The following is a 55757-nucleotide window of genomic DNA, read 5'->3' as shown; positions in this document are numbered from 1 at the left end:
GTGAAATAAATTATCCGGTATTAGCTACCGTTTCCGGTAGTTATCCCAGTCTTGAGGGCAGGTTGCCTACGTGTTACTCACCCGTCCGCCGCTAACCTTCAGGAGTGCAAGCACTCCATTAAGTCCGCTCGACTTGCATGTATTAGGCACGCCGCCAGCGTTCGTCCTGAGCCAGGATCAAACTCTCCAATAAAGTGTTTGATTTGCTCATTTCTTAACTGACGAGAATTTGTTCAATTCTCTATTTCAACGTCCCACCAAAGTGGTTCGTTTTACTCACTCGTTGTTCAGTTTTCAAAGATCAACTTCTCGTTACCGGCGAATCTCGTTCGCACCAGCAACTCTTATAATATATCATGTTTGTTTCGATAATGCAAGAGGTTTTTTTAGAAAGTTTTTTTAAGTTCTTCTTAAGTTCTCAGTACTTTCGGTTTACCTCTATCCCATCGCATCTTGCTTATCGCGGCTGGATTTATAATGTATCATATTTTTCGATTCGATAGCAATACATAATTTCTTCCAGATGGTATTTCTTTTATTAATGGCGGTTAGCAGTATTACATTACAGTACAGTAGATTCATAGACAGTATGTCAGGCGAGCATACAAAAGGGACCAAGATGAGGTCCCTTTTGTTTAGCTATAACCAGGCTTTTATTGTTGATGTCTTAACCCTTGATCCAGGGATTGTGGCGCTTACCTTTTGGTGAGGCTTGAGGCTTGCGTGATTTCTTGGCTGCGGTTCTTGTTTTATTAGCTTGCTGACGATGGACTTTGGCCCGCTCCTTGGCATTCTCTTCAATGGTGGTATCTCTGGATGCGGATGGTTCCGTATCGTTCTCAACTTCACTGCTGACCGACATATTGGATTGCTTCACTTCGAATGAAGCCGACGGATTGAATGCCGAATCGAACTGCTGGTCATTTTGCCGATCATTCCAGTTTTGTTCATATGGATTTACAAATGGAGGATATGCTCCTTGAGTTCCCATGTGTGCGGACGGATAGCCGTATGCCCCAGCATTGTATTCCATTCCACCCTGCCAAGGTTGATACGGTACCGCCATATCTGGTGCATACTGATAATGCCCGTGCTGCGGCATGTTATAGTGCGGGCTCACTTCTCCCCCGTGGCACCCGCAAGGAGATGGAACATAACCGTATGTCGCCGCTGTATGATGATGCTCAGGATATGGATGGTAATCGGAACCCATATTCCCTGTATAGGATTCCGTAATCGAGAACTGGGAATATTCCAAGCTCATGGGCTGTTCAGAAACACCCGGATATCCTGAAACTACATTTCCCCAGCCTTCATTGTAGGAAACAGGCATCGCTTCCTGCGGTATATGGTGGTACGGATGGACGGCTGTGCCGTAATCGGCACCATGCCAATGTTTAGGTTCATGGCAACCACATGGTCCTTCATGAAACCCGCCGTATGGAGGCATCATAAATGCAGGCGCTTCTTTAAAAGGAAATTCCGGACACGGATGCGGCATCATATGAAGTGGCATCTCCGCAAAAGGCGGACATGGTTCGGCCATGGGATGGATTGGGTGAGGTAACGGCATGGTTTTGACAGGGTACATAAACTCCGGCTCTATTGGTTTATATGGCGGGTTGTACTCTGGTTTGAATTCAGGTTTGAATTCAGGTTTAAATTCCGGCTTGAAATCAGGCATGATTACGGGCTTTTTAAAATCCGGCATGACATCCGGTTTCTTTACTTCTGGCAGGATCTCTGGTTTCTTGACTTCCGGCAGAACGATCGGCTTCTTGATTTCAGGTAAAATCTCCGGTTTGTACTCCGGTTCGAATTTCTTAGGCTCCTCGGGAAAAGGCGAAATCTCAGGAAGTTTCGGCAAAATCGGCGGCTCGGGCTCCTTAACTTCGGGAACAACCGGAGGCTGCTCGATCGGCGCTGTGATTTCTTCCTTTACCCCGGTGTAATCCTTGCTGCCCGGCTTCTTCTTGCCCGGGGTAGAACCACTGCCACTACCACTGCTCATTGAAACTCCGTCATCTGCGCCAGACTCCGCATATACGCCTGATGAAGGGATGTTCACGACTTCTCCCACCAGCAGGGCATTCGGATTTTTAAGCTGCGGATTGGCATCGATGATTTCCTTCAATGTGACTCCCCATGCCTTCGACAATTTCCAGAGGGAGTCCCCCTGCTTTACCGCATGCTTATGGATAATGGGTTGGCTGCCGCCTGGTACCGGAACAGGCTCTGTCGGTACTTTGATTTTGGTACCGACATCGAGCTTATTCGGATCCACCAGCTGTGGATTGGCATCGATGATTTTCGCTAAAGGAACGTCGTATTTTTTGGACAGCTCATATAGGGTGTCGCCTTCCTTGACGATGTGTATCTTCACGCCGCTAAAACCTCCTACACTCTTCTAGGCGTCATGTAATTCGCCCGCTTTCGTTACTACATCCTATGCACGGAATAGGCGATTGACATCCCTCTGGGCAAAAAAAATCCTTTCATCGACATGAAAGGATTGTTTAAGTCGTTTATTTAGCTGTCCTAAAACATTAGGATTCCCACACCTTATAACCGTCTTGATCCACTATTCTGCGGAATTCCTCGAGCAATTGAAGCGTAATTGGACCAGCCTGCCCTTTTCCGATCATCCGTCCGTCAATTTCACGAGCGGCGATGACCTCAGCGGCGGTTCCTGTAAAAAAGACTTCGTCGGCAATATATACGTCATGCATGCTGAAAGGCTCTTCCTTCAATTTAATACCGAGTTTATCGCATAGATCAATAATCGCCTGACGGGTAATGCCTTCAAGCGCACCAAGGTAGCACGGTGGCGTGGTGACCACGCCGTTTTTCACGATAAAAATATTATCCCCGGAGCCTTCCGTCACATATCCTTGCGCATTCATCATGATCGCTTCATCCGCTCCCGCAAAGTTGGATTGGATCTTCACAAGAATATTGTTCAAATAGTTCAAAGACTTGATTTTCGGATTGAGCGCATCCGGAATGTTACGGCGCTGGGCTACGGATACGGCCTTCAAACCATTGAGATAAGCTTCTTCAGAGTAGATTGCCAGCTGTTCCACAATGATTAACACCGTTGGTTTAGGGCAGCGACGCGGATCCAGACCCAGATTGCCAACGCCTCGGGATACAACGATACGGATGTACCCGTTCCGCATATCGTTGCGTCGAATCGTTTCAGCCATAGCTTCCAGCAGCTCATCATATGCCAGGGGGATGACTAAATCGATGGACTTGGCGGAATCGTACAGCCGATCCAAGTGTTCCTTGCACTTAAAGATGTTGCCGTTATATATCCGAATGCCTTCGAATATGCCGTCCCCGTACAAAAATCCATGGTCAAAAACGGATACTTTCGCATTCTCTTTTGTGACGAATTCTCCATCCAGATAGATCCATTGCTCTGACATTTACTTAACCTCCATTTTCTCACTCTCGTACGCATAGCCCGGATAAGTACCCAGCACACGAACCAAACATCCCAGCGCCTCTATCTCTCCCATGGCAGCGAGCAATAGAACGGAATCCGCTGCGGCCATGACATCGATATAAAAATAGTAATTACCGAGCTTCTTCTTCGTCGGACGGGATTCGATGCGCGACAGGTTCAGGCGCCGCCATGCAAAAGCCGAAAGCACCTGATGCAGCGCTCCCGGCACATCCTCTGGGAGAGTCACAAGAATGCTGGTCTTGATATGCTCCGGCGAACGGTTGACTGAAATCGGCTCGCGTCCAATCAATACAAACCGGGTGTAATTGTTATCATGGTCGGTAATACGCTCGGCAAGCACGTTTAATCCGTGAGTGGCTGCGCCTAGTGAAGTGCCGATCGCCGCCCATCCCTGGCCGGGATTTTCCTTTACGATCTTAACCCCTTCCGAGGTGCTGCCTACTTGCTCCAACTCAGCCTGTGGCGCAGCCTTCGCGAGGAACTGACGGCACTGGGCCGTTGCTACTTGGTGAGACCAAATTTTTGTGATTTTACTGTAATCCATCGTACCGTCATTTGATTGGAACTCGGCAGCATTTCCGATCAGGTTTTGAATGGATGGATAGACCCACTCCACCTGCATCGGCAGATCCACCTCATTGACCAACCAATCCATATGAAGGCTCACGGAGCCTTCGATGGTATTCTCAATCGGGATCACGCTATAATCGCTTTTTCCTTCTACTGTAGACATAAATACATCAGAGATCAGTTTATGGTGGACAAACTCCACCGGCTCACCGTTAAGGAGATAAAGTATCGCTTCATGAGATACCGATCCTGAGGGCAACAAGGCTATTTTTTTCATGCGGTAACTTCCCCTCTAATCATATCCAAAAAGGATCTATTGTTTATATCATCCAAGAGCTGGACGCCTTCCGCAACTGGATTCAATTGGTAGCACGAAGACGAGATTCCTTCCGCCTTCATCGTCTCCATTAAATACGCGCTCAATTCTTCTACCCGCGAATCGTTCCGATCCACCAACGCAATCATCGTCGGGCCCGCTCCGCTTAGCGCAACGCCGAGCGCTCCGTGGCTTGTCGCTTCGGTCAAAATCTTGGTCATCCCTGGCACAAGCGGCACCCGATAGGGCTGGTGAATCCGGTCTTGCATAGCGGCACGAATCAAGTCCAGTCTGCCTGCAGAAAGAGCCGCGGTCATCAAGGAGGATCGACTAATATTATATACAGCATCCGCTAAACTGACCTGGGCGGGCAGCGCTTCCCTTGCTTTGGATGTAGCCAACTCGAAATCGGGAATAACCACGAGCGTTCCGAGGTCAGCTGGAGGTTCAATGCGGATATAATCCGCATGGGCTCCGTCCCATACAGCCGTAATAATCCCTCCAAATAAAGAAGCCCCTACATTATCCGGGTGCTTCTCAAGATCCGTCGCCATGTCAAAAAGCTTGGAATCGGGCAGCGGCGAACCGATCAGCGCATTAGCAGCCGCCAGCGCCCCTATAATCGCCGATGCACTGCTGCCGAGGCCGCGGGTAAGCGGAATTTCGGAATACATGGAAATCTCAAGATCAGGAACAGCCTGTCCCGCCTCTTCAAAAACCATCTGAGCCACCTTGTAGATCAGGTTGCTCTTATCGGTCGGCAGACCGCCCATCTCATCACCATGAAGATGGAATACGGTCTGCTCCGACGCCTTCATCTCGATCCAGGAATACAGAGACAATGCCATGCCGAGTGTATCGAATCCGGGTCCCAAATTAGCCGTACTGGCCGGAACCCTCACCCGGACACCTTGGGACAAACTCATACCCGTGCAGCTCCTTCAAGCTTAGCAATGGCATCCATTACAGCTGATTCCGTATCTGATACGACGAGCGGTTCGGCGTTCACGGTAGAAATGGCGATATTCGGATCCTTGAGCCCATGCCCTGTCAGCACACAGACAACGGACTCTCCACCTTTAAAGTATCCTTCGCGCTTCATTTTATAAACGCCTGCGATGGAGGCTGCCGATCCTGGCTCGGCAAAAATGCCCTCACGCGATGCGATTTTGCGGTATGCTTCCAAAATCTCTTCATCCGTCACGTAGTTAATCTGTCCACCGGATTCTTCTGCGGCGGCAACCGCGGTTTTCCAGCTGGCCGGGTTCCCGATACGGATGGCAGTCGCTACCGTTTCCGGATTCGCGATAGGCTCGCCCTTCACGATCGCCATAGCACCTTCCGCTTCAAATCCAAGCATTTTCGGAAGTGAAGATGATTTGCCCGCAGCATGGTACTCTTTAAATCCTTTCCAGTAAGCGGAGATGTTCCCCGCATTGCCGACCGGAATCGCCAGCACGTCCGGAGCTTTCCCCAACTGGTCAACGACTTCGAATGCAGCCGTCTTCTGGCCTTCGATTCGATAAGGATTCACGGAGTTCACAAGCGCAATCGGATGCTTCGCCGTAATCTCGCGTACAATTTCCAGCGCGCGGTCAAAATTGCCCTCGATCGCAATGACCTTCGCTCCATAGATCATCGCCTGGGCGAGCTTGCCGAGCGCAATATTATTGTTCGGAATGATAACGATACAATTTAACCCGCCACGAGCGGCATAAGCAGCAGCTGCTGCAGAAGTATTACCCGTGGAGGCGCACATAATGGTACGGCTTCCCTCTTCCATTGCTTTCGCTACGGCCATCACCATCCCGCGGTCTTTAAATGAACCCGTTGGATTAAGTCCTTCAAATTTGAAATGCAGATCAATTCCGAGCTCTTCGGATAGATTCACAGCTTTGATCAGGGGGGTGTTCCCTTCCTTAAGCGTTAGAAGCGGAGTACGCTCATTTACCGGCAAATATTCTCTGTAGGTTTGAAGCAATCCTTCATACGGCATCTCTCATGTTCTCCTTTTCTTATGAAAAAATTAGTTCTGGTCATTAAATGGATTCTAATTCAATTATCCTTCAACACGGTAAACACTTTTTATCCGGCGAATGACTTCCAGGCCTTCGAAATGATTCAACACTTCATCCATATTGGCTTTGCTCGCGTTGTGCGTGACGATGATAATCTCAGCATCCGGATTATGCTCGTTCGGCTGCTGAACAACGGATTCCAGGCTGACGTTGTATTCAGCGAACACCTGCGTAATCTGGGCAAGCACACCTGCTTTATCGTCCACATGCAGCAAAATGAAATTCTTGTACATGATCTGCTCATCGGTTTTGAGTTTCTTCGGTTTGTAAGGAACGATGGCTTTGAGGCCGTTGACGCCGAGCTTCAGATTCTTGATGACGGCAACCAGGTCGGCAACAACGGATGTAGCGGTTGGCATCTCGCCGGCGCCGGCGCCGTAAAACATCGTTTCGCCTACGGCTTCTCCGTATACATAAACCGCGTTAAATACCCCATTCACGGCGGCGATAGGATGTCCATTGCGAACCATCGTAGGCTGAACCGTGATGCTGAACTCATCGTCCTGACGCTCCGCTATACCCAGAAGCTTCATCTCGTAGCCCAAACGCTTCGCATAGGCGATATCTTCTTTGGTCACTTGCGAAATTCCCTTAACGGTTACATCCTGGAGCTCGACGTTCGTTCGGAAGCCGAGTGTGCCGAGAATCGCCATTTTTCGGGCCGCGTCCAATCCTTCCACATCGGAGGTCGGATCGGCTTCTGCATAACCCAGTTCCTGAGCTTCGGCCAGGACATCCTCATACGATGCGCCTTCTTGGCTCATCTTGGTCAGAATGAAGTTGGTTGTACCGTTCACGATCCCCATGATTTTCATGATACGATCCGAGGAGAAGCCTTCAATCAGCGTTCGGATAATGGGAATGCCGCCAGCAACGCTTGCCTCGTAAAACACGTCGCACTGCTTCTCTTGCGCCTTGGCTAATATTTCGGCACCGTGGAGAGCCATCAGATCCTTATTTGCGGTGACGATATGCTTGCCGCGCTCCAGCGCTTCGAGGATATAGGTTTTCGTCTGCTCGATCCCGCCCATCACTTCAACGATGACATCAATCTCCGGATCACGGATGACCGCCCATGGATCTTCCGTCAATTTATTCTGATCCACATTGACACTGCGGTACTTCTCCAAATGTTTGACAGCGATGCGTTCTATTGTAATCGGCGAACCGACCTGACTGCTCAAATCCTCCTGGTGTCCCTCTACGATGCGGACAACCCCTGTTCCTACGGTTCCTAATCCCAAAAGTCCTACTTTGACCGGTTTCATTAATACACTACCTCCTGTATCCCATCACATAGATATCTATTTATTCGTCATAACTTAACCTTGGCCTATCATCTGCACTCTTCTAACTCCAGCTATTCGCCTCAATCCGTCGAGTAGATCATCCAGCTCCTCATTCAACCTGGAAACTTCGACGGAAATCACGACATTGGCGATGCCCTGCAGCGGAATGCTCTGATGAATGGTTAACACATTCCCGCCTTCACCCGCTACCAACCCCAGAACTTCGGATAGCATCCCGGAGCGATGTTCCATATCGATAGAAATCGTTACGATTTCATCACGTTCCAATTGATTGATGGGGTGGATTCCATCCTTGTACTTATAAAAAGCGCTTCGGCTAAGCCCAACCTGCTCAACAGCTTCATGGACCGTCCTAACGTCTCCCGACGCCAGCAATTTTTTCACTTGCATCGTCTTAACCACAGCCTCGGGAAGGATGTCTTCCCGGACCAAATAGTAGCGTTCCTTCACAAACGTCCTCTCCTCAAAGACTACTGTATTCGTATAGTGGACATTATACTGGATATACCAAGTAAGGGCAATACATAAGTGTCCAGTTTTTTAGATATTCCGATATTTCCTATGTCAACGCTATAGCCTATACTATATCGCAATTCGAATCGGAACACATCGGTATAAACATCAAAATTGTAAATGATGCGCAAGAAAAAGCAGTCTCCGATATGTGGAGACTGCCCATGAAACAATCATGCTTTCGATTTGAATTCAAACGCTCCGCGGTAAATCTAAGCAACAATGATCGTGCCGCAGTACTCGCACTCTTTTTCCTCTTGGTGTGAGATCACGGTTCTTGCACCGCAGCCGGAACATTCCACAGACTTCGATCCAATATCCTGTTGAGTCTCAGCAGGTTCCACTGACTCTCTGTGCAATGAAGTGATCATCAGCACACCATTCTCAATCCTCCCAGAAGGAAGCATGCGCTCCTTGATCATAAAGTTCAAATCCCGGATCACGTGGGCCTGGGTTTGATTCGCTACAATCGCAATATGATCGATGTAAACCAGACGCCGCTGCAAAACGGCCTCTGCGTAAATTCTCAACAGCTTTCGGAATTTCTTGTCTGCTAGGTCAGCAGCAACAAGCAACAGCATGGCAGGGACTAATAGGCACAATGCCATCGCTAAATTGCCGTTTAAGAATTCCTCGCTGGTTTCGCTCCCCAGTGATATGATCAGTGAGGTCATAATGTACGTACCGAACAATACCCATCCGACCAGCCTTGCATTTCTTCCCCTGAAACTATGATGTTGTTGCGTAGGTAATATCCGAAACGCAGCAATGATCAAAGCTAATGGAAAAAACACATACGTCAGACCAATAATAAAATAATCGAATTTTGAAAATTTCGGTTTAAAAGGCTTCGCTAAAACGCTCATACCAAGATCTCCTCATTTGTTTCTTAATCGAACGCATGAATAAGGTTAAGCCACAATCACCGAACCGCAATACTCACATTCTTTTTTCTCCAAATGCGTTACGACCGATCTTGCCCCGCAGCCCGGACATTCCACAGATTTCGGACCAGGATCGGGCGCGGCTTCGTTTCGGGTTATTGGCGTTCTAACATCACCTAGTGAATACTGCACTCGCTGGCCACTGCGCGAAACAAATTCCCCTTGCAATGGGGACTGGGACCTCCTCTTCAAGGACGGGATGATGACAACACCGTTGTCCAGCTTTCCGCTTGGCAGCATACGCCGTTCAAACATGAACGTGATATCCCGGACGGCATGTGCCGGCGTTTGTCCTGCTTCTCGAGCGATATGTTCAATCTGGACGAGCCCTCTTTGCAGAATGGCATTCGAATAAAATTGCAGCAAACGGTTGAATTTTTTCTCTTCTTTTTTGGCTATCAACAGCATGATGATGGCTGGAATCAGTATAATAACGCCCCACACGATGGAAGCCGAATAGAGGCCGTCGACATCTTTATCATCCATCGTCGCGAGGATCATAAGCAATTCAAAGATTCCATAGGTTATGACCAGAACCCACCCGAAGAGCCGGTTGTTTCTTCCCTTACACTGATTATGGCGATGGGTGACAAGGACCCGAACAGCCGCCAGCACAATGGCCAGCGGAAAAAACAGAACCGCCAGCGCGATAATGGAATAATCCATGCCTGTGAATTTCTGTTTAAAGCGCTTCAGATCAGACGCTCTCATATTCCATCCCCTCTATCATCTGCATTAGGTTGATCCCGCTTTTGCTCTCAGAAGTTCCGTGTTGCGATCCTGTACCGTTCTAAGGATGTCGCGGATGATGTGAATCGTTTGCTCTGCCAGCTCATCGCGTTGTTCCGCTTGCGTCTCCCCGATCAGCGCCACTTGATCCTCCAACATCGCGATCTTTTGCTGGATCATATGCTCCACTTCGTATAAAGAGGTGTCTGTGATAGGATCACTATAACGAAGCGTTTCCTCAAGCTCGGCCATCTGCCGGTCTAACGAATGAATGTTCTCTCCCGGCATCTCACCTAGTTTTCTCCGGATTCCCTCGATCCAGGCCACCGTCTCTTTCTTAACCGCCAGATGATCACTTTCCTTCCGTTCATGAGCCCCTGCATATTTTCCCGCCAGAGCTACCAATCCCAAAACAACCGAAAACCCCAGAAAGGTTATAAGATGAATCATAAAATACGAAGATTCAGGCAGCTTAAATAAATATCCCAGCAGAATGACCTCCAGCAAAACGGAGACTGCATAGATTACTATAATGACGCCTGAAGCAATATAAAAAGGAGCTCCTGACAAAGCCGCTTTACGCCCGTAAATGATAAAACCGATAAAGACGAGAATGGCCGATTCGGCGCATCCGAGGGCAATGCCGGATATCCAAGAATTCAGCTGAACCATCCCACCGATCAATCCGAACAGAAGAATGGTTACGACCGGAAGCACAACGGCAGCCAGCCATAATCCGTTTCGACTTGTGGTTCTTGTATTCACTCTATTCCCTCACTTTCACTTCACATCAATTTATGTCCGCACTCCATGCAAAACTTCTGGCCCGGTTTGATCTCATGATGACATCCAGGACATGTAAGCGCATGGCTTGACCCGCAGTGCGGGCAAAACTTGGCTTCCGCATCCACCAGTTCACCGCATGCCCTGCAAGGCATAGGAAGCGCTGCACCGCAATCCGGACATTCGACGGCACCGGCCGGGTGGTCATGGCCACATTTAGGGCAGGCATGGTACGGGTCACCGCAGTGAAGGCAAAACTTGGCATTCGGAGGCAGTGGCTGCCCGCAATCGTTGCAATGAACGGTTCTCGCGAGTTCCTCCTCAGCCTGCACCTGAAGCGATTGTCCGCATCCCGAACAGAATCGGGCTTCTTCCCCGTTCCGTGTTCCGCACTTAGTACATGCCTTCTGTTTGATTTGCATATCGTTCTTCTCTTGAGCCTCCGAATTTTCAAACATATGCCGGGCGGTCTCATACATCGGACCTACCATACCAAGTCCCATGCCCAGACCGGTTCCCATGACCGCTGCCGGGCTGCCGGGATTCTTTGCCGCTCCCTCAAGCGTATTAAAGGTTCTTTCCTGATGATAGGTATATCCGATGATGTCCATCTCCGCTTTCTTTGCCAACGCTTCCTTGATTCGAACAGCTGCGGGGTCATTCTCCGGTATGTTGATGGAATCCACATAGAAATTCAGCAGGGTGATCCCCATCTCATCAAATGAAGGCGCAATCGCTTCCATGATATGCTTCGATATTTCCGCTATGTAAGCATTGATCTCCACAACGCTGATTTTTTTGCGAACGATATAGGAGGATATGATTTCCGTAATATTGGACATCAGTACGCCGCGATAATATTTAATCAGTGTGCTCTGGTCAAAAGTCGGCAGCGTACCGACCATGGTTGCCAGAAATTTTCGCGGATCGCTGATCTGTACGCCAAATTGGCCAAAAGCCCGGACCGATACGATGATATTGTATTTCGGATCTTGCAGCTGGATCGGCGAGCTCGTCCCCCATTTCACGTCCAGTGAACGAAGCTTGTTCACAAACCAGACTTCTGCCGTAAAGGGAGACTTCCCGCCGAAGGGAAGATTGATCACATTGGATAAAATCGGTATATTCGCCGTACTCAGTGTATGTCGCCCAGCCGAGAAGGAGTCCAGGCCCTGACCGCCCTTATACAGGATTGCCTCCTGTGTCTCATGAACAATAAGCTGAGTCCAAGTGCCTAACTCCTGATTCGGATAACGCCAAGCAAACACATCCGGCGGCCCTTCATATTTTACTACTTCAATAATAGCCATAGTTCTACACTCCTTTTTACGCCGTTCCTTCCATCCTGATGGTCTAGGGAAAAGGACTATTGTACTACTATTGTATACGATTTACCCGATATGTGGATGCAAAATTTGGAAACCTAAATGGAAAAAGGGTATAGGAACAATTTTACAACAGCTTCCATAAACCACTGCGCATATTTACGTGATATCGATTCACGGGGATGCAGCTGCATTCACGAAAAAAAATACCGCCAAGCCTGCTGTTATACAGACCTTGCGGTATTTTTCTTCAAAATGTATTTCTTTTGCGCATCAATAGTAGCTGCTGCCTTCAACAAATTCAAATTCGAAATCGCCAATCCGTACAATGGTGCCTTCTGTCGCGCCCCGTTTCCGAAGCTCTTCATCGATGCCCATATGACGCATCGTTCTTGCAAGCTTCAGAATGGCATCATGCGAATTCATCTGCATCCGTTTCAGCATCCGCTCAATTCGCTCGCTATGCACCACATACATCTCATTATCCCTAGTGACGGTGAAGGAGTTGTCGTTTTGTGCTTTGAATTTATAAACCTTACGCTCGGAAACCTCGGATACTTCTTCAATGGCCGGCTCATCCGGAATGCTTTCGAGCACATCGATCGTGCGGTAAAGAAGTTCCTGGATACCCTGTCGGGTCAGCGAGGAAATCGGCATCACCTCGATGTCCGGACGAATCTCTTTCACCTTCTCTTTGAAGGCCGCTAAATACTCTTCGGCCTCCGGCATGTCCATTTTATTGGCGGCTACGATTTGCGGCCGTTCGACTAGAACCGGGTTGTAAAGCCTGATTTCATCATTGATTTTTTCCCAGTCCTCAAACGGATCCCTTCCTTCCGTGCCTGCCATATCCACAACATGGACAATGACGCGTGTTCTTTCCACGTGCCGGAGGAATTCGTGACCAAGTCCCACGCCTTCATGAGCACCCTCAATCAGACCAGGCAAGTCAGCCATGACGAAACTGCGCCCGTCTCCAACCTCAACCACTCCCAAATTCGGCGTTATGGTCGTAAAGTGGTACGCGCCGATCTTCGGTTGAGCCGCAGATACAACGGACAACAAGGTTGATTTGCCTACGCTTGGGAACCCGACGAGACCTACATCCGCCATCACTTTAAGTTCCATGGTTACGTAACGCTCTTCGCCTTCCTCGCCGTTCTCGGCAAGTTCAGGCGCCGGATTGTTCGGCGTAGCAAAGCGGATATTTCCGCGTCCTCCACGGCCTCCTCTGGCAACAACAACCTGTTGACCGTGCCGGGTCAAATCACCAATCACCTCACCGGTATCATCATCCGTTAAGACGGTACCCGGCGGGATACGGACAATCATGCTATCCGCATTGGCGCCATGCTGACTTTTATTGCGGCCTTTTTCCCCGCGCTTGGCCTTAAAATGCTTCTGGTAACGGAAATCCATCAACGTGCGCAGTCCTTCGTCCACCCGGAAAATCACGTCGCCGCCCTTACCGCCGTCACCGCCGGCAGGTCCGCCTTCAGGAACGTATTTCTCTCGACGGAACGCAATGAGACCATCGCCGCCGTCTCCGCCTTTTACATATACTTTTGCCTTATCTACAAACATGAAATCACCTTCCTCAAGTCACAAACGGCAAATACAAACGATACGAGGTCTCCCCCGGCTCCGTCTGCTCCACCCGAATGCCTTCGCCTTTTACGGATTGTTCAATCTGAAGCTTCAAGCTGTCCGGGTCTCCAAAGGATCCTTCTCCTTGTGCCCATACCATCAGCTCTTGTTCTTGCTGCATAAATGTTAATGTTAATTGCCGGGTATCCCCCCAGGACGCTTTTCCGCTCAATTGAAAGGCTCTCACCATTTGAATGATGGCTTCGGTAAAAGACTCCGCCGTTTGTGGCGATACTTTGTCTTCCAGTTGCACCTGGTCCACAACTTCAACGTCGAGCTGCAGATTGTTGCTGTACGTGCGGTATGAATGTAAATAAAAAACCAGCGAAGGAATGCCCAGCTTCGAGATTCTGCTCTCCGTCGCCATCCTGTCCTTTATTCTTTCCACAGAACCCACTGTTTTATCAAGCTTTCCAAGTTGAATGTAGCCGTACAAAATTTGAAGCTCATTCATCCAATCATGACGATGGTGATTCAGCATCTGAATCGCCCTCTGCTCCACATTCCGAATGATGGCTTGCTGCCTGCGCTCCTCCGATTTTCGGACAAGCCATGCACCGCAGGCAGACGCAGCGACAGCCCAAACCGTTAACACTGCTCCTGCAGCCAAAGTCGGTTTCCATACCATCCATGCTACGGGTATTACGGAGGTTAACCCCGCCCCAGCTGCTATCCATTTCCAGGATTTCATCGCTTCTCCTCGTCTTTCAACAGCAATTGGTTACATTCACCAAATCCCAGTATATCATAGACTTTCAGGACGGTTCATCCCCTGGATGATGATCTTTGCGCATTTTACAAAAAAAGAAGCCCCGGCAACGATGCCGAAAGGCTTCTTCTGTATGCAGCATAAGAAACGATTAAGCTTCTACTGCAGCCGCTACTGGAGCGACATCAACCGGGTAGACGCTCACTTTCTTGCGATCACGACCCCAACGTTCAAATTTCACAACGCCGTCAACTTTCGCAAACAAAGTATCGTCTTTACCGATACCTACGTTCGTGCCTGGATGAATTTTCGTTCCGCGTTGGCGAACCAAGATGCTGCCGCCAGTCACTGCTTGACCGTCTGCACGTTTCACACCAAGACGTTTCGATTGGCTATCGCGACCGTTCTTTGTGGAACCTACACCTTTTTTCGATGCGAATAACTGAAGATCCAATTTCAACATGTTGTCTACCTCCTTCTTCAAGTAGTCAATTCTTGTATTCTTATATACTTGCCGTATGAATCGGCAATTCCCTGTAACATAACAACCATGGATTCGAGAAGCAGTTGAACTTGTCCCGAGACGGAATCGTCTGCCGTAGGCGGAAGATTCGCGCTAAGAAAGCCGCCCTTCATCCGGGTCTCCATAACGGTTCCGGTTAACGCTTCAATGGAATTGACCGTTCCCACTGTAATGCTGGAAACTCCAGCACATACAATATCTTCTCCAGGATTGGCATATCCCGCGTGTCCCGTTACCTTGAAGCTATGGATTCGTCCATCTCTCCCGCGCAGAACTTGTACAGTAATCAATTACCGCACCTTCTTACGCTTGGATTTTCTCGATGGTTACTTTAGTGTAAGGTTGACGATGACCTTGCTTCTTGTGGTAGTTCTTCTTCGGCTTGTATTTGTATACAACGACCTTACGGCCTTTACCGTGCTTCTCTACCTTTGCAGTTACAGTTGCACCGGAAACAACCGGCGTACCTGCTACCAACCCGTCCTCTTTGGATACGGCCAGTACACGGTCGAAAGTCACGCTCTCGCCGTCACCTGCAGTCAGCTTCTCGATGAACAATACGTCGCCCTCTTGAACTTTGTATTGTTTACCACCTGTTTCGATAATAGCGTACATTTGCTTGCACCTCCCTATGTCTCAGACTCGCCTAGTTCAAGGTGTCCGTCCCGAACAGGAACGTCCTTGCTAACCCAACCGGAGCGGTTACAGCATGTGCAGCAAACCATCACTAGACACATACCCAATGATAATATCATATTGCATGTTCATCGTCAACATTATTGTTCGATAACAACGCCTCTGCCCCCGCAAGCTCCGCAAGGCTTGGCAAATGGGAGCGAAGAGCTCTCTCTGGCTTTTTTGCGGGTCATTTCCAGCAGTCCCAGCTTGGTCCAACCCACCACAAAGCTCTTGGTGCGGTCCTTGCGCATCACAGTCTCCATGGCAGAAACAACCTGCTCCCGGTGCTCTTCACGATCCATATCGATGAAATCCACGATGATAATGCCTCCGATATCCCAGAGCCGCAGGATTCTCGCAATCTGCTGCGCCGCCAGAAGGTTTGTCCTCAGTACCGTTTCCTCGAAATTATCCCCACCGATATATTTGGCTGTGTTCACATCCATGACGGTCATGGCTTCCGTCTGATCTACAACGATGGTTACACCCTCGGGAAGCGTGATTTTCCTTGCAAAGCCGGCTCTCATCTGCTCGTCCAACCCGTAAGCTTGAAAAATCGGACTTCCTTCCGAGTAATATGTAACCTTTGGCTCCATGCCAGGAACGGTTTCCTTCAGATAGCTCTTGGTTTCCTCGCCTTTAAGCTTGCTGTCGATCACAAGTTCGTCATGAAGCGGATCAAAGGCATCGCGGAGAAATCGCTGCAGCAGACCTAAATCGCGATGAAGAAGCGTCGGAGCAGGAGAAGATTCGGCTTTGTCGAGAATTCGTGCCCACTCTTTTCGCAGATACTCAAGATCTCCCTTAAGGAATTCTAGAGGCTCGTCCTCCGACACGGTTCGGATAATAATTCCCTCTTCGTCTGTGCGGAGCTGCTCGCCGATACTCTTCAGCCTTGCTCTTTCCGCATCACGTCCGATTTTCTTGGAGACGGCAACATAATCCGCAGTCGGCATGTACACCATGCATCTGCCAGGAAGCGAAAAATGGGTAGTGACCCGTGCCCCCTTGCCACCTCTCGGTTCCTTCATTACTTGCACGATCAGTTCCTGGCCTACCGTTAGCAGCATCGAGATGGACGGCTTCTGCTTAGGCTGCTTCTCTAAATGAGGATGGAGCACATCATCAATATATAAAAATGCATTCTTTTTCAGCCCGATATCTACAAAAGCCGCCTGCATCCCCGGCAGCACATTAACGACCCTGCCCTTATAAAAACTACCGACTACACTTTGCTCACGACTACGCTCGACGGCGAATTCTGCTAACCTCCCATCTTCGATGAGGGCCATCTGAATGGTCTCATGCTCACAATGAACTATCATTTGCCTCATGGCTTCACCCCTCAAATGGAAGACGATATTCTATTTTTTTATCCTAACACAATCTCAGATGATATGAATGGATAAAGAATCATGGCCCGCCCTGCGTCTTCCTCATGGTGTCTACGATTTACGCATACCAGGGCGGACCATTTGATGCAAAATAAGAAGAAATCACATGCTGCTCCGGAACGACGGCAAGCAGGCTGCCTCGTCCGCTCATGACATAAATCAGATGATACTTCTCTCGTTTAAATAGACGCATGATATCATCCAAAGGTTTCGAAGAATCTGCAACGATTGGCTGGGCAGGACCAAGTCCATCCAAATTCCGTTCATATATCTCGCTCCGATTGACCAGAAATCTTAAGAACCGGTAATGCACATTCCGGTAGTCTTCAAAATTGGAATACGCTAAAAAGAGGCCGATCATCAGCACATTTAAACGAATACCGCCGCCGGAGAATAACGGCTGCAAGCCATACCCGATCATGATCAAACTGCACAAAATGCCTGCACGGGAAGCCCACAGCAAGGTCGCATGATAAGGGGCGAGCAGGCTGATGACGGCCTGCAGCACTTTGCCGCCGTCCAGCGGCAGAATCGGAAGCAGGTTAAACAGTGCAATGACGAGATTCCCCTGAATGATATAGGATAGCAGCTGCTCGTCTCCCCACCCCGCCCATCTGCACGCCAGAGTAATGCCTATCATGATGACATTTTGCAGCGGACCCGCAAGCGCAATGATGATTTCCTTCATTGCGGTCATCCTGCCGTCATCTTCAATGACAGCAACGCCGCCGAACGGCAGCATCTGAATGGCTCGTACCTTGAACCCCATCGCTGCCGCTGCGGCGGCGTGTCCCAATTCATGAATAAACACGATAATAAACAGGGTCAGCAATTCTAAAAAGCGACCGGTGAATACAGAGGCCAGCATGACAATAACAAAGAGAGGATGCAGCGACAATACCGTTCCCTTAAACTTAATCAAACGGAATCACTTCCGCCGGATCGACACCTCGATCCCCCTCTTTCAGTTCGAAATAAAGAGAAGGCGGGCTGCCTGTGCCTGAAGATGCCAATGTGCCGATAATATCTCCGCCTTGAACCCAATCGTTTACCTTAAGTCCCGTTTCTGCCAGCCTGCTGTATATCCCCGTTCTCTCTCCTGTATGCTGTATGAGAATGGTGATCCCATTCTCAGGATGCTCTTTAACCTCGAGCACGCGTCCGGTCTCTATACTCTTAACCGCTCGGTCTGCTAAAGAACCCCCTCCGGCTTCCAAAACGATGCCTTTAAGATCCACGGCAAAGGATTGGACCACCTTTCCGGAAAGCGGAGGCACTAAAGAAGTCCCGGCATTCACCTTCGTTGAGTGCTCGTCAGTTTGTCCAAAAATCGGAATAAAGGAAGGCGCGCTTCCAAAATGCTCCTCGTACCATACCTGGGCTGCCTGGAAATCCATCTCGTGGCTCAACCCTTCAACAATAAAAGCTTGCGTACGAAGAGCCCACGGCTGCTGAAACGAAAATACTCCCCATGCCAATCCAAACACCAGCGCGCTGACGATGATGCGGCGCACTAAGCCCGACAGGAACGAGGCTTTTCTTGGTGGCGGTTCTCCTGGATCACCTGGATCACCTGGATCCAGCGTGCCATACCAACCGCGGTGGCCTTGCTTCCAAAGCCGCTCGGGATCCGGTTCACTCTCTGCAAGACGCGGGGATGGGTTCGTTCTGTGATCCTGTATGAAGCCTGTCTGTTGAAGATTAAGATGGGCAGCCTTTCTCTCGGGAACGGGGGCCCATGACGACTTATCATGCGGCGTCGGTGACTGTTCCCCTTCCAGCAGCTCGCGAATACGGGCTTCTCTTCGGTTCTTGACTGAAGTTTTGATGTCCATTGTTCTTTCCCCCTTGGGGCTTGTTTTCTTACTCTATCCTATGAAGAGATGAGAGATATTTAGAACAAGCCCTATTGAAGAGGTGAACAGAATGTATGCAGATCAGAACCGCGTTGAGTAAGTGTACAAAAAAACCGCTGCCTACCGGCACCGGTTCTTTGTTAAAAGCCTTTAACCCATTCCAAAAAACTTTTTGAATTTGGTGAACATTCCTTTTTTCTGATGGATTTGCATCAGAGGAACGGTATCACCCAGGATACGACGGGCGATGTTTCTATAGGCGATGGCTGCCTGAGAGTCTGGATTCATCACTGTAGGCTCCCCAATGTTGGCCGCTTTAATGACCATTTCATCATCTGGCACGATACCGATCAGATCAATATTCAGCACCTGCAGCACATCTTCAATCTCCAGCATGTCGCCGGATTTCACCATGTTCGGGCGAATCCGGTTTACTACGAGCTTCGGAGACTCTACATGAGAGCTTTCCAGCAAGCCAATAATCCGATCCGCATCCCGCACGGCCGCATTCTCGGGCGTTGTAACCACAATCGCTTTATCTGCACCGGCAATGGCATTCTTAAATCCTTGCTCGATTCCAGCCGGACAATCGATAATGACGTATTCGAATTCCTTTTTCAATTCAAGCACGATATCTTTTACCTGCTCTGGAGAAACGGCATTCTTGTCTTTGGTCTGGGCTGCAGGAAGCATATACAGCTCATCGAAGCGCTTGTCCTTGATCAGCGCCTGGTTAAGTCGGCATCGCCCTTCTGCAACGTCGCACAAATCGTATATAATCCGGTTTTCCAGGCCCATCACGACATCCAAATTACGAAGACCGATGTCCGTATCAACCAGACACACTTTTTTTCCGAGCAGTGCCAAAGCTGTGCCGATGTTCGCCGATGTCGTCGTTTTACCGACTCCGCCTTTACCTGAAGTTACGACGATTGCCTCTCCCATGTTCTACACCCCTTTAAACACATTAAAATCCCGACCCAAACGCGAGATGTTGCTGATCTTATCGATCTCCATGCTTCCGTCCTTCAAATACGCAAACTCCATGACCGTTTCCCGCGTCTCCCATTCATCCGGCGGCCTGCTGATCATCTGGGAGATACGGAGCTGGGTAGGGGCAAAATACGAAGCCGCTATAATCGCTTCCTCGTTGCCCTCTACACCGGCGTGCGCGGTTCCGCGCAGAGCTCCCAATATGTAGATATCGCCGGTGCACGTTATGGTTCCGCCGGGATTCACATCGCCGAGGAACAAGAGATCGCCGTCATGATGCAGCACCTGTCCGGAACGCACCATCCCTGTCTTAAGCGTAAGCTTCTCCTCTGGTATGAGCTCGGACTCAAGCGGCGGCGATTCCACATTACGTATCAGCAGGTTGCCCTTTTGCTTCAATATGTCAAGAATCGTCTGCTTCTCTTCTTCGGAAATTTTCCGGGAACCCAGCTTCACATCCACATGAATGATGGGGCCGGTCAAAATATTCTGATGACTGTGCTCCAGCTTATAGCGCAGCTCGCTGAGCAGCTCCTCCAGCTCACACTGGTCATCAAGCAGGAATACCAGGCCATCTTTGATGCCCTTAATCGTCACATGATTGGATTTTACAGCCATAAGCCTGTCCCTCCCATCCCTATACATTTCGCGCTCAAACCTTCAAGTTCCTGCTAGTCTAGTAAAATGTCATATTGGAGGGTTCAGGATGCCTTCCTTCTCTGATTCTTCGTAACCAACTCAATCTGCTTGCGAAGAGGAACGTAAATCGCCAGAGCAAAGGCAAAATGAACAAGGAGATTGGGTAGCATATGATGAAGCAGTGACCAATTATAAGAAGTCGGATTGAGTCGAAACACCTTATATATGCCAAAAAGCGTACTGTCAAACAACAAGCTCCCCAGAATGACAATGGTCATCATCATGGGCAGCGGCGCCCGCGGGGACTTGAAGACAAGCCCCACCAAATATGCGGATACGCCCATAGCAAACGAATAAGTGCCAATCATCTCGCCGTAATACACGATATCGTGAAGCATGCCGAATAGGAGTCCGAGCACCAGCCCCGTATGGCGATGATAATAAATCGATACAAAAAACAAGCACACCAATACAAAATTAGGGTAAATCTGAAGCTGCAGCGAGCTTGGCGTTAACCAGAAAACAACCGTGCCCTGCAGGATAAACAGCACGAACAGCAATAGGACCAGAATCTGTTTACGTGCCATCATTTCGGCTCCTCAGGGGTAACCACGATAATGACGTATCTCCAGTCCTCGAATTTGGCGGCAGGGATGATCGTAGCCGTTCTGCTCTGACCGTATTGGCTTACCTGAACACTTTTCACCTTACCAATGATCAAGCCCTGTGGTATAACGCCTCCTGCACCGGATGAAATGATTTTGTCGTCTTTCTTGATCGGATCATCTTCCGAAATCCGCGTCATGAGCAGCGTGTTGGTCTTCTCATCGTAGCTCTCGACGACGCCAAACGTTTTATCCTCTTTGCCGATGGCCGTTACCGAAATCGGCTGCGGATTCGGATCCTGAGCGTCCATCGTGGTCAACAGCTTCACCGTTGAGGTGAAATTGCTGACGTTGCTAATGATGCCGACCATGCCGTCCACTGTCGTGACCGACATATTAGGGCGAACCCCATCGCGCTCGCCCAGATCGATAACAAGCGTCCGGTTATTCGGATCCGAGTTGACGCTAAGCACCTGGGCAGTTCGATATTCGTATTTGTCGCGGTTCTTCTGACTCTCTGTAAACTTGAGATCATCCTTGAGTTTTTCGTAATTAGCTTTCATCGTGTTGTAATTCGCACTCTCTCGAGAGTATTGGGCCACGGCTCTTCGCAGCTCCTCATTCTCTTCATAGATTGCCTTCATGTTTCGCACATCTTCAAAGAAACCCGCTATATAGGCAGCGGGCTTATAAAACACACTTTGCACAAAACCGACCGTATCTTTGACAAATTTTTCAGGCCAAGATAAAGAAGCTCTCGGGCCGAGCGTAAACCCCATAATAGCGATAAACGCTACCAGCCCGATGAGCATAATAAACAAACGCTTATTGCCTAGCAGCTTAAACAGTTGCAACACCCTCTAACTTACTGTTTTCTCTCCCAACATTAGGGGTTTACACTTCTATTTTGGTTTCTACCGTTTGGAACGGACGGCAGAGCTGCTCCGGGATTTAAACAAGTGAATGTTCTCGAGCGCCTTACCTGTGCCAATGGCCACGCAATCCAGCGGATTCTCTGCAACGATTACCGGCATGCCGGTCTCTTCGGCGAGCAGCTTGTCCAGGTTGCGAAGCAATGCGCCGCCTCCCGTAAGCACGATGCCCCGGTCCATAATATCCGCAGCAAGCTCCGGAGGACATTTCTCAAGCGTAACCTTTACCGCCTCAACAATCGCATTAATGGTATCTGCCAACGCTTCGCTAATCTCATCCGAAGTAATGGTGATTGTCTTCGGCAGCCCCGTCACCAAGTCACGGCCGCGAATTTCCATCGTTTCCACGGTCTCCAGCGGCATGGCGGAACCGACTTCCATCTTGAGCAGCTCGGATGTGCGCTCACCGATCATCAAGTTATACTGGCGTTTGATATAGGAAATGATAGACTCATCCATCTCATCGCCCGCAACGCGTACAGAGCGGCTGGTTACAATACCGCCAAGCGAAATGACAGCTACTTCAGTGGTACCTCCACCGATATCAACAACCATACTGCCTGTAGGTTCCCACACGGGCAAATCGGCACCGATCGCAGCTGCAAAAGGTTCCTCGATCGTATAAGCTTCGCGTGCACCGGCTTGCTTGGTAGCATCTTCAACCGCACGCTGCTCTACCGCCGTAATGCCGGAAGGTACACATACCATCACGTTCGGATGGCGCGGGAATATGGAGCGTTGCTTCTGCGCTTGACGAATAAAGTATTTAATCATCGTAGCTGTTGTATCAAAATCAGCGATGACGCCGTCTTTCATCGGACGAATGGCACGAATATTGCCTGGTGTGCGTCCAATCATTTTCTTAGCCGATTCTCCGACGGCTTCAATGCTCTTCGTATCTGTACGCAGAGCAACCACGGATGGCTCTCTTACGACAATTCCTTTCCCACGAACATAAACCAGCGTATTTGCCGTCCCCAAATCGATTCCCAAATCTTTCGTAAAACCACCTAACATGATGTATCTCCCTTTCTTCGTCAATCTGAACTATTATATTACATCAAGCCCCGTTCCTTCAAACTTACAAACGATCCGTCCCCGATGATCAGATGATCCAGCACGTCGATCCCGACAATCTGTCCTGCCTCCACTAAACGTGCAGTCAGCGATATGTCTTCCGGGCTGGGCGTCGGATCTCCGCTAGGATGGTTATGCGCGCACACCAGGGATGCACTGCTGCATTTTATGGCCGCTCTGAACACCTCGCGGGGATGAACGATAGAAGCATTAAGGCTTCCCATCGATAACGTTTCCTGGGCAATGACATGATTTTTCGTATTTAAAAATACACAGACAAAATGCTCTTTCTGTAAATAGCGCATCTGTTCACTGAGCAGTTCTGCCGCGTCATGCGGACTGCGAATAATAACCGGCTCTACATGTCTCGATGCGGCTAAGCGCCGTCCAAGCTCGATGCCAGCCTTCAGCTGAACAGCCTTAGCGGTTCCAATTCCTTTGATTTTCGTAATTTCCTCAATGCTAAGATCAACGAGCTGCCGGATGCCGCCTGCTTCCCCCAGCAGACGCTGGGCTATATGTACGGCAGATTCCTGGCGGGTTCCGGTCCGAAGCAATATCGCCAGCAATTCTGCATGGCTTAAAGCGCTCGCCCCATATTGCATCATGCGCTCTCTTGGTCGTTCATCATGGGGGATGTCGCGCAGCAATAGCGTTGGCGACTCCATATATTCCCCTCTTTTCTAAGATTTAAATCAGCAGGTCACCGAAACTTCAGGATACTCCTACATTTCGCATGCCGTTGTTCTATATCTATGAATCGGTGAGTACATCCATCCCCATTTCAGACAGCATGTCCGACAGCAGAGAAAGCGGCAGGCCGACAACGTTAAAATAGTCGCCTTCGATTCCTTCCACGATGGTTGCACCCAAGCCTTGAATCGCATACGAGCCTGCTTTGTCAGCAGGTTCCCCGCTCTTTACATAAGCCGCGATCGCATCATCACTTAACGATTTCATCTTTACGGTTGTCACACGGTGAGCGACCTTGGTACGACCAGATTCCCGGTCGACACAAGCCACGCCCGTGTACACGAGGTGAGCCCGTCCTTGAAGCATGGACAACATCCTTGCCGCGTCAGCATGATCCTCCGGTTTCCCGAGGACATGATCATCTACAACTACAATCGTGTCGCTTCCCACAATGATACCATCTCCCGGATCATCCGTCAGCTTTCGGAGAACCGCTTCCGCTTTACGTAGTGCCAGTGACTCCACAATTCGCTCTGGCGACCACCCTTGCGGGGTGTCCTCGTCAGCTTCACTAGGCATAATCTCGAATGGGATACGAAGGGAGGCAATCAATTCCTGACGCCGAGGAGAGGTGGAGGCCAATATGATACGGCGGTTTCTCTTCTCATTCAAGGGGGATAATCTCCTTTGTCATGTCTTAGAGCCTGCGGTATAACCAAAGCGCTGCTATAATGCCAAGCAGACTGAGCAGGCAAAAGTTAAGTTCAAGGTTAATGTCATAACGAATAATGTCAAAATCAGCTCGAGGCGACCACTTAATCGGTGTAGTCGACGTTAAAAACGACAAAGCCTTAACAGGTTGAAGCGCCTTGGCCAGCCATGTTCCCGTCAGCCACCCCAGCAGCAAAAACAAGATGAGCATTCCTTTGTTTTTCTTCATGCATCCTCTTCCCTCGCCATATTTTGACACCCTAATTATTATACGGTGAATCGATAAGCAATACAAACAGAAATCCGGCAGGGGGAACTATTTCCAGTTCCGAGCCGGATTTGACGTAAATTTGAATTTATAGGCCATCCAGGAGTTTCTTTTGGCCCATGACATAGTTCATCATGCCCGTTTGAATCTCCCACAAATGCCCCTTGGATTGATTTTTGTTATATTCGGAGAGCGCTGTGATTGAACTGTTCATGGATTGCTCCATCGCCGGCAGCACTGCCCCGGTCTCCGGACCCAAGCCGGCGGACAGCAGCTTCATCGATTGGATCCACTGCTGGTGCAAATCTGTGATCGTAGCCATGTTCTCTGACGCCACCGCGCCCGCCTCCTGCTTCCCCAGCAGCGATGCCGACAGCGTACTCAACTCTGATACGAGCTGCCCGCTTATCGTAAAATAGTCCGTCAGCGTCTGCTCCTCGCCCGCAAAGGCAGCTGACTCTATACCAGGCAGCGCGATTTCTCTCACGTATAATTCGACGCCTTCGGCCTTTAACTGATTGCTGAGCAGCTTGGCCTGCTCGCGATCCGGTGATATGCCCGCATACACCCGGTTCTCCTCATCCAAATCTCCGCCGGCGGCAATACCGGACTGCAGCAGCTCCCCTTTGGCCTGATCTGCCCGTTCCGGCGTGCTGAACACACCGTACTGAAGCATATAAAAGACTTGGCCCGGAATGCGTACTGTCGATTCAGTTAAATCGGGTGCGAGTGAAACTCCCTTTCCCCCGGATGAATCAGCCGGTGCTTGATTAACTGCATCATGGCTTTCAAGCTGCCCCGACGCAGGATCCTCGCCTGCATTACCGCCGTTAAACATAGACAGCACCATATACCCAAACAGCAACCCCGTAACAACCGCCGCTGTCACGGACACAGCCATTTTCCAGAAGGAGGTAGGTTTGCGAGAGCGATAATAACTGTAATCATCAGCAGATGATTCATATAGAGCCGACCCGGGACCGAGATTCCAGTTGGAGTCATTCGCTTCGGGGTCCATTTTTCCGGAATACCCGTCATCATGAAGATCGTAGAGATCCTCACGCTCACGTAAATCGTCATATGTATCGGTATGATCAAACCCGTCACCGAACGCCCCGTCATTGTGGACATGATCCAGACGCCGTCTTTCCTCAGCTAATCGCCCCCTGGGCCGGTTTTGACGCGATGTTCCCCACTCATGACCGTCCACATCCCGGATGTCCCCCTCATCCCGGAGCGGAGAAACAACGCGCAGATGATCATGTTGCATGCTGTTCCTATGCTCGAACGAAGTGCCCGCATCGGTAAATCGATCTGCCGTTGTGTCAAACTCGTCGAATACGAGATTGCCGTTATCTACTTGGCCATTGCGTCTTACTGGAACTTTTTGATACGAATCCCGTTCCTCACGCAGATGATCCTTGCGACTGTCTTTCGGCGGATCATGATCGAAACGAATCGTCATCCTTGCTTTATTCATATCCACACACCTCACTTGTCCTTCTACACCTAGCTATATGATCAAGCTTGGCAACTTATGAGTGTGCGAACAACAAAACAAACAGGCTGATCAAGAAAGCATCTTGATCAGCCTGTTTTATACTTATCGATTCCGCTTGCTTTTCCTCCGTCCGAAAGACAAAAGCCCATGCGATCCCCTGCTGCAGCGAAGCAGCAAAGCATGCGCGCAATCCATTTACTTCTTGCCTTTAATAGACTCTGCTAAAGCAGCACCGACTTTCCAAATATCGCCCGCCCCCATCGTGAGCACCAGATCGCCTTCTTTTACACGACCCTTGAGATCGTTCAGGACATCTTCTTTGGTAGGCAAATAGCGGGCACCGGCATTGCTGTTCTGGACAATCAGCTCCACCAGCTTACCGGAACTGATACCCTCGATCTGCTTCTCGCCGGCAGGCGAATAAATATCGGTGATGATCACCTCATCGGCTTCCCCGAACGCGCGGCTAAACGCATCCAGAAGGAAAAAGGTTCTCGAATACCGCTGTGGCTGGAATACGGCGATAATCCGTTTGCCTGTAGCTTTAGCGGCACTGATCGTAGCCTCGATCTCCGTCGGATGATGCGCATAGTCGTCAATGACCAGAATGCCTTCTGCTTCGCCCAGCACCTGGAAGCGGCGCTTAGCTCCGTTGAACTTGACAATGGCCTCGACAATCGCTTCAAACGAGATTCCGCCTTTCAAGCAGCATATCACCGTAGCCATTGCGTTGTAGACATTGTGTTTCCCCGGTACGGATAGTTCCACGGTACCCAGCTCCATGCCGTTATGAAGCATCTTGAAGCTGACGTGACGGTCACCGAGCACCAGATTCGTTGCCGTATACTCCGCATCCGCATGAATGCCGTATGTGGTCACACTGCATTTTAGGTCAGGCAAAATAGCCTGGATGTTGTTATCGTCCGCGCAAACCACGGCCGTACCGTCTGCCTTGATCTGGCTGAGGAATTGTACGTAGGCCGCCTTAAGACGATTGAAATCCCCATCGTAATTCTCCAAGTGATCGGCTTCGATATTCAGAACAACGCCCAGCCATGGATGGTATTGCAGGAATGAGCCGTCGCTCTCGTCAGCTTCGGCCACCACATGCTCACCTTCACCGGCTTTGGCATTCGTGCCAACGTTCATAATTTCCCCGCCGATGATAAATGTTGGATCGACGCCGCATTCTTCCATCACAAGCGCAATCATGGATGAAGTGGTTGTCTTGCCATGCGCACCCGCTACGGCGACGCCTTTGCGTTCGTTCAAAAGACGTGCCAGCATCTGCGCACGGTGAAGGACAGGAATGTTCAGCTTCTCTGCTTCGACCCGTTCCACGTTGTCTCTGGACAATGCCGTGGAGTAAACAACAAGGTCAGCGCCCTGGACTTGCTCGGCAGTATGTCCGATGTATATTTTGGCGCCCTTGGCCGCCAGCTTTTCTGTCAATTCTTGCGATGCCACGTCAGAACCCGTGACTTTATAACCCATCTCCAGCATAACTCTTGCAATGGCGCTCATCCCGTAGCCGCCAATTCCTATAAAATGAACATGTTCCGATGTATTCAACAGATATCACCAACCTTTTTCAGAATCGGAAAGGCCCAGGAGGTTGGAACGCACGTCGGCAATCAGGTACAACGTGCCCGACACCACCCCAAGATCCTCCGCTTCCGTCCGTGACTTCAACTCTTCAAGTGCGTTTTTCCAATTTGGTTCTATGATGATTTGCAGTGTATGTTTGGCGTATTTCTCCCTTACCTGCTCTACGATGTCACCAAGCGCCTTGGCGTCCAGTTTCTTCCGGAAATCCGGTTCAGTCAGGATAAGCGTATCCACTATTGGCAGTATATGCTGCAAATACGATTCATGATGCTTATTTGCCAGCATTCCCATCATTAAGTTCAGTTTCCGATACTTATAGATCTGCGGCAAGCTTTTGGCCAAGGTTTCAGCCCCTTCGGGGTTGTGCGCACCATCGAGAACAATCCGAGGGGAGGACTGCACTTGTTCCAGTCTTCCCGCCCAGAAAGTATCCTTAAACCCTGTGCGCAATTCTTCTTCATCCACGATAAAAGCCATGTACTGGCGAAGCACTTCCAGCGTCATCATGGCAAGCGCGGCATTGGCACATTGGTGCTCGCCCTGCATTGAGATGTCCAGATCCATGTCCCGGAAAGGACCCTTAAAACGGAAAGTCTGGCTTTCTTCGTCCCCACGCAACCGCTCATAGGAGAATTGTTCATCTACGAGATACAAACTTGTACGGTTTTTTTCTACCGTTTGTTTCAGAATTTCGACAGCCTCAGGCTGAGTTACCGTGCTCACCACAGGGACTCCGGGCTTGATAATGCCGGCCTTCTCCGTCGCGATCTCCTGAATGGTATCACCCAGAACGTCGGTATGGTCCATTCCGATATTCGTGATCACCGAAATGATGGGATGAACGATATTGGTCACGTCAAGGCGACCGCCAAGTCCCGTCTCCCACACCACCACGTCCGGATAAGATACCTCGCCATAATACAGGATCGCAAGGGCGGTGGACACCTCAAACATCGTTGGTGATCCGAGCCCGGAGCTCGCAACTTCGGCAACAAGCGGTTCTAAGCGATTCGCGAGCGCCAGCAGCGTCTCTTCCGGTATGTCTTCGCCGTTATACTGAAACCGATTGGTAAACTTCGTAATATAGGGGGACGTATAGGTGCCAACCGTAAATCCCCCTTGAAGCAGAACCTTTGTTAAAAAAGCGCATGTGGAGCCTTTTCCATTCGTTCCGGCCACGTGAATAAATTTCAACCGCCGTTCCGGATGGCCGAGCAGCTCCATCAATCGCTGAATTCTATCCATGCCGGGGCGGATTCCAAACGGAATCAGCCCGTTGATCCAAGCTACCGCTTCTTCATAGGTATGGAACGGAGCTGCAGCAGCTGCTGCCGAATGATCAACCATCGTTCTCACCTTCTGGTCCAGATTCATCTTGCCCTCAGCCTCTCAATTCTTCGATGCGCGCGATCACTTTACTGCGTTTGTCTGAGTAATCCGCAAGCTTCGCCCGTTCTTCTTCAATCACCTTTTCCGGTGCTTTCGATACGAAACCAGGATTGTTCAGCTTCTTCTCCACACGCTCGACTTCGCTGTTCAAGTGCTGAATTTCCTTCTCCAGACGTGTGATCTCCTGAGCGATATCGATCAACCCGGCAAGCGGCAGATACATTTCAACACCTGTAACCACAGCGGTCATCGCCTTATCCGGCGCCTCAAGCGCAAGGGAGGATTGATACTCCGACGTGTTGCAGAAGCGGCGAATATAATCCGCATTGCGATCGATAATGCTGGCAATTTGCCCGCTTACCGGCTTCAATTGCAGTTCCACTTTTTTGCTCATCGGTACGTTTACTTCCGCCCGGATGTTTCGTACAGCTCGGATGACATCCATCAGCAGGTTCATTTCGGTAACGGCTTCCGTACTCTCAAATGCCTCGTCATAGGTCGGCCATGAAGCCAACATTACCGTCTCGCCTTCATGCGGCAAATGCTGCCAGATCTCTTCGGAGATGAACGGCATGAACGGATGGATCAAACGCATCGTGCGGTCCAGTACATAGGCAAGCACCGACTGCGTCTTTTTCTTGGCCGCTTGATCCTCGCCATACAGGGACAGCTTGGCAAACTCAATATACCAGTCACACAGATCATCCCAGATGAAATTGTAGAGCAATCGACCGGTTTCGCCAAATTCGTAGGCATCAATTAGACGCGTAATATCGCGGGAAGTTTCGTTCAGACGGTGCAAAATCCACCGGTCGGCCGTCCCCAGCTCTCCGGAAATGTCGATATCCGCCGCCGTGAAGCCCTCCAGGTTCATGAGCGCAAAGCGTGATGCATTCCAGATCTTGTTCGCGAAGTTACGCGCTTGCTCCACGCGTTCCCAGCGGAAACGAAGATCCTGGCCCGGCGTACTGCCGGTCGATATCATATAACGCATGGCATCTGCGCCATACTGTTCAATAACCTCGAGCGGGTCGATACCGTTGCCGAGCGACTTGGACATCTTGCGGCCTTCGCTATCCCGGACCAGACCATGGATAAGCGTATCTTTGAACGGCATTTGATCCGTAAATTCAAGCCCTTGGAAAATCATCCGCGATACCCAGAACGGAATAATATCATAACCCGTTACGAGAACGCTGGTCGGATAATAACGTTTGAAATCCTCGCTGTCCAGATTCGGCCAGCCCATGGTCGAGAACGGCCATAATGCGGAGCTGAACCAGGTATCCAGCACATCCTCATCTTGTCTCAGATCGTCCTTGCCCAGCTTCGCGCGCGCTTCCTCTTCATTCATGGCAACAACCACTTCGCCCGTGGATTCGGAATACCAAGCCGGAATCCGATGGCCCCACCACAATTGACGAGAAATACACCAATCGCGAACATTCTCCATCCAGTGCAGGTAGGTTCTCTCGAACCGGTCAGGCACGAAGTTAACGCCCTTGCCGGATTTCTGCGCATCCACGGCTGCTTCCGCAAGCGGCTGCATCTTAACGAACCATTGCGTGGACAGATAAGGCTCGACCACTGCGCCGGATCTTTCGCTATGGCCAACCTGATGGACATGATCTTCGATGCGGAGCAGTACGCCAGATTCCTTCATATCGTTTACGATCTGCTTGCGGCATTCGCTCCGGTCAAGACCTTGGTACTTGCCGGCAAACTCATTCATCGTCCCGGATTCATCCATTACGGTGATTTGCGGCAGGTCATGTCTCAGACCCATCTCGAAGTCATTCGGATCATGCGCCGGCGTAATTTTAACCGCTCCGCTGCCGAAATCCTTCTCCACATACTCATCGGCAATAACCGGAATCTCGCGGCCTACGATAGGCAGCACCAATGTCTTGCCGATCATGTCTTTATAGCGCTCGTCTTCCGGATGAACGGCGACGGCCGTATCGCCGAGCATGGTCTCCGGACGGGTCGTTGCTACGGTAATGGAGCCGCTGCCGTCCTTCAGCGGGTATTGCAGGTGATACAAATGGCCGTTGACCTCTTTGTACTCCACTTCAATATCGGACAAAGCCGTGCGGGCAGCCGGGTCCCAGTTGATGATGCGTTTTCCGCGGTAGATGAGCCCTTTATCGTAGAGCTTGACGAATACTTCCCGAACCGCTTCCGATAACCCCTCGTCGAGCGTGAAACGTTCTCTGGAGTAATCAAGGGACAGGCCGATCTTGGACCATTGGTCACGAATCGTATTCGCATATAGATCTTTCCATTCCCACACTTTCTCCAGGAATTTCTCGCGTCCCAGATCGTAACGGGTAACGCCTTCTTCGCGCAGCTTCTGTTCGACCTTGGTTTGCGTGGCGATGCCCGCATGGTCGGAGCCGGGGAGCCACAGCGCATCGTAGCCCTGCATCCGCTTCACGCGAATCAGGATGTCCTGCAGCGTAAAGTCAAGCGCATGGCCGATATGGAGCATGCCCGTAACGTTAGGAGGAGGAATAACAATCGTGTAAGGCTCCGCGTCCCGTCGTTTGCCGGCTTCAAAAAAGCCGCCTTCCTTCCAATACGGATACCATTTTTGTTCGGCTGCCTTCGGATCATACGTCGTCGGCATTTCTAACTGGGATTGGTTTTGTTTTTGATCCATATTTTCGTACCTCCGATACTGTTAATCAGTTTTGCCAACCCGAAATGTTTTAGCCTCCGGGCGTGGCATGGATATCATAGTTGGCGTGAAACAAAAAAAGCCCTTCGTCCTCAAAGGACGAAAGACTGTTCTCTCGCGGTACCACCTTTGTTTCGTGCTTACATGATTCATCCATCGTGTCCTCCCATGAAGAACATGAAAGGCTTACGATCAAGCACGACACTTTACACAGATAACGGCTGCGGCCGGCGAACTCTAACCAGGGTAGCAATCAATCCCTACTCTATCTCAAGTCCGCAACTCCGGGGCGACTTCGGCAAGCTGGTTCCTGCGGAATCTCACAGCGCTTGATAGCAATTCCGCTCTCTGAAGGCCATACCTTCCTACTCTTCCCGTTCAACGTTGTTCTAGCTTATGAAATACCTGTACATATTCTATTCAAATATACCGTGGTTGTTGCATATAGTCAATATTTCGAGTGTTTCCGAACGATCTAGACATCATACCTGTCGATCCTAATAAATCTTATACGTTGTAAAAAGACGCCCCAGCTCGTCCCATCCCTCTCTTCTCCTAACCAAATCCCCGCCAAACAAAAAGCAGGCCAAGGATTTCCTACCTTGACCTGCTGGTTCTTACGCGATGGCTCTCCCCGCCGATTACTGGGGAATGTATAATACCTGGCCTTCTTCCACATTCTGCTCGGACATGCGGTTGTATAACAAAAGCTCTCGTGGCGTCAGTTGATAACGCTCGGCTATCACGTCGAGTGTCTCCTCACGCTGAACAATGCACATCCGTACCTTGCGGAACGGCGTTTCCTCGCGGCGGTTGCCCAGGAACAGACTCTTCCATTCCACATCCTCGGCCGATGCGGAATCCACCGATTCTTCGATTGCCTCTTCCTCGTCTCGAGCAGCTTGCTCCTGATCCTGGACCGTTCTGCTCGATTGAAGCAAAGAAGAGAAGCCTACACCCGATGTGCTGTTTGTGCTGCTGTTCTTCGTGTTGAAGGCCACCTTTAACTCCGGCTTGGTCGGAACCTCTTCGGCTTTAACGGAAACCTCCTCCGTTATATCATCCATATTCTCCGAAGGCACTGCTTCCTCAGCAAAAACAGACTGGATCTCCTCCGTTTCCGATGATTCCAGTACCGGTACGGCTTCAACTTCTTCGCCCTTACGCTCAACGACACCCGGGAAACCGGCTGCTGGATCTTCCGGTTCCGGATCCGGCTCGGCGGCAGCCCGTTCGAATTGCCATACACTTGGAATCGACGGCTCAGCTGCCTGAGCTTCCGTCTCGTTATGTAAGGCATATTCGACCGTATCCCGGGCTTCAGGAGCACTGGAGATGCTTACGCTGCTGTCAGAGTCCTGTGAATCCCGTGTTTGGTTCTCATACTGTGCCCAGGATGCCAGATACTGCTGTGTGCGCGCATCCGTCTCTGACTCTTGGGCTTTGGGCTGAGTCTCGTTGAAGAAAGAAGGTGAACCCGAGTTAGCATCTGCATTAGCACCGCCGCCATGAAGCTGGTCATACGGGTTGGCTGCGAACTGCTGCTCTCCGTTCGAATAAAAATCATTCGCTTCAGGAGCATGTACCACTGTGAATTCCTCATTGGCCCATACTTGGTCACGGGCTCCCGGAGCTGCCGCCTGAATTCCTTTGAGCGACAGAACCCCCGTAATGTTCAAGCTGCGCTTGGATAACAAATCCACGTCAAAATTCTCGATCTCGACGGCGATGTCATCCAATGATGATACCCGGTTCAGCGGGACCGTGATTTCGACCGGAATCCAGTGTTCGAGCGGCTCCGTCTCTCCTGCTTCGGTGTCACCTTTATACAGGCCTGCAAGAAGCAGATGACCCCGAAGCGTGGCCTGGTCCTGCTGGCTGATCACCTGAATATGCGGGATCAACTCCGCCTCTTCCAATTCTTCGATTCCCGGCAAATCTTCCGTTAAATTAATACGCTCGTAAATATCGAACCGCAATCCGTAGGACTGGTCAAACACGGGAATGTCCTCCTTTTTGGCATATACTATCCGTGATCTGTTATCACGGCATGAGCCTAAGTTTTGCCACTCAATTTATCTATATGCCGAAAATAGGAGAGCATGACTTTTTTGCGATTTGTGCGTGAAAGTTACAGGTTCATTCAGGATTTTGCAAGTATTTCTTATCGGTCAGATGCCTCTATGATCCGCTCTCTTAACTCCATCATATCCTGAGGCCAAGGCGCATTCACCTCAATCCTCTCACCCGAGAGAGGATGAGTAAACAACAGACGCTCGCCATGCAGCGCTTGGCGCGGAAACACCCCTGGTCCTCCGTACAAGGAATCTCCCAGAAGAGGATGTCCCATATGACTTAGATGCACCCGGATCTGATGCGTACGGCCGGTTTCCAGGCGAATTTGCAGCAGGCTGGCTTTGGGATACACCTCAGATGAGAGAACATGCGTGATCGCAGCCTGCCCGGTTAATGACACCCTCCGGCGGCTTGCATGATAGCGGTCTTTGCCTATCGGCAGATCAATTCTCCTCAGATCCTGCGAGACCCTTCCCTGAACGATAGCCGCGTACATCCGGACGATCTTCTTCTCCCGCATGTCCTCGTCAAGCTTGAGCTGCGCATATTCATTCTTGGCGTACAGTACGGGACCGGTTGTATCCTTATCCAGCCGATGAATATGCCGGACTGCCGTATGAATTCCTTCGGCTTCGTAATATGCGGCTACCACATGATTCAGTGTCGTCTCCCGGCTCTCGTTGTCCGGATGGACCGCCATGCCGGCCGGTTTGTTCACGACCAGGCAGAAATCGTCCTCGTAAAATACATCAAGCTCCTGCCATCTCGGTTCAATGCCGTAATCCCGATAAGGAAAAAGGACCAGCCGAAGCCGGTCCCCTCTCCATTGTATCCCCTGTTCATGATGAAGCTTGCGATACAGCTTCTCGGGCATACCGACCGTTTCCATAAGCCACTTGGCAGCGGCCTCGTTCCGATCCGGCTGACTAAGCAGCGCCTTGCCCGGCGTCATCTCCAGCCATTCGCCGCGTTTGCTCCAATTGCCCCCGTAGCTCATAAGCTCTTGAAGGCGTTGTAGTTGGCTTCGATGGTAGCATCGATATCTTCCACCGTATGAGCTCCCGAGATGAACATGCCCTCGAACTGGGAAGGAGGTACGCTGACTCCCTCTTGCACCATCGCTGCAAAATATCGACGGAAACGATCCAGATCACTAGTCTTGGCCGTATCGAAATTGACGACCGGCGTATTCGTGAAGAAAGGACATACCATGGACCCGATCCGATTGATCGTAAGCGGGATACCGAATTCTTGAGCGTTACGCTCAAATCCTGCCTGAAGGCGGGCTCCCCGTTCCTCCAGCTGTTCATAAACAGCAGGCGTCAACAGCTTCAGGGTGGTGTAGCCGGCCGCCATGGCGAGCGGATTTCCGCTTAACGTTCCTGCTTGATAGATCGGCCCTGCCGGAGCAATCTGATCCATCAGCTCACGCTTGCCTCCATAAGCACCGACCGGCAGACCGCCGCCGATTACCTTGCCAAGGCATGTCAAATCCGGCGTTACGCCATAACGTCCTTGCGCGCAGTTCAGATCAACGCGGAATCCGGTCATCACCTCGTCGAAAATAAGCACGCTGCCATAATCGGAAGTGACCTTGCGGAGACCTTCCAGGAATCCTGGCTGCGGAGGGACCACCCCCATATTGCCGGCCACGGGCTCTACAATCACCGCTGCAATTTCTTCGCCGAACCGCTCAAAGGCAAGCTGTACCGACTCCAGGTCGTTATAAGGAACCGCAATGGTGTTGGAAGCCACGCTTTCAGGGACACCCGGACTATCGGGAAGCCCAAGCGTTGCGATCCCCGATCCCGCCTTGATCAGAAGGCTGTCGGCGTGACCGTGATAGGAGCCCTCGAATTTGATGATTTTGCTGCGTCCGGTATAACCGCGCGCGAGGCGGATAGCGCTCATGGTAGCTTCCGTACCGGAATTCACCATCCGCACGACCTCGATCGACGGCACGCGCTCGCAGACGAGTTTCGCCATCTTCGTTTCCAATAGGGTTGGCGCACCGAAGCTGGTTCCCTTGGCAGCCGTCTCCTGAAGCGCTTCAACGACCTCAGGGTGTGCGTGGCCCATAATCAGCGGTCCCCAGGAACCTACGTAATCGATAAAGCTGTTGCCATCGATATCATATACGCGGCTGCCTTCTCCGCGATCGATATAAATCGGCGTTAATCCCACAGACTTAAACGCACGTACCGGACTGTTGACACCGCCGGGAATATATAACTTCGCTTCTTCGAAAGCAGAACGCGATAATTCTTCTTTCCGCAACTCTTGGCTCATACTATGCACTCCTAACTCTTTCGTCGTTAATGGTTACTTGCTGCGCATCCACCCTGCTGCATCCTTCGAGAAATACGTAATGATAATGTCCGCACCGGCACGCTTCATCCCGGTCAGCAGTTCCATCACAATCGCCTGCTCACTGATCCATCCCTGCTGAGCAGCCGCCTTAATCATGGAATACTCACCACTCACGTTGTAAGCGACAATCGGCAGATCAAACTGGTCTCTCAGCAATCTGACAACGTCCAGGTAGGCCATCGCCGGCTTCACCATCAGCATATCGGCGCCTTCCAGCACGTCCGTCTCCGCCTCGCGAAGCGCCTCTCTCACATTGGCTGGATCCATCTGATAGGTTTTACGGTCGCCGAACTGCGGAGCAGAATCGGCGGCTTCACGGAAGGGTCCGTAAAAGGCCGAAGCGTACTTGACCGAGTAAGACATAATCGGCACGTTATAAAACCCGGCTTTATCAAGTCCGGAACGAATAGCTTGGACAAAACCGTCCATCATATTGGAAGGTGCGATGATATCGGCTCCCGCTTTCGCCTGGGATACCGCTGTGCGAACGAGCAGCTCCAGCGACTCGTCGTTCAAGACGTCGCCGCAGGTGTGACCGTCGCGCTCGAAGGTATGCACCATGCCGCAGTGGCCGTGGTCGGTAAATTCGCACAGGCACGTATCAGCAATCACCAGAAGGTCGGGATGCCACGACTTGATGAGACGGGTAGCCTCCTGGACAATCCCGTCATCCGCAAAACCGGATGTGCCCACGCTGTCTTTCGTCTCGGGAATTCCGAACAGGAGCACAGCAGGAATGCCTAGACTTACGATTTCGTCTACTTCCTCTTTCAAGGTGTCGAGCGAAAAATGATAGACGCCCGGCATGGAGGAAATTTCGGATTTCACACCACTGCCATAGGTAACGAAGATCGGCTGAACCAGATCCTCCGTATGAAGCACGGTCTCGCGGACCATGCTGCGAATGCCGGCATTTTGACGCAGCCGACGATGGCGTACGATTGGAAAACTCATGACGTGTACCTCCAGATGATGTCATTTTTGATCATGTATTTAAAAGATAAGGATATTATGGCTCAACACGGCGTGGATCGTTCTCATTCCAAATGCACAAGGCCTTCACCAGACTGTCGACCGTCGCTTCCTCGGCGAGGAGGGATACGTGCAGACCGGCTTCCTCAGCCGTCTGCGCGGTCAAAGGTCCGATGCAAGCAATCGTCGATCCCTTCAACAGTTCGGCAGGATCTGCCACGCCCATCCCCTTCAGCACCTTCAGCAGATTCGTAACGGTAGAGGAACTGGTAAACGTAACCGCGTGAATGCCGCCATCTTGAAGCAGCTTCAGCAGCTCATCATCCTCCTCGCCGCACAGCACGTTTTCATAGATCACGGCTTCCGTCACGTGCAGTCCCATTTCCGTTAGCTTCTCCGGCAGCCACTTGCGTGCCAGATCGCCGCGAGGCAGCAGCACGCGCTGGCCCGGCTGGAGCACTGAACCGTAAGCATCGATAAGGCCTTCCGCCTGGTAACGCTCCTTGATAACCTCGGCGGATATACCGTAATTACCAAGAGCATCGGCTGTTGCAGGGCCGACCGCGACGATGCGGGCCGAGGCCAACGAGCGAATGTCGCGTCCATTCTCTTTCAGATGGCGGAAAAAGAATTCGACTCCGTTCACGCTGGTGAAGAACACCCAGTCATACGTATTCAGCTTGTCCAGCGCTTGTTGAATTCCGGCAAGCATCTCCTCCTTCGAAGGCATGACGGTTTCGATGACAGGAAACTCATATGGCTCTCCGCCCAGATCCTCGATTTGGGATACCAATGCACTGGCCTGGCTTCGGGCCCTCGTGACCAGAATCCGTTTACCGAACAGAGGCAGCCGTTCTGCCCACTTCAGGTGCTCCCGCTGAAGCACCACCTGTCCGACTACGATAACTGCAGGCGGCTGAAAATCAGCTGCCTTGACTCTGTCCTCGATATCCGCCAGCGTTCCCGTCAGCGTATCCTGCTCCGCCCGCGTTCCCCATCGAATAAGAGCCACAGGGGTTTCCGGCGGTCTGCCATGCTTGATCAGCTGACGACTGATATAGCCGATCTTGGCCACACCCATCATAAAAATCAAAGTTCCCGTTGCATTGGTCACCTTATCCCATTGAATCATCCGATCCAGCTTTTCAGGACTTTCATGGCCGGTAATGATAGATAAAGACGAAGCATGGTCACGATGCGTCACCGGAATCCCGGCATAAGCGGGAACACTGATCGCCGAGGTGATCCCCGGCACAATCTCGTACATGATGCCATGACGATATAACAGCTCCGCTTCTTCGCCCACTCTACCGAAGATGGTTGGATCGCCGCCCTTTAAACGGACGACCGTCTTGCCTTCCAAAGCATAATCAACCAGCAGCTGATTGATCTGCTCCTGTTTCATCGTATGCCGATCCGGGAGCTTGCCTACATAGACCTTCTCGGCTCCGGGCTTCATCCACCGCAGCAGCCGAGGGCTGGCTAATCGGTCATACACCACGACATCCGCTTTTTCAATGCATTCCTTGCCTTTCATCGTAATCAGGCGTGCATCGCCCGGTCCTGCTCCCACCAAATAAACCTTGCCTGCCATCCCCTCAACCCCTAACTTGTGCCAGTATCTTCTCCGCTCCTTTAGCTTTCAGCTTTGCAGCCACTTCCACTCCGAGCGATTCAGGGTCGGTTCCTTCGGCGCTTTCCTTCAATACGATTTCGCCATCAGGAGAGCCTACCATTCCTGTTAATTGTATAACGTTTTGTTCTCCGCGGGAATCTCCGGCATCCACATTCTTCAGGACAGCGTAAGCCCCGATCGGCACCTGGCATCCTCCGTTCAGCTCGCTCAAGAACTTGCGTTCAGCCGCAACGGTTCGTGCAGTAACCTCATCATTATAAAGAGAGAGCAAATGCAGCAGCTCTGCATCGTTTTCGCGGCATTCAATACCGAGTGCACCTTGACCAACGGCAGGAAGGCTAATTTCAATCGGCAAGTACGACGTGATCCGGTCCTCCCAGCCCATGCGCTGAAGACCGGCGGTCGCCAGAATGATGGCCTGAAATTCACCGTCCTCCATTTTGCGAATGCGTGAATCGATGTTCCCCCTAATCCACTCGATCTGCAGATCCGGCCGGTAGGCCTTGAGCTGACTGGAACGGCGCAGACTGCTTGTCCCCACCTTGGCACCTGCAGGAAGGTCATCGAGCGTTGTCCCTTCTTTGGAGATCAGGCAATCCCGAGGATCCTTTCTTGCCGGCACCGCGCCGGACACCAAACCTTCGGGCAGAACAGAAGGCATGTCCTTCATGCTATGAACCGCCATATCAATCTCCCCGTCCATCATTGCCTGCTCGATTTCTTTGACAAACAATCCTTTGCCGCCTACTTTGGAGAGCGTCACATCCAATATACGGTCGCCCTTGGTGACGATTTTTTTGACGGTGAAGTCATAGTCCAGACCGTGCTCCTTGGCTAAACGCTTTAAATCATCGATAACCTGTCCTGTCTGTGTCAGTGCAAGAGCACTTTGTCTACTGCCAACTACGATTGTGCGCATCTTTCATTCCTCCTGATTATTCGCAATCCACTGCTTGATTTTGTCCTCACTCCAGGGCACATAGCCTCCGCGGCGAATCTCTCCGAGCATATCCATGCGGTATGCCTTGTGCAAAAGCCGCCTGCGTGCGTCAGCGGACTCCACCTCTTCCCTGATCATCGAACGCATTCTATATAAAAAATCCAAGTAGTCCTCATACTCAGGCCCGAACTGTTCTTCGAGCTCGTCGCGTATATCGCGTGCGGCCATCGGCCCTGCTCCTGATGTGGATACAGCCAGCGTAAGCCTCCCTCGCCGGAGAACCGTCGGGTTGATAAACGTCCCGGCCTCGCCGTTACTGGCCACGTTAACCAATACGCCAAGACGATCGGCATCCTCCGCTATCTTCAGATTCAGCTTGCTGTCATCCGTTGCCGCGTGGACCATAAACGCGCCTGTCAGATCGTCTGATTGATACTTCCGCTTCGTCCAGCGAAGAGCATTCTCATTCGCCAAACGTTGAAGCATTTCGCTTCGTAATATGGGACTAACAATATGTACGCTTGCCCCGGCATTCAGCAGAGTGACGGCTTTACGTTCCGCCACCTTGCCACCGCCGACAATCAAGCATATACGTCCCCTGCAATTCAGCAGGACAGGCACATAATGATCATCATACGCCATCAGCCATCACACTCCTGACCAACTATGGAAAGCGGACCACGTATTGAGAAAGAAATTCAAAATGATGAATCCATACCCGATTAAGGCCCATATGGCTGCTTCCCTGCCTGATCTTCTCCACAAGCGGCGTTTGATAAAATAAACCATATACATCGCAAGCGCCGTCAGGGTGGACAATACTTTGATGTCCAAAAACAGGGTCCACCGTCCAGCCATAGCCACCGACATCACGGCCAAGATGAGTGACATGACCAGAATAATCGTTCCGGCCATCAGCGCTTTATAAGAATAAACATCAAGCTTCTCCAGACTTGGCAGCCTGCGGATCGTATCATTCCATTGCTTGTGCTTCAGTTTCCTGTGCAGGAACATATAAATCGCCGCAAATACAGCCCCGACGGTCAAAGCGGCGAAACTGACACTCGCCAGGGCAATATGGATGAGCAAGAGACGATGTTCCGTCTCCCAGCTGTACAATGCATTGTCTCCGGCTGTGAACCATAACCGATTGACCAGCATGACGCTAAACCCGACGAGGTTCATTAACAAGACGGCAAATTCCGACCGCTTCATATACGCCAGGGCAATCGAAGTGATCGATATGCAGAACGCCAGCAGGAACAGGAAATCAAACAGCGTAAATACCGGAAAGTGGAAATGTCCGCCCTCCATCGCTCTGATGCCGATTCCGGTAAATTGTAACAGCGCAGTAATAACAAGAAGCCCTGTGCCTATCCGCTTCGCCACCGAATTGCGTGAAATGCAATCCGAGATATAAAACAGAAGGCTCAGGGCATAGATACAAATGCCGGTGATATAAATTAAGTTTAACAGCATGGGTTGTACTCACCCTCCTCAAAGGGTGGCTGGGGCCAGAGACACCTTAAGCGGCTTCTCTTCTGCCTGCTGATCTACAGCATTCTTCGTCCGTTCAGCTTTAACGGGTGCAGTTGCTTTCTTGTTGCGGCTGCGGGCTTCCTGCTCATTCTCATGGATCAAGCTTTCCAGCGCAAAGATTTGTGAAAAATAATCCAGTGCTTCATTGCCCTGCTTGCCTCCCGTCATTTCCTTAATCCGGTTAATGGGATCGTGCATCATCTGGTTAACGATGCTCTTGGTCAAACGACGAATGACTTTTCGCTGGCGTTCATCCAGTTCCGGAAGCTTGTTGAACAAGCTTTCCATCGTTTCTTCATGAATGGCATTCGACTTCTCCTGCAAGGCACGAATCGCCGGTCTGACACCAAGCGTCTTCAGCCATGTGTGGAATGCATCCATCTCTTCTTGAATCATCACTTCAATCTTCGCTGCTTCCACCCGGCGCATTTCCATATTGGTCTCTACAATGCCTTCCAGATCATCAATATCGTACAGGAACACGTTGGAGAGTTCCCCAACCGCCGGATCAATGTCCCGTGGCACAGCAATATCAATCATGAACAACGGGCGGGACTGACGCTTCTTCATGTTCTCTTTAACCCGCTCCGCATTCAGAACATATTCATTCGAGCCCGTGGAGCTAATAATGATATCGACTTCATTCAGCAAGTTCTTGGCTTCGGCAATGGTGCACGGCGTTCCTTTGAACTTGCGCGCAAGTTCCTCCGCACGGCCAAGCGTACGGTTAGCCACTATCACTTCCGCAGCACCGTTGGCATAAAGGTGCTTCACGGTAAGTTCACTCATCTTGCCTGCACCGAGAATCATTACTTTTTTGTCGTTAAACGTACCGAAAATCCGTTTACCCAGTTCCACCGCAGCATAGCTGACAGAAACGGCACTCTCCCCGATCGATGTCTCGGAATGAGCCCGCTTGCCGAGCGTAACGGCTTGCTTAAACAACATATTAAACCAAGTACCGGTCGCATTCTGCTGCTGCGACGTCAAAAAAGCATTGCGCACCTGTCCAAGGATCTGCGTCTCTCCAATGACCATGGAATCCAAACCGCAGGTAACCTTAAATAGATGGGAAATGGCTTGTTCATCTTCATATATATAGAGGTGCTGTGTAAATTCTTCACGATTAATGCCGAACCACTGTTCCATAAAACTGCGGATAAAGTAGCCGCACATATGAAGGCGGTCTACCACAACATAAATCTCAGTTCGGTTGCAGGTAGCGACAATGACGCCCTCCAATACGCTCTTGGTCGAATGAAGCTGCTCTAACGCCTTGGGCATGTCTTCTTCCGAGAAGGTAAAGCGTTCTCTGACTTCCACAGGCGCCGTGCGATAGTTCAACCCAACAACGACGATGTGCATTGCATGTTCACCTGCCTATTTCTCCGAGTAGTTTTGCCGTTCACAACGGACTTCCTTGACCTTGTTCATTATATCACAGTATGCTGAACAGCCTTGTCTATTTTATGAAATGTTTATGAAATCCCCATACTTCTTCATTCCATTCATGAAGATTTCTACCTGTAGATCGCACCTTACTATTGTGGTTATAGAACACTGTAGATATACGTGCAATTTACTACGAAATCTCATTTCAGAGAACGAATGCCTGGAATTTCGCCGATCTTCTCATGTCCTCAAAATAAATAACCATGGAAAAATCCATGGTTATCAGTATAAGCATTTTTTTAGAAGGCTGGATTAAACGAGTTCAGCCTGTTTCATCTCAGGCGTCTCCACGGTCATTTCACCGAGTCCGCGCACGAGTTTCTTGGCATAGCATTTTTCAGGTTTCAAAGCGGATACCAGATAGTCAATAGCCAACTGCGGATCTACTGTCTCCCCGCAGGTATAACAGTCAATCGCAGCAAAACCTCTCTCAGGGTAAGTGTGAATCGAGAGATGGCTTTCCGACAGCAACACCAGCACAGTCGCACCTTGTGGTTCAAACTGCTTGGATTGGACGGACAATACCGTTGCTCCACATGCTTCAGCGGCTTCCACCATCTGAGCTTGTAAAAATTCTGCACTGTTCAATAGTTCAAAATCGACTCCCCAAGTATCAACAGCAACGTGTCTTCCGAAAGTTGAGTATTCCATCTTCCGGTTTCCCCCTTCCTAGGAATAAAATGTTTGAAAATTTCATCCGCTAGGACCTACGTCATTCACTTCCCGAGGGAATAATCTCTCGCAACATTACATGTCCTGAGTGAATCCTGGTTCCTATATTCTTTTCAACGAGATTAAAAATAACATCTATGACGCTTAAATGCAACACCTTTTTCGAAAATAACCCATAAATATTTTACAGCTCAATATATGTTCGTCTGAATCACTTGGTGCCATTGATCAAAGAAATCGATATCATCGTACCCTAAGTTCATAAACATACAAAAAACCGAATTTATAGTTAAATAACACATAAAAAAAGCCGCCCTTTTACAGGGCAGCCTCCTTAGGCTTCTAGCACGAATAGGCGTTGATTAAACCGTCGCAGCCGCTCATCTATTGTCTTCGTAATAAGTTTATCATTCCCTGCTGCAATCCGCTGGTCCAGAAGCACGTTAATATGATGCTGGATGGATTCGATCTCTTTCTCTGCTTCATTGCTGTTGAAGAGTCGCTGCAGCTCTCCTGCCGTATTCTTGTACTCATAAATGACAATGCTGTCGTTCCCGGCGACTTGCGTAATTCTGTGCACCGTTCCCGCATGGTAGTCGTAGCTCATCGTAAAGCCGCGATAAATCCGATTCACTTTACCTGATCCCTTAAAAGCCGCAAAAAGTTTACGTACGGCATTTGTCAGATGGGGAGTAACCAATCGGCACGACAGCTCACAGACGTACAAGCCATTCTTGCGTTCAAAGGGCAAATGAACTTCTTCCCCGCTCTCATCTTCGAGCACGAACTCCTGCTCTCCGCTATCCATGACTTTTACCCGGTTAGTAACCCGGAAAGCTTGGGTATATTGCAGAAATTGATCCATTTGAATATCCGTCATTTGCATTGTGGCATTAACATATTCTGTGGCTAACCGCTGAGCCATACAAATCTCCCTCAATTCTTTTAACTTACTACCATTATACAGCAGATCCAAGCGGTCTTTCCTGCCGTTCGAATGAGAATATCCATCATATTTCATAAAAAAACGGAATTAGCCGGAATCAGAGCGATATTTCCCGCAAGATGCTCACTTTCCTATAAAGAATACACCGATTCCCTATATTACCCTTGAAAAAAATATCACCAAATCAACCGGATCAAGCTTGATCATAGCCATCCGTTTCCGAATCCAGATATGTCTCTCCCTCATCATCCTTAGTCCCCATGTGGGACTCCATGATTGCCCATAACTCATCTTTACCCAGACCGAGCTCGGATGAAAACATGACAAAAGAATGATAGGGTTTGAAGCCGAGTGTTTCCTTCACGATCTTTACATGCTTCTGGCGGCGTGTTTTCGGAATTTTGTCCGCCTTGGTCGCGACCACGCATACCGGCCGGTTATAATGCTGCAGCCATTCATACATGCTGATATCGTCTTTTGAAGGCGGGTGACGCATGTCCACAATTAGTAATACAAGCTTCAGTTCTTCCCGGCTGAGCAAATATCTCTCAATCATTTCGCCAAATGCCGCACGCTGGGTCTTGGATACCTTTGCATAACCATAGCCGGGAAAATCGACCAGATACAGATCGTCGTTCACCCGATAATAGTTGAGCTGCTGGGTTTTTCCCGGTGTTGCACTGGTACGGGCCAGGTTCTTACGGGATATCATACGGTTAATCAGTGATGACTTGCCCACATTGGAACGCCCTGCCAGAGCAATTTCCGGCAAGGCGTCTTCAGGATATTGAGCAGGTACGACAGCACTGATGACAAACTCGGCTTTCGTAACTTTCATAATTTAGACTTTCCTCTCTAGTGCACTCCCGCTTGTTCAACGAGCGCATGCTCCAGAACCTGATCCATATGGGATACCGGAACGAACTCAACGTCGTTCTTCACGCTGTCAGGAATATCACGCAGGTCACGTTCGTTATCCTTAGGGAGTAATATTTTTTTGTAGCCGGCACGGTGGGCTGCCAGAGATTTTTCTTTCAAGCCACCAATCGGAAGAACGCGTCCTCGAAGTGTAATTTCCCCCGTCATGGCCACATCACGGGCTACATGCCGTTTGGTTAAAGATGAAATAAGAGCCGTCGCAATCGTAATGCCGGCTGAAGGGCCGTCCTTCGGAATGGCTCCCTCCGGGATATGGATATGGACATCAAGCTTCTCGTGGAAATCCGGATCAATGCCCAGTTCTACCGCTTTCGAGCGGGTAAAACTGAAGGCGGCTTGAGCCGATTCCTTCATCACATCACCCAGTTTACCTGTCAAGGTCAGCTTGCCGGTACCAGGCACCACGGTAACCTCAATGGTCAGCGTCTCGCCGCCCACTTCCGTCCATGCAAGTCCTGTTACCGTGCCCACTTGATCTTCAAGCTCGGCCATGCCATAGCGAAACTTCGGAATCCCGAGATATTCCTTAATATCGTCAGCCTTAATCTCAATGGATTCCGATTGATTGGTGACGATCTGTTTGGCGGCTTTGCGGCACAACGCAGCCACTTGCTGCTCCAGATTCCGTACCCCGGATTCACGGGTATACTCCCGGATCACCTTCATGAGCGCTTCCTCGTCCAGAATCAACTGCTCCGGCGTAAGCCCATGCTCACTCTTCTGCTTGGGCAGCAAATAACGATTGGCGATCTGCAGTTTCTCCAGCTCCGTATAGCCTGGAATGTACAGCACTTCCATCCGGTCCAGGAGCGGTCTTGGAATGTTGTGAAGCACGTTCGCCGTCGTTACAAACATGACGTTGGACAGATCAAAAGGAATTTCCACGAAATGATCGCTGAACGTATTGTTTTGCTCAGGGTCAAGTACCTCAAGCAGTGCGGAAGACGGGTCGCCGCGGAAGTCGGATGCCATCTTATCGATTTCATCCAGCAGGAACACAGGATTCATCGAACCCGCCGTTTTCATGCCTTGAATGATCCGTCCCGGCATAGCCCCAACATAAGTGCGTCGGTGACCACGGATTTCCGCCTCGTCTCTTACCCCGCCTAATGAAACACGAACGAACTTGCGTTCCAAAGATCGGGCAATGGACCGGGCCAGTGATGTTTTACCGACCCCTGGAGGACCAACCAAACATAGAATAGGCCCCTTCATCTTCTTCACCAGCTTTTGGACCGCCAGATATTCCAGCACGCGTTCCTTCGGCTTCTCAAGACCGTAATGATCCTCGTCCAGCACTTGCTCCGCTTTGACGATGTCCAGATCATCCTCGGTCTTGTTAGTCCACGGCAGCGCCAACAACCAATCGACATAGTTTCGAATCACGCCGCCCTCCGCAGAGCTCGCCGGCATTTTCTCCAGTCGGTCGATTTCCTTCTCTACCTTCTCATGTACGCGCTCCGGCAGTTCAAGCTCCTGAAGCTGACTTCGGAGTTCCTCTACTTCCCCGGCACGGCCTTCCTTGTCGCCAAGCTCTTTCTGGATGGCCTTCATCTGTTCGCGCAAATAATATTCCTTCTGGGTCTTCTCCATTTGCTTCTTGACCCGCTGGTTGATCTTGCGCTCCAGCTCCAGCACTTCACGCTCGTTATTCAGTATATCTAGAAGTTTCTCGAGCCGTTTGCGAACATCAATTGTTTCGAGAATTTCTTGCTTATCCTTGATCTTCAGTGACAAGTGACTCGTGATGACGTCTGCCAGTCGGCCCGGCTCATCAATATCGGAAACGGCCGCTAGTGTCTCTGGTGTCACCTTCTTCGACAGATTGATATAATTCTCAAACTGAGACAGTACGGTTCGCATTAATGCGGAAACTTCAGGGTCATGATTCTCTTCTTCGGGAAGTTCCCGAGCGATGACCTCATAGTATTCCTCTTGATCCGTATATTCAATAACCTCCGCCCGTTCCATACCCTCCACTAGCACACGTATGGTACCGTTTGGAAGCTTAAGCATCTGGCGTACATTCGCTACTGTGCCAATCCGAAAAATATCATCCTGCGTCGGTTCTTCAATGTTCACTTCCGATTGAGAACATAGGAGAATCAAATTGTCTTCAACCATCGCCTTTTCTAAAGCCTTTACCGATTTCTCCCGGCCTACATCCAAGTGAAGCACCATGCTTGGATAAACCAAAAGACCTCTCAAAGGCAGTAAAGGAAAACGACGACCTTTAGATTTACTGGGTCCCATCGCTTTCGCACCTCCAATGGCTCTCAATGTTGACACTATTCCTATTTTATCAAATCTGCGTATAAAAAACCAACCAAACGAAGCTTAACATCCTCCGGCGTCCGTTATTTTACCATTTCGCGGTGGCGTCGCCTGCAGCAATGAAGCGGAAGAGGATGGAAATACCTCGTTTGCAGGGAGCTGTACAACCTCCGGAGCGAATGATCCGCCAAAAATATGGCCGAATACTTCATCCACTGATTCTACCGGAATTACTCGCAAACCGCCGCTCAAATCCTGGAACAGCGTCTGCCAGTTGTCTTTAGGGATGATCACGCGGGTAGCACCTGCTTGAAATGCCGCCTCCACTTTAGCGATGACCCCGCCTATCGGTTTTACTTTTCCATGAATGCTCATCTCGCCGGTCATGGCGACCTTGTTATCGACTTCAATCCCTTTCATGGCGGACACGATCGCCGTGGCCATTGCAATACCGGCGGAAGGACCGTCAATCGGTGTTCCTCCGGGGAAATTGATATGCAGTTCATAGTTTTTAGGCGTAAAGCCCATCGACGCCAGCACGGTTAGGACATTCTCGATCGAGCCTTTAGCCATGCTCTTGCGGCGCAGCTTGCGCGAGCCTCCGCCAAATTCCTCTTCATCGACAACCCCGGTGATATTGTAGGTACCCCGGCCCTTCTCGACAGGAACCGCAGATACTTCAATTTCAAGCAGTGCCCCCATATTCGGGCCATATACGGCCAATCCGTTGACTACGCCAATCTGAGGCTTCTCCGGTATTTTCCGGTCGGGCCTTGGCTGAAGCTGGCTGCTGCTGGCTACCCATTCCACATCCGCCGCTCGCAGCGAATCTCGCTTCTCCGTCAATGCAAGACCAGCTGCCAATTGAATCATATTGACCGCTTCCCGTCCGTTAGAGCAGTACTGCTTCACAACTTCAACCGCTTCAGGCGCTGCATTCAAACCAATTTTCTGAATGGCATCCTCTGCAATCCTTCCAATTTCTTCAGGCAAAAGCGGACGGAAAAAAATCTCCATGCAGCGTGAACGAAGCGCAGGAGCAATCTCTTCTGGCGAACGTGTCGTAGCACCCACCAGACGAAAGTCTGCTGGAAGGCCATTTTGAAAAATATCGTGTATATAGGCAGGTGTATTGGCATCCTCCGAATTATAATATGCACTTTCGAGCAGCACCTTGCGGTCCTCCAGCACTTTTAAAAGCTTATTCATCTGAATCGGATGCAATTCCCCAATTTCATCAATAAACAGGATCCCCCCATGGGCCTTGGTCACCGCTCCCGGCTTCGGCTGAGGAATGCCTGCCACCCCCATGGCACCGGCACCTTGATAAATCGGATCATGAACAGACCCGATGAGCGGATCGGCAATCCCGCGCTCGTCGAAGCGGGCCGTCGTGGCGTCAATCTCCGTGAATTTTGCGTCATATTTAAAAGGTGATTGCGGGTTCTTCTTGGCTTCCTCCATCACCACGCGGGCAGCAGCCGTCTTACCGACTCCCGGCGGGCCATATACAATCACGTGCTGGGGATTTGCGCTGCATAACGCTGCCTTTAAGGCGCGTAAGCCGTCCTTTTGCCCCACGATGTCATCCATCGTTTGCGGCCTTGTTTTCTCAGCGAGCGGTTTCGTTAGCGATATCGACCGGAGTTTGCGGAGTTTATCGAGCTCCTTGCGCGATTCCCGATCCACCGCTGTTTTGCTTGTCTTCTGCCCGCGCAATAAATTCCAAAAATAAATGCCGATGATGACCGCAAAAAACAGCTGCACCAGCATAATCACGATACTTAAATTCACAAGTCATTCCTCCTGTACTCCATTATGTCTTCATCCAAACGTTAATACATGGTAGTATTGCCGATTCCTCGGATGGTAAAACGCTGGAGGGGGAACAAATTGTAAAAGAGGGGATGATTTGATTCAGGATGCGACGCATCCGCTTCTCCGGAATCGATTCGTCCGCTCCGCTGGTGCGACGTGTGGATGGGGGTGGGAGTGTGGGAAGGGCTAAGCTTCATAAAAAAGAAGCTTCTACTGATACGCTACCCCTACATCCTTATAAAACCGAAAAACGGCAGTCTCAGGGTTCATAGAGACTGCCGTTTTTATATAAGCCGAGATATTCTTACAACTTAGTTATCCAGCTCAGACCGTGGATTTGTGCTTGCGGCCCGGGATTTCGCCGGTTTCCTCGTACACCTTCACGATATGATCGATTTCTTTCTTGAGCTCTTCAACCATGATCTCTTCCGGCACCTTACGGATCATCTCTCCGTATCGGAAGAGCAAACCTTCACCCCGAGCGCCGGCAATACCGATGTCGGCTTCTCTGGCCTCTCCGGGACCGTTTACGGCACAGCCCAGAACGGAAACCTTGATCGGGACTTTAATCTTCGAGATGTACTCCTCTACCTCATTGGCAATGGAGAACAAATCGATATCCAGCCGTCCGCACGTCGGGCAAGATACCAAGGTTGCCGCATCCGAGATCAGACCGAAGGATTTTAGCAGTTCCCGGCCGACCTTGATCTCTTCCACAGGATCGGCACTCAAGGAAATACGCATCGTGCTGCCGATTCCGAGAGACAACAGCGCGCCAAGTCCGGCGGCACTCTTGACGGTACCCGAGAACAGGGTACCTGCTTCGGTAATGCCCAGGTGAAGCGGGTACGGAATCACTTCTGCAGCCTTAGTGTAAGCTGCAATCGCCATCGGTACATCAGAAGCTTTAAGCGAAACGATGATATCATGGAAATCCAGTTCTTCCAGAATTCCGATATGATACAAAGCGCTTTCGACCATGGCTTCCGGAGTCGGGTATCCGTATTTTTCAAGGAGATGATTCTCCAGGGAACCGGCGTTAACCCCGATCCGAATCGGAATCCCCTTCTCTTTGCATGCTTTCACGACAGCTTCGACCTTTTCACGCTTACCGATGTTACCCGGATTGATCCGGACTTTATCGATACCGTTCTCGATCGCCATCAGGGCAAGCTTGTAGTTGAAATGAATGTCCGCCACTAGCGGAATATGAATGCGTTTCTTGATTTCCTTAATGGCCGCAGCTGCTTCCTCATTGTTCACCGTTACCCGAACGATCTGACATCCCGCTTCTTCCAGACGGAGTATCTCGGCAACGGTCGCCTCTACATCTGCTGTTTTGGTGGTGCACATGCTTTGAATAATGACTTCGTTCTTTCCCCCAATGGTAAGATTCCCCACCTTGACGGGCCGTGTGTCTTGTCTCAAAAACATGGTACGATCTCTCCCATATAACGCCAAAGCTCCACTCCAATCAACCCGACTGGGTATAATTGGAAGTGGAGAATCAACGTAGATTTATTCCACGTCTAATGCGCTAGAGCACATTAGGCGCTTTCTTCTTGTTTCTTGTCGTCTTCGTTACTTTTGGCTTGCAGTTCAGGAATCACTTTATCACGAACAACCTGCTCCGTAATGACGCAATCCTTAATGTCATCTCTGGACGGCACTTCGTACATCACGTCCAGCATGATGCTTTCAATGATGGAACGCAGTCCGCGCGCACCGGTATTGCGCTTAATAGCTTCGCGGGCAATCTCTTCTAACGCGCCTGGCTCAAATTTGAGGTTTACGTTGTCAAATTCAAGCAGCTTTTGGTACTGCTTCGTGAGTGCGTTTTTCGGCTCGGACAGAATTCGTACCAATGTTGCCTCATCCAGCGGTTCGAGCGTAGACACAACAGGCAGACGACCGACGAACTCCGGAATCAAGCCGAATTTCAGCAGATCTTCCGGCAGAACCATCGTCAGGTATTCACCTGGCTTAAGATCCTTCTGGTTTTCTCCGGATGCATTAAAGCCGATGACCTTTTTACCGATCCGGCGTTTAATGTACTGCTCCAGTCCGTCAAATGCTCCGCCGCAAATAAACAGAATGTTTGTAGTATCGATTTGGATGAATTCCTGATGCGGATGCTTGCGTCCACCTTGCGGAGGCACGGAAGCAACGGTGCCTTCAAGAATTTTCAGCAGGGCCTGCTGAACCCCTTCACCGGAAACGTCACGAGTAATGGACGGATTCTCCGATTTACGAGCCACTTTATCGATCTCATCAATATAGATAATGCCGCGTTCCGCTTTTTCCACATCATAATCCGCTGCTTGAATCAGCTTCAGCAGAATGTTCTCAACATCCTCACCTACGTAACCAGCTTCGGTCAGTGAAGTTGCATCGGCGATAGCAAACGGCACGTTGAGAATTTTGGCCATGGTTTGCGCGAGCAATGTTTTACCGGAACCTGTAGGTCCGAGCAGCAAAATATTACTCTTTTGCAATTCAACATCCTCAATTTTGCTCTGGGTGTTGATACGTTTATAGTGGTTATAAACGGCAACGGAAAGGGATTTCTTCGCTTGATCCTGACCGATTACATATTGATCCAGAATGTCACGAATATCACGTGGTTTCGGAATATCCTTCAGATCCACTTCTTCCTCATGGCCGAGTTCTTCCTCAACGATCTCTGAACACAAGTCAATACACTCGTCACATATATAAACACCGGGCCCCGCAACCAGCTTGCGGACCTGCTCCTGCGATTTTCCGCAGAAGGAGCACTTCAGCTGCCCTTTGTCATCGTTAAATTTAAACATGCTTTTACCACCCCTTAAGATTTGGTCGGTGAAGACAGAACATCATCAATTATACCGTACGCCTTCGCTTCCTCCGCGCTCATGAAAAAGTCGCGGTCCGTATCGCGTTCGATTTTTTCAAGGGGCTGACCCGTGCGCTCCACATAGATTTGATTCAGCTTATGTCTGGTCTTGATGATCCAATCTGCATGGATTTGGATATCGGATGCCTGGCCTTGAATACCTCCGAGCGGCTGATGAATCATCACTTCACTGTTCTCGAGAGCATAGCGTTTGCCAGGCGCTCCTGCAGTAAGCAACAGTGATCCCATGCTGGCAGCCATACCAACGCAAATCGTGGACACATCAGGCTTGATCAACTGCATCGTATCATATATACCCATCCCGGCTGTAACCGAACCGCCAGGGGAATTGATGTACAAAGAGATGTCTTTTTCCGGATCTTCCGCAGCTAGAAACAGAAGCTGGGCAATGACAAGATTGGCAACATCGTCATCGATCGCACTGCTGAGGAATATTATGCGATCCTTCAGTAATCTTGAGTAGATATCGTAAGATCTTTCGCCTCGACTGGTTTGTTCCACAACCATAGGTACAAGACTCATGCGACCAACCTCTTTTCCTTGAAAAATATACTACAGCGTTACAAAAGTTATTCTAACATGTTCACAGCACGATGTCATTTTTTAACCCTGCTTACATTCTATGAACTTGCCAAGAATTATATCCTGCCAACTTGTCTCATTATGTATGTCGAAATTAATAACCAATTCATGTCACAATTAGTAGTAAATTGGCTATTCTTAGTTAAAAATAAGGCACGCATGAAATGTACGTGCCTTATCTAATGTGAGGGCAGCTTTTCGCAGCTGCCTATTTATTATTCTTCAGTTGCTTCTTTCTTCTCAACAGGAGCGCCTTCTACGCTGTTTTCCAGCAAGAAGTCGATTGTTTTGCGAAGAAGCAGTTCTTCACGAAGGCTGTCAAGGGAACCGTTAGCACCCAGGATGCTGCGGATTTCATCAGCAGGACGTTTGTACGTGTCAGCCATGTTTTCCAGCTCTTTGTTGATTTCCTCTTCAGATACTTCGAGTTTTTCTTCTTTTGCGATTTGCTCAAGCACGAGGTTGTTGCGAACGCGTTTTGCAGCATCGTCTTTCATTTGACCTTCCAGATCGGCATTCGTTTGCCCGGAGAAGCTAAGGAACATTTCCAGGTTCATGCCTTGCTGGCGAAGACGGTTGTCGAAATCGCGCATCATGTTTTGAACTTCGGATTGAATCATAGCGTCAGGAATTTCAACTTCAGCGTTAGCTGCTGCTTTTTCAACGGCTTCGTTCTCACGAACGCCTTGTGCTTCTTGCTCTTTGCGAGTCAGCAATTGTTTCTTCAGATCTTCCTTGTACTCGTCAAGCGTGTCGAATTCACTTACGTCTTTAGCGAATTCATCATCCAGCTCAGGAAGCTGTTTGCGTTTGATTTCGTGAACTTTCACTTTGAAGATCGCTTGTTTGTTAGCCAATTCTTCAGCATGGTAAGTTTCAGGGAATGTCACTTCCACGTCTTTGAAGTCTCCAGTAGCCATTCCGATCACTTGGTCTTCAAAGCCTGGAATGAATGTATTGCTTCCAAGCTCAAGGGAATAACGCTCAGCTTGTCCACCTTCGAAAGGAACGCCGTCAACGGAACCGTCAAAATCAATCACAACGATATCGCCAGACTGGGAAGCACCTTCGTCGATAACAGTAAGCTCAGCATGACGTTGTTGCAGACGCACGAGCTCTTCGCTCAGTTCCTCGTCGGAAACTTCAGCAGCTACTGCTGCAACTTCGACACCTTTGTATTCGCCAAGTTTAACTTCTGGTTTCACAGTTACTCTTGCTTTGAACTTGAAAGTTTCGCCTTTAGCGAATTGCTCGATGTCCACTTCCGGACGATCCACAGGGAAGATATCCGCTTGTTCTACAGCTTCACTGTATACTTCCGGAAGAAGGATGTCGATTGCATCCTGGTACAAACTCTCAACACCAAAGCGAGCTTCGAAGATTGAGCGAGGTACTTTACCTTTACGGAATCCAGGTACATTTGCTTTTTTAGCTACTTTATTAAAAGCTTTGTCGAGGGCGGATGCAACGCGCTCCGCATCAACCTCAACGTCAAGAACGCCAAGGTTCTTCTCTATTTTTTCCCAAGTTGCTTTCATTTATGCTTTCCCCTCCAAAATAATTCACGTGGTCGACGCAATAATGTATCACGTACCGAATAACCACTATAGTATAAACAACATTAAATTCTTTTTCAAGGGCGAACCCTTATGCTGCGATACCGTAAACGTTTTCCAACTCTGGCTAATCTTCCACGCCAGCAGCAACAAATTGCTTGAGAGATCGATAGGCTCCCTCATAACGGAACCGCATGGTGTCCGTTATGCCGTAGAGCGGGCGGATTTCCTCCTCATTGCGAAACCCTTTCAAACTCTCCGACACAATGTCATGCAGCGCAGCTGCCCATATGTCAAGCGTGGATTCTTCTTCATCCAGCATGGAATGGTAATCTTCGGTGCCGTAAATCGCCATGATGAACTGGGACCATAATTCCTGTGCAAAATAAAAAAGTGTCGGCTCATGAACCTCAGTCTGATCGGCAACACGCTCCAAAATTTTCGTAATGGCGTCCGGAAAACCTCCCGGGTCCAGAGGAACCGTATCGATCTCAATCTCGACGGCTTCCTGCCCGCGATGAAGGCTCACTTGCCCTTCCATCCCTCTTCTCCGGAGCGTTTGCAGCACCCGAAATTGCAGGAGCGGATGAAGCGGCGTATCATGCAGCCACTCGACCAAAATAGCGTCGATCTCCGGACGGTCCAAATAAGCAAGCTGTTCCAGCGCCAAAATGGTCTGCTCCGTCAGCGGTCCGTTCATGACCGAAGCCAGCAGCTTGTCGGCATATCCGGCATCCTGGGCAACTTTGTCCCTAACCATCTGCCTCGCCATTTCCGCTTCGTCCGGGTCATCCTCCTCGGGCTCTGCTTCGGAATCAACCGAACGGGGTACAGCCTGTTCCGGAAATGCAGCTTCAAGCCAGTCGAGGAGCGAATTCCACTCCTCATAATGCCGTTCATTCTGTCCGCCGCATTTCAGCAGAAAACGCAGAACCTCCATCGCTTCACCGTAACGTTCATTCTCGAGCATAACCGTAAGCTGAATCTGGTAATAATCCAGCGTCTTCGGAAACAGGATGATGTTCTTGTCCTCTTGTTCTTGGGAGTAAGAGTCCTTGATAAGGACACCTCCTTTCTAGTCCTGTTTTTCGTATTCGTTGATTATAGCATATGTACTGCCAAGTTTAAAAAAGGGCGCACGGCCTG

Annotated in this window: 50 protein-coding genes, 1 rRNA gene and 1 other annotated feature; all 51 genes read right to left on the bottom strand. The window is 50.1% G+C overall.

The genetic code is table 11. The features are described from left to right. Positions 1–193: ribosomal RNA gene (locus OHJ21_RS27935) — 16S ribosomal RNA — on the bottom strand; the annotation flags it as partial. Between the two features lie 474 nt (positions 194–667). After that, on the bottom strand, positions 668–2383 hold the full coding sequence (locus OHJ21_RS27930; RefSeq protein WP_486021680.1) for a LysM peptidoglycan-binding domain-containing protein: 1716 nt from the start codon (positions 2381–2383) through the stop codon (positions 668–670). Positions 2384–2546: 163 nt separating this feature from the next. Continuing rightward, positions 2547–3431 carry a branched-chain-amino-acid transaminase gene (gene ilvE, locus OHJ21_RS27925; protein WP_100540828.1) on the bottom strand — a complete coding sequence of 295 codons (885 nt, stop codon included), beginning with the start codon at positions 3429–3431 and terminating at the stop codon, positions 2547–2549. After that, a complete protein-coding gene (pheA, locus tag OHJ21_RS27920; RefSeq protein ID WP_100540827.1) occupies positions 3432–4319 on the bottom strand; it encodes a prephenate dehydratase in 888 nt (295 codons plus the stop codon). Continuing rightward, positions 4316–5284, bottom strand: a complete 969-nt coding sequence (gene thrB, locus OHJ21_RS27915; protein ID WP_486021678.1) for a homoserine kinase — start codon at positions 5282–5284, stop codon at positions 4316–4318. Before thrB ends, pheA begins: the two co-directional genes overlap by 4 nt. After that, positions 5281–6354: a threonine synthase gene (gene thrC, locus OHJ21_RS27910; RefSeq protein ID WP_076323143.1), complete on the bottom strand. Its 1074-nt coding sequence runs from the start codon at positions 6352–6354 to the stop codon at positions 5281–5283. The genes thrB and thrC overlap by 4 nt, the downstream gene beginning before the upstream one ends. A 63-nt stretch (positions 6355–6417) precedes the next feature. Then, positions 6418–7704: a homoserine dehydrogenase gene (locus tag OHJ21_RS27905; protein WP_100540825.1), complete on the bottom strand. Its 1287-nt coding sequence runs from the start codon at positions 7702–7704 to the stop codon at positions 6418–6420. 54 nt (positions 7705–7758) lie between these two features. Continuing rightward, positions 7759–8196, bottom strand: a complete 438-nt coding sequence (locus OHJ21_RS27900; protein ID WP_009594028.1) for an ACT domain-containing protein — start codon at positions 8194–8196, stop codon at positions 7759–7761. Positions 8197–8471: 275 nt separating this feature from the next. Further along, complete coding sequence (locus tag OHJ21_RS27895) at positions 8472–9125, bottom strand: hypothetical protein (RefSeq protein ID WP_394058358.1); 654 nt, start codon at positions 9123–9125, stop codon at positions 8472–8474. A gap of 45 nt (positions 9126–9170) precedes the next feature. Further along, positions 9171–9914 (bottom strand): hypothetical protein, encoded by a 744-nt coding sequence (locus OHJ21_RS27890; protein WP_394058360.1) that lies wholly within the window; start codon positions 9912–9914, stop codon positions 9171–9173. Positions 9915–9938: 24 nt separating this feature from the next. Continuing rightward, a complete protein-coding gene (locus OHJ21_RS27885) occupies positions 9939–10697 on the bottom strand; it encodes a hypothetical protein (protein WP_394058362.1) in 759 nt (252 codons plus the stop codon). Positions 10698–10717: 20 nt separating this feature from the next. Further along, positions 10718–12025 carry an SPFH domain-containing protein gene (locus OHJ21_RS27880; protein WP_394058364.1) on the bottom strand — a complete coding sequence of 436 codons (1308 nt, stop codon included), beginning with the start codon at positions 12023–12025 and terminating at the stop codon, positions 10718–10720. A gap of 288 nt (positions 12026–12313) precedes the next feature. Beyond that, entirely contained in the window at positions 12314–13624 is a 1311-nt protein-coding gene (obgE, locus tag OHJ21_RS27875; protein ID WP_100540820.1) for a GTPase ObgE, read from the bottom strand. Positions 13625–13637: 13 nt separating this feature from the next. Beyond that, positions 13638–14378: a Spo0B domain-containing protein gene (locus OHJ21_RS27870; protein WP_243390967.1), complete on the bottom strand. Its 741-nt coding sequence runs from the start codon at positions 14376–14378 to the stop codon at positions 13638–13640. A 169-nt stretch (positions 14379–14547) separates the two neighbouring features. Beyond that, on the bottom strand, positions 14548–14859 hold the full coding sequence (rpmA, locus tag OHJ21_RS27865; protein WP_071223405.1) for a 50S ribosomal protein L27: 312 nt from the start codon (positions 14857–14859) through the stop codon (positions 14548–14550). 17 nt (positions 14860–14876) lie between these two features. Beyond that, positions 14877–15209, bottom strand: a complete 333-nt coding sequence (locus tag OHJ21_RS27860; RefSeq protein WP_100540819.1) for a ribosomal-processing cysteine protease Prp — start codon at positions 15207–15209, stop codon at positions 14877–14879. A 13-nt stretch (positions 15210–15222) separates the two neighbouring features. After that, positions 15223–15534, bottom strand: coding sequence for a 50S ribosomal protein L21 (gene rplU / locus OHJ21_RS27855; RefSeq protein WP_006208810.1), 312 nt, complete (start codon positions 15532–15534; stop codon positions 15223–15225). A gap of 161 nt (positions 15535–15695) precedes the next feature. Beyond that, a complete protein-coding gene (locus tag OHJ21_RS27850) occupies positions 15696–16931 on the bottom strand; it encodes an Rne/Rng family ribonuclease (protein WP_100540818.1) in 1236 nt (411 codons plus the stop codon). A 118-nt stretch (positions 16932–17049) separates the two neighbouring features. After that, positions 17050–17913 (bottom strand): M50 family metallopeptidase, encoded by an 864-nt coding sequence (locus OHJ21_RS27845; protein WP_100540817.1) that lies wholly within the window; start codon positions 17911–17913, stop codon positions 17050–17052. Continuing rightward, the gene (locus OHJ21_RS27840) at positions 17906–18826 is read right to left on the bottom strand and encodes a peptidoglycan DD-metalloendopeptidase family protein (RefSeq protein WP_394058370.1); all 921 of its coding nucleotides are present in this window, start codon (positions 18824–18826) and stop codon (positions 17906–17908) included. The genes OHJ21_RS27845 and OHJ21_RS27840 overlap by 8 nt, the downstream gene beginning before the upstream one ends. Before the next feature lie 171 nt (positions 18827–18997). Next, positions 18998–19792, bottom strand: coding sequence for a septum site-determining protein MinD (gene minD, locus OHJ21_RS27835; RefSeq protein WP_009594006.1), 795 nt, complete (start codon positions 19790–19792; stop codon positions 18998–19000). A 3-nt stretch (positions 19793–19795) separates the two neighbouring features. Then, positions 19796–20458 (bottom strand): septum site-determining protein MinC, encoded by a 663-nt coding sequence (locus OHJ21_RS27830; RefSeq protein ID WP_100540815.1) that lies wholly within the window; start codon positions 20456–20458, stop codon positions 19796–19798. An 83-nt stretch (positions 20459–20541) separates the two neighbouring features. Next, a complete protein-coding gene (gene mreD, locus OHJ21_RS27825) occupies positions 20542–21069 on the bottom strand; it encodes a rod shape-determining protein MreD (protein WP_394058372.1) in 528 nt (175 codons plus the stop codon). After that, entirely contained in the window at positions 21066–21941 is an 876-nt protein-coding gene (mreC, locus tag OHJ21_RS27820) for a rod shape-determining protein MreC (protein WP_394058374.1), read from the bottom strand. The genes mreD and mreC overlap by 4 nt, the downstream gene beginning before the upstream one ends. 57 nt (positions 21942–21998) lie before the next feature. Beyond that, a complete protein-coding gene (locus OHJ21_RS27815) occupies positions 21999–23033 on the bottom strand; it encodes a rod shape-determining protein (protein WP_009593998.1) in 1035 nt (344 codons plus the stop codon). Positions 23034–23071: 38 nt separating this feature from the next. Then, positions 23072–23761 carry a RadC family protein gene (gene radC, locus OHJ21_RS27810; protein WP_100540813.1) on the bottom strand — a complete coding sequence of 230 codons (690 nt, stop codon included), beginning with the start codon at positions 23759–23761 and terminating at the stop codon, positions 23072–23074. A gap of 85 nt (positions 23762–23846) precedes the next feature. Then, entirely contained in the window at positions 23847–24458 is a 612-nt protein-coding gene (locus tag OHJ21_RS27805) for a Maf family protein (RefSeq protein ID WP_098742542.1), read from the bottom strand. Between the two features lie 25 nt (positions 24459–24483). After that, positions 24484–24726: a DUF4321 domain-containing protein gene (locus OHJ21_RS27800; RefSeq protein ID WP_076323127.1), complete on the bottom strand. Its 243-nt coding sequence runs from the start codon at positions 24724–24726 to the stop codon at positions 24484–24486. A 127-nt stretch (positions 24727–24853) separates the two neighbouring features. Further along, the gene (locus OHJ21_RS27795; protein ID WP_326115320.1) at positions 24854–26245 is read right to left on the bottom strand and encodes an SPOR domain-containing protein; all 1392 of its coding nucleotides are present in this window, start codon (positions 26243–26245) and stop codon (positions 24854–24856) included. 216 nt (positions 26246–26461) lie between these two features. After that, complete coding sequence (gene murC, locus OHJ21_RS27790; RefSeq protein ID WP_100540811.1) at positions 26462–27838, bottom strand: UDP-N-acetylmuramate--L-alanine ligase; 1377 nt, start codon at positions 27836–27838, stop codon at positions 26462–26464. A gap of 6 nt (positions 27839–27844) precedes the next feature. Further along, positions 27845–29248: a bifunctional folylpolyglutamate synthase/dihydrofolate synthase gene (locus OHJ21_RS27785; protein ID WP_394058381.1), complete on the bottom strand. Its 1404-nt coding sequence runs from the start codon at positions 29246–29248 to the stop codon at positions 27845–27847. Between the two features lie 7 nt (positions 29249–29255). Further along, on the bottom strand, positions 29256–31925 hold the full coding sequence (locus OHJ21_RS27780) for a valine--tRNA ligase (RefSeq protein WP_326115321.1): 2670 nt from the start codon (positions 31923–31925) through the stop codon (positions 29256–29258). 110 nt (positions 31926–32035) lie between these two features. Beyond that, positions 32036–32334: a binding site (T-box leader), on the bottom strand. Between the two features lie 250 nt (positions 32335–32584). Further along, on the bottom strand, positions 32585–33943 hold the full coding sequence (locus tag OHJ21_RS27775) for a LysM peptidoglycan-binding domain-containing protein (protein ID WP_326119810.1): 1359 nt from the start codon (positions 33941–33943) through the stop codon (positions 32585–32587). 164 nt (positions 33944–34107) lie between these two features. Further along, complete coding sequence (locus OHJ21_RS27770; protein ID WP_486021672.1) at positions 34108–35016, bottom strand: RluA family pseudouridine synthase; 909 nt, start codon at positions 35014–35016, stop codon at positions 34108–34110. After that, positions 35013–36308: a glutamate-1-semialdehyde 2,1-aminomutase gene (hemL, locus tag OHJ21_RS27765; protein ID WP_326115327.1), complete on the bottom strand. Its 1296-nt coding sequence runs from the start codon at positions 36306–36308 to the stop codon at positions 35013–35015. Before hemL ends, OHJ21_RS27770 begins: the two co-directional genes overlap by 4 nt. Positions 36309–36341: 33 nt before the next feature. Further along, positions 36342–37343, bottom strand: a complete 1002-nt coding sequence (gene hemB, locus OHJ21_RS27760; protein WP_100540805.1) for a porphobilinogen synthase — start codon at positions 37341–37343, stop codon at positions 36342–36344. A 55-nt stretch (positions 37344–37398) separates the two neighbouring features. Beyond that, the gene (gene cobA, locus OHJ21_RS27755; protein ID WP_326119814.1) at positions 37399–38955 is read right to left on the bottom strand and encodes a uroporphyrinogen-III C-methyltransferase; all 1557 of its coding nucleotides are present in this window, start codon (positions 38953–38955) and stop codon (positions 37399–37401) included. Between the two features lie 4 nt (positions 38956–38959). After that, positions 38960–39916 carry a hydroxymethylbilane synthase gene (gene hemC / locus OHJ21_RS27750; protein ID WP_100540803.1) on the bottom strand — a complete coding sequence of 319 codons (957 nt, stop codon included), beginning with the start codon at positions 39914–39916 and terminating at the stop codon, positions 38960–38962. Positions 39917–39919: 3 nt separating this feature from the next. Further along, complete coding sequence (locus OHJ21_RS27745) at positions 39920–40579, bottom strand: precorrin-2 dehydrogenase/sirohydrochlorin ferrochelatase family protein (protein ID WP_100540802.1); 660 nt, start codon at positions 40577–40579, stop codon at positions 39920–39922. Between the two features lie 6 nt (positions 40580–40585). Then, positions 40586–41416 carry a cytochrome c biogenesis protein CcsA gene (gene ccsA, locus OHJ21_RS27740; RefSeq protein ID WP_100540801.1) on the bottom strand — a complete coding sequence of 277 codons (831 nt, stop codon included), beginning with the start codon at positions 41414–41416 and terminating at the stop codon, positions 40586–40588. An 18-nt stretch (positions 41417–41434) separates the two neighbouring features. After that, the gene (gene hemA, locus OHJ21_RS27735; RefSeq protein WP_100540800.1) at positions 41435–42841 is read right to left on the bottom strand and encodes a glutamyl-tRNA reductase; all 1407 of its coding nucleotides are present in this window, start codon (positions 42839–42841) and stop codon (positions 41435–41437) included. A gap of 339 nt (positions 42842–43180) precedes the next feature. Continuing rightward, positions 43181–43579: an adenosylmethionine decarboxylase gene (gene speD / locus OHJ21_RS27730; RefSeq protein ID WP_006208786.1), complete on the bottom strand. Its 399-nt coding sequence runs from the start codon at positions 43577–43579 to the stop codon at positions 43181–43183. A gap of 355 nt (positions 43580–43934) precedes the next feature. Beyond that, a complete protein-coding gene (locus OHJ21_RS27725; RefSeq protein WP_015734002.1) occupies positions 43935–44525 on the bottom strand; it encodes a hypothetical protein in 591 nt (196 codons plus the stop codon). Positions 44526–44739: 214 nt separating this feature from the next. Then, on the bottom strand, positions 44740–45384 hold the full coding sequence (gene yihA, locus OHJ21_RS27720; RefSeq protein WP_326115336.1) for a ribosome biogenesis GTP-binding protein YihA/YsxC: 645 nt from the start codon (positions 45382–45384) through the stop codon (positions 44740–44742). Between the two features lie 17 nt (positions 45385–45401). After that, positions 45402–47738 carry an endopeptidase La gene (gene lon / locus OHJ21_RS27715; RefSeq protein WP_100540798.1) on the bottom strand — a complete coding sequence of 779 codons (2337 nt, stop codon included), beginning with the start codon at positions 47736–47738 and terminating at the stop codon, positions 45402–45404. Positions 47739–47822: 84 nt separating this feature from the next. Continuing rightward, complete coding sequence (gene lonB / locus OHJ21_RS27710) at positions 47823–49532, bottom strand: ATP-dependent protease LonB (RefSeq protein ID WP_394059082.1); 1710 nt, start codon at positions 49530–49532, stop codon at positions 47823–47825. 369 nt (positions 49533–49901) lie between these two features. After that, the gene (ispG, locus tag OHJ21_RS27705) at positions 49902–51011 is read right to left on the bottom strand and encodes a flavodoxin-dependent (E)-4-hydroxy-3-methylbut-2-enyl-diphosphate synthase (protein ID WP_100540796.1); all 1110 of its coding nucleotides are present in this window, start codon (positions 51009–51011) and stop codon (positions 49902–49904) included. A gap of 113 nt (positions 51012–51124) precedes the next feature. Next, complete coding sequence (gene clpX / locus OHJ21_RS27700) at positions 51125–52390, bottom strand: ATP-dependent protease ATP-binding subunit ClpX (RefSeq protein WP_100540795.1); 1266 nt, start codon at positions 52388–52390, stop codon at positions 51125–51127. A 14-nt stretch (positions 52391–52404) separates the two neighbouring features. After that, on the bottom strand, positions 52405–52995 hold the full coding sequence (gene clpP, locus OHJ21_RS27695; RefSeq protein WP_006208779.1) for an ATP-dependent Clp endopeptidase proteolytic subunit ClpP: 591 nt from the start codon (positions 52993–52995) through the stop codon (positions 52405–52407). 275 nt (positions 52996–53270) lie between these two features. Next, a complete protein-coding gene (gene tig, locus OHJ21_RS27690) occupies positions 53271–54593 on the bottom strand; it encodes a trigger factor (protein WP_100540794.1) in 1323 nt (440 codons plus the stop codon). A gap of 145 nt (positions 54594–54738) precedes the next feature. Then, on the bottom strand, positions 54739–55581 hold the full coding sequence (locus OHJ21_RS27685) for a hypothetical protein (protein ID WP_100540793.1): 843 nt from the start codon (positions 55579–55581) through the stop codon (positions 54739–54741). Positions 55582–55757: the final 176 nt, after the last annotated feature.

Origin of the sequence: Virgibacillus sp. LDC1, assembly GCF_025792345.1 — a bacterium.
GTDB lineage: Bacteria > Bacillota > Bacilli > Paenibacillales > Paenibacillaceae > Paenibacillus_AQ > Paenibacillus_AQ lautus.
The sequence above is the reverse complement of the archived record's forward strand: the minus strand, read 5'-3'. Positions and strand labels throughout refer to the sequence as shown.

Bases quoted from the DNA above. Each gene is read 5' to 3' on its own strand.
- thrB (WP_486021678.1), bottom strand. From the start codon at position 5,284: ATGAGTTTGTCCCAAGGTGTCCGGGTGAGGGTTCCGGCCAGTACGGCT.
- OHJ21_RS27780 (WP_326115321.1), bottom strand. From the start codon at position 31,925: ATGGATCAAAAACAAAACCAATCCCAGTTAGAAATGCCGACGACGTAT.
- thrC (WP_076323143.1), bottom strand. From the start codon at position 6,354: ATGCCGTATGAAGGATTGCTTCAAACCTACAGAGAATATTTGCCGGTA.
- OHJ21_RS27850 (WP_100540818.1), bottom strand. From the start codon at position 16,931: ATGAGGCAAATGATAGTTCATTGTGAGCATGAGACCATTCAGATGGCC.
- rplU (WP_006208810.1), bottom strand. From the start codon at position 15,534: ATGTACGCTATTATCGAAACAGGTGGTAAACAATACAAAGTTCAAGAG.
- OHJ21_RS27840 (WP_394058370.1), bottom strand. From the start codon at position 18,826: ATGGACATCAAAACTTCAGTCAAGAACCGAAGAGAAGCCCGTATTCGC.
- OHJ21_RS27785 (WP_394058381.1), bottom strand. From the start codon at position 29,248: ATGAATCTGGACCAGAAGGTGAGAACGATGGTTGATCATTCGGCAGCA.
- clpX (WP_100540795.1), bottom strand. From the start codon at position 52,390: ATGTTTAAATTTAACGATGACAAAGGGCAGCTGAAGTGCTCCTTCTGC.
- OHJ21_RS27895 (WP_394058358.1), bottom strand. From the start codon at position 9,125: ATGAGCGTTTTAGCGAAGCCTTTTAAACCGAAATTTTCAAAATTCGAT.
- radC (WP_100540813.1), bottom strand. From the start codon at position 23,761: ATGGAGTCGCCAACGCTATTGCTGCGCGACATCCCCCATGATGAACGA.
- pheA (WP_100540827.1), bottom strand. From the start codon at position 4,319: ATGAAAAAAATAGCCTTGTTGCCCTCAGGATCGGTATCTCATGAAGCG.
- ispG (WP_100540796.1), bottom strand. From the start codon at position 51,011: ATGTTTTTGAGACAAGACACACGGCCCGTCAAGGTGGGGAATCTTACC.
- OHJ21_RS27685 (WP_100540793.1), bottom strand. From the start codon at position 55,581: ATGCTCGAGAATGAACGTTACGGTGAAGCGATGGAGGTTCTGCGTTTT.
- hemC (WP_100540803.1), bottom strand. From the start codon at position 39,916: ATGCGCACAATCGTAGTTGGCAGTAGACAAAGTGCTCTTGCACTGACA.
- ilvE (WP_100540828.1), bottom strand. From the start codon at position 3,431: ATGTCAGAGCAATGGATCTATCTGGATGGAGAATTCGTCACAAAAGAG.
- speD (WP_006208786.1), bottom strand. From the start codon at position 43,579: ATGGAATACTCAACTTTCGGAAGACACGTTGCTGTTGATACTTGGGGA.
- cobA (WP_326119814.1), bottom strand. From the start codon at position 38,955: ATGGCAGGCAAGGTTTATTTGGTGGGAGCAGGACCGGGCGATGCACGC.
- rpmA (WP_071223405.1), bottom strand. From the start codon at position 14,859: ATGTTGAAATTGGATCTTCAGTTATTCGCATCGAAAAAAGGTGTAGGT.
- OHJ21_RS27890 (WP_394058360.1), bottom strand. From the start codon at position 9,914: ATGAGAGCGTCTGATCTGAAGCGCTTTAAACAGAAATTCACAGGCATG.
- yihA (WP_326115336.1), bottom strand. From the start codon at position 45,384: ATGAAAGTTACGAAAGCCGAGTTTGTCATCAGTGCTGTCGTACCTGCT.
- OHJ21_RS27795 (WP_326115320.1), bottom strand. From the start codon at position 26,245: ATGAATAAAGCAAGGATGACGATTCGTTTCGATCATGATCCGCCGAAA.
- mreD (WP_394058372.1), bottom strand. From the start codon at position 21,069: ATGATGGCACGTAAACAGATTCTGGTCCTATTGCTGTTCGTGCTGTTT.
- OHJ21_RS27770 (WP_486021672.1), bottom strand. From the start codon at position 35,016: ATGAGCTACGGGGGCAATTGGAGCAAACGCGGCGAATGGCTGGAGATG.
- OHJ21_RS27830 (WP_100540815.1), bottom strand. From the start codon at position 20,458: ATGGCTGTAAAATCCAATCATGTGACGATTAAGGGCATCAAAGATGGC.
- OHJ21_RS27725 (WP_015734002.1), bottom strand. From the start codon at position 44,525: ATGGCTCAGCGGTTAGCCACAGAATATGTTAATGCCACAATGCAAATG.
- OHJ21_RS27800 (WP_076323127.1), bottom strand. From the start codon at position 24,726: ATGAAGAAAAACAAAGGAATGCTCATCTTGTTTTTGCTGCTGGGGTGG.
- hemL (WP_326115327.1), bottom strand. From the start codon at position 36,308: ATGAGCCAAGAGTTGCGGAAAGAAGAATTATCGCGTTCTGCTTTCGAA.
- hemB (WP_100540805.1), bottom strand. From the start codon at position 37,343: ATGAGTTTTCCAATCGTACGCCATCGTCGGCTGCGTCAAAATGCCGGC.
- clpP (WP_006208779.1), bottom strand. From the start codon at position 52,995: ATGAGTCTTGTACCTATGGTTGTGGAACAAACCAGTCGAGGCGAAAGA.
- ccsA (WP_100540801.1), bottom strand. From the start codon at position 41,416: ATGCTGTTAAACTTAATTTATATCACCGGCATTTGTATCTATGCCCTG.
- OHJ21_RS27880 (WP_394058364.1), bottom strand. From the start codon at position 12,025: ATGGCTATTATTGAAGTAGTAAAATATGAAGGGCCGCCGGATGTGTTT.
- OHJ21_RS27870 (WP_243390967.1), bottom strand. From the start codon at position 14,378: ATGAAATCCTGGAAATGGATAGCAGCTGGGGCGGGGTTAACCTCCGTA.
- minD (WP_009594006.1), bottom strand. From the start codon at position 19,792: ATGGGAGAGGCAATCGTCGTAACTTCAGGTAAAGGCGGAGTCGGTAAA.
- tig (WP_100540794.1), bottom strand. From the start codon at position 54,593: ATGAAAGCAACTTGGGAAAAAATAGAGAAGAACCTTGGCGTTCTTGAC.
- obgE (WP_100540820.1), bottom strand. From the start codon at position 13,624: ATGTTTGTAGATAAGGCAAAAGTATATGTAAAAGGCGGAGACGGCGGC.
- OHJ21_RS27905 (WP_100540825.1), bottom strand. From the start codon at position 7,704: ATGAAACCGGTCAAAGTAGGACTTTTGGGATTAGGAACCGTAGGAACA.
- hemA (WP_100540800.1), bottom strand. From the start codon at position 42,841: ATGCACATCGTCGTTGTTGGGTTGAACTATCGCACGGCGCCTGTGGAA.
- lon (WP_100540798.1), bottom strand. From the start codon at position 47,738: ATGGGACCCAGTAAATCTAAAGGTCGTCGTTTTCCTTTACTGCCTTTG.
- OHJ21_RS27815 (WP_009593998.1), bottom strand. From the start codon at position 23,033: ATGTTAGGTGGTTTTACGAAAGATTTGGGAATCGATTTGGGGACGGCA.
- OHJ21_RS27745 (WP_100540802.1), bottom strand. From the start codon at position 40,579: ATGGCGTATGATGATCATTATGTGCCTGTCCTGCTGAATTGCAGGGGA.
- lonB (WP_394059082.1), bottom strand. From the start codon at position 49,532: ATGCTGGTGCAGCTGTTTTTTGCGGTCATCATCGGCATTTATTTTTGG.